A 57406-nucleotide genomic window follows, 5' to 3' on the forward strand; every position below is an offset into this window, starting at 1 on the left:
ACGAGACACCCTGAAGTGGTATGTCCCGTCAAATTATCGCTGCGGTAAATATTGCAGCGGGTTTACGGATTTCCCCTTGTAACGAATTTCAAAATGCAAGCGTGTAGAACTGGTGCCGGTGCTACCCATGGTAGCGATTTTTTGCCCCGCCTTGATTTCTTGTTGTTCCCGGACCAGCATTGTATCGTTATGGGCGTAGGCACTCAGGTAATCATCGTTATGTTTGATGATAATAAGATTACCGTAACCGCGCAGAGCGTTACCGGCATATACAACGCGTCCATCTGCGGTCGCGATGATTGCCTGTCCCTTACTTCCTGCGATATCGATCCCTTTGTTTCCCCCCTCGGAGGAAGAGAAGTTCTCGATAACCTTGCCATCAGTCGGCCAGCGCCAGGTTGAAATTGGCGCACTGGCGGTTTGACTGCTGGCAGTCGGTACGGAAGAGCTAACCACAGGTGCCGTAACCGGTGCTGTGACGACAGTCGCAGACGGCTTATTATTCGGCAACATTTTGTTAGCACTCTGTTCACCTGAGTCTTCAGAATACGTAATTGTTGGTTGTGAAGCAACCACCGCGCTGGTATTTTGCGCAGGTTTCACACTATTGTTTTGCGCGGTGACATCCGCGGCTGAAACAGAGTTGCCTGGGGTCAGCGGCGTACCGGTCGCATTACCGACCTGCAGCGTCTGGCCGACTTCCAGGCCATACGGGGCTTGTACGTTGTTTCGCTGGGCGAGGTCACGGAAATCGTTCCCGGTGATCCACGCGATATAGAACAGCGTGTCGCCACGTTTTACGGTGTAGGTGCTGCCGCCCGTATAACTTCCTTTAGGAATGTTCCCATACTTGCGGTTATAGACTATGCGGCCATTCTCGGTCTGCACAGGTTGTTGCACTGGCTGAATCTGAGTTGGCTGCGTGATCGGCGTTTGAACAGGCTGGATCTGCGGAGTTTGCTGCGGTGCCGCAGTGCCCATTTTAGGCGGAGGCGTAATCAGCATTCCACCGGAAGTATTCCCCGAATTGCTGCTCCCGCCGACTGAGCTCACGGGCGCAGGGGGGTTATTAGAACTCGTGCAACCTGCCAGCCAAAGCGAAACCAATGACAATGCCGCGACACGGCTGATGGTGAATTTCGGGCTTCCCGCGCTCATTTATCCCCCAGGAATGTGTTAACTACCAGTGACTTAAAATTAACCGTGATGGCTCGAACCTTTTGCGCCACACCATACGCTGAATTTTTCCGAATAACCCTGGAAAATTCCGAGTATCAGGCAAGCTCTCCCTTAACAAGAGGCACAAAACGCACGGCTTCGACGGTATCGATAATGAACTCGCCGCCCCGTCGACAAACACGCTTCAGAAGCTGTTGTTCATCGCCCACCGGCAAAACGAGAATACCGCCATCGTCAAGCTGCGCCAGAAGCGCGGCCGGGATCTCAAGCGGTGCTGCCGTCACGATAATGGCATCAAACGGCGCGCGGGCCTGCCAGCCCTGCCAGCCATCGCCATGACGAGTTGAAACGTTATGTAAATCAAGCTGTTTAAGGCGACGACGGGCGTGCCACTGCAAGCCTTTGATCCGCTCGACGGAGCAGACATGATGGACGAGATGGGCCAGAATCGCCGTCTGATACCCTGAACCGGTGCCGATTTCCAGCACCCGGGATTCCGGCGTCAGCTCCAGCAGCTCCGTCATACGCGCAACCATATACGGCTGTGAAATCGTCTGCCCTTGCCCGATCGGCAAAGCGACGTTTTCCCACGCTTTGTGTTCAAACGCCTCATCCACAAATTTCTCACGCGGAACCTGTGAGATTGCCTCAAGCACACGCTCGTCGGTGATGCCCTGAGTGCGTAATTGAGTCAGAAGAGCTTGTACACGTTTACTTACCATTGTGTGTTCACCCCGGCACGTTCCAGCCAGCCTGAGACCACATCTTGCGCGTTATAGGCGGTTAAATCTACGTGCAGCGGCGTAACGGACACATAGCCTGCATCCACCGCCGCAAAGTCCGTATCTGGCCCGGCATCGCACTGCTCGCCAGGAGGACCAATCCAGTAAAGCGTATTTCCGCGCGGATCTTGCTGAGGGATCACCTGATCGGCTGGATGGCGACTGCCACAGCGCGTCACGCGAATACCTTTGATCTCGGCAAGAGGCAGATCCGGCACGTTGATATTCAGAATGCGACCGGTGCGCAGCGGCTCACGGCTGAGGGCGCGCAGGATCGAACAGGTGACGGCAGCGGCCGTATCGTAATGGGTGTAACCATTGAGCGAGACCGCCAGCGCCGGGAACCCGAGATGACGCCCCTCCATCGCTGCCGCAACCGTTCCGGAGTAGATCACGTCATCGCCCAAGTTTGGGCCAGCGTTGATGCCTGAAACCACCACGTCCGGGCGCGGGCGCATCAGTGCGTTCACGCCGAGGAAAACGCAGTCCGTTGGCGTCCCCATCTGCACCGCGATATCGCCGTTTTCATAGGTAAAAGTGCGAAGGGACGACTCCAGCGTTAATGAGTTGGAGGCACCGCTGCGGTTACGATCGGGAGCAACAACCTGCACCTCGGCAAACTCGCGAAGGTGTTTAGCCAGCGTCTGAATTCCAGGCGCATGGATCCCATCATCGTTACTCAGCAATATTCGCATAGTCACCCGACGTATTGATTAGTTCCCTGACAACACTGGTGGCAAAGCTCCCTGCCGGCAGCCAGAAACGTAACTCTACGGTTACGTCATCCCACCAGTTCCAGCTTAGCTGCTGCGGATAGAGCAGCATCGCGCGGCGTGCCGCTTCAACTTTCTCCCGCACCAGCAATGATTGTAATTCTGTCGCCTCTGCAACCGCCGCCTGCTCCGCGACCAGCGCGTCGCCCTGCGTTCCCCACTCTCCCGAGCCAGGCAGCGCGGCGGTAATCAGCAGCGTTTTATTCTCGACGCGTGCCTGCAGATCGGCCATTTCATCGCTTGTGGCGACAAACCAACTGCCGCGTCCCGCTAATTGTAGCGCATCGCCGACAACAACTTGATTCGCGTCCGTTTTTTTCAGTCGTTCGCTCACAATCTGATTAAACAACGCACTGCGGGCTGCCGACAACCAAAAACTGCGTTTATTCCTGTCGCGAACCGGGGCATTGCTCTGCGCCCAGCGCAGCGCACCCTGCAAATTGCTGCCGCCAATCCCGAAACGCTGGGTACCGAAATAGTTCGGCACGCCCTGCTCGTTAATGGCCGTCAGACGTTTTTCGACGTCATCACGGTCTGTGACTTCACGCAGCACAAGAGTAAACGTATTGCCCTGAAGCGCCCCCAGGCGCAGCTTGCGCTTGTGGCGGGCGTACTCCAGCACTTTACAGCCTTCAAGCTCAAATTTGCTTAAATCAGGCATCGCATTGCCCGGCACGCGCGCGCACAGCCACTGTTCTGTGACCGCATGTTTGTCTTTTTGCCCCGCAAAGCTCACTTCACGGGCATGAATCTTGAGGAATTTTGCCAGCGCATCGGCCACAAAACGGGTGTTGCAGCCGTTTTTCAGAATACGCACCAGAATATGCTCGCCTTCGCCGTCCGGCTCAAAGCCGAGATCTTCCACGACCACGAAATCTTCTGGGCTGGCTTTCAGCAGGCCATTTCCCTGTGGTTTGCCGTGCAGATACGTCAGGTTAGCAAAGTCGATCATTTGGCCGCCTTCACCAGCAGCGCCACAGCCTCACAGGCGATACCTTCGCCGCGACCGGTAAAGCCGAGCTTCTCGGTGGTGGTCGCTTTGACGTTAACGTCATCCATATGGCAGCCGAGATCTTCAGCGATAAAAACGCGCATCTGCGGAATGTGCGGCAGCATTTTTGGCGCCTGAGCGATGATCGTCACATCGACATTACCGAGGGTATAGCCCTTCGCCTGAATCCGGCGCCAGGCTTCACGCAGCAGCTCGCGGCTGTCCGCGCCTTTAAACGCCGGATCGGTGTCCGGGAACAGTTTACCGATATCGCCCAGCGCCGCCGCGCCGAGCAAAGCATCGGTTAAGGCATGCAGCGCAACATCGCCATCAGAGTGTGCGAGTAAGCCCTTCTCGAAGGGAATGCGTACGCCGCCAATGATAATCGGGCCAACGCCGCCAAAGGCGTGTACGTCAAAACCGTGTCCAATTCGCATTATGCCTTCTCCTGAGGGATCGTACGGGTAAGATAAAATTCCGCGAGCTGTAAGTCTTCCGGGCGCGTCACTTTTATATTATCAGCGCGCCCCTCAATCAGCTCAGGGTGAAAACCGCAATACTCCAGCGCCGACGCTTCGTCGGTGATGGTGGCGCCTTCATCGAGCGCGCGGGTTAAACAGCTTTTGAGCAGTTCGCGGGGGAAAAACTGGGGGGTCAGCGCGTGCCATAAATCGACGCGCTCAACGGTATGGGCGATAGTTTGCACGCCCGGCTCTGCGCGCTTCATGGTGTCGCGCACGGGCGAGGCCAGAATGCCACCCGTGGCGCTGGTTTCGCTGAGCTTAAGCAGACGGGCCAGATCGTCCTGATGCAGGCAGGGGCGTGCAGCGTCGTGCACCAGCACCCACTCGGCATCACCCGCCGCGCGAAGGCCTGCAAGAACGGAGTCGGCGCGCTCTGTGCCACCATCAACGACGGTAATCTGTGGGTGATTTGCCAGCGGTAGATCGGCAAAACGGGCATCGCCCGGACTGATGGCGATCACGACGCGCGTCACCCGTGGATGCGCCAGCAGCGCCGCGACGGAGTGTTCAAGGATCGTTTTATCGCCAATGGAAAGGTACTGCTTAGGACACTCTGTTTGCATGCGCCGACCGAAACCTGCTGCCGGTACCACAGCGCATACATCCGAAAAAGTCACTGCCATGTCGTAATCCTGGGCCTGATTATCGATTGTTTTGTGCTGAGCCCTGACTGCGTTTAGACGCATCCGGCACCAGACGATAAAAAGTTTCGCCCGGCTTAGTCATACTGAGTTCGTTGCGTGCGCGTTCCTCAATCGCCTCTTGCCCGCCATTGAGGTCGTCAATTTCGGCAAAGAGTTGATCGTTTCGCGCTTTGAGTTTTGCGTTTGTTGCCTGCTGTGCCGTGACGTCATCATTGACGCGACTGTAGTCGTGAAGACCGTTCTTACCGAACCACAGCGAATACTGTAGCCAGACCAGCAAAGCCAGCAACAGCAGTGTTAATTTACCCATCCAGCCCCCTGAAAAACGGCATCATCATCCCATAACTTTCCGTTCGACTCTACTCTGGGGTTTTAATTATGTCGCAAGTTAGCCCATCAGCCATAAAAACAGCAGGCCGAAAATGATGACCACGGTGGCAATGGTGATAATGGTGCTGTAGAACAGGCGGCCATTCAGCAGCGAGTGCAGCGCAATGCCAACCACAACCGCGACGGGCATCAGCGCGAGAAAGAAAGGCCAGGTGTAGAGGAAGAAAAACAGCGTATTGCGGCCATAGATCAGAAACGGGATGCCGAGCGCCAGCAACCACGAGACGAAGCCGACCACGGCCCCAGGAAGTGACCAGGTCGTGTCGTCATCAGTCGATACGGTGTCCGACGTGGTGATAATGTAATTCTCACTGTTACGCATAGCAGATCCTGTGACCATGACACATCTTACGGGCAGCGAGCTATCCGTTCGATACCGTCTCAGGATCTGATAATATCGCCCTGTCTGAGCAGGTCTAATAATTGGCCTACTAAATTTGTTACCAATTGTTGACCTTCCAGGTGAATCTCTGGTGATTCAGGGGCTTCGTAAACCGAGTCAATGCCGGTGAAATTACGCAGCTCACCCGCACGGGCCTTTTTATAAAGCCCTTTCGGATCGCGCGCTTCGCACACCTCAAGCGGCGTATCGACAAACACTTCGATAAACCGCTCGTGACCCACGCGCTCGCGCACCATCTGTCGCTCGGCGCGATGTGGCGAGATAAAGGCGGTTAATACGACCAGCCCTGCATCAGCCATCAGGCTCGCCACTTCCCCTACGCGGCGAATGTTCTCTTTACGATCGTCATCGCTAAATCCCAAATCGCTGCACAGGCCGTGGCGCACGTTGTCGCCATCGAGCAGATAGGTACTGACCCCCTGCTGATGCAGCGCCTCTTCCAGCGCCCCGGCCACGGTGGATTTACCGGAGCCAGACAGCCCGGTAAACCACAGCACAACCCCACGATGACCGTGGAGTTGTTCGCGCGCGGCAACCGTTACCGGATGAGGATGCCAGACGACGTTCTCATCGTGCTGCGCCATTATTTTCCTCCCAGCAAATCGCGTGCGCCCCAGTGCGGGAAGTGTTTGCGAACCAGCGCGTTCAGCTCCAGCTCAAAGGCGCTGAATTCAGAAGGCGCTGCGGTTGCCTGCTCGTGCGGCTCGCGCACCATCCCGGCACCCACGGTGACGTTAGTCAGTCTGTCGATAAAGATCAGGCCGCCCGTCACTGGGTTTTGCTGATATTTGTCGAGCACCAGCGGCTCATCAAAAGTGAGATCCACCAGACCAATACCGTTCAGCGGCAATTCTGAAACCTGATGCTGCGCCAGATTGTTGATGTCCACCTGATAGTGAATGCTATCGACGCGCGCACGGGTTTTCTTGCCCGCGATTTTGATGTCATAGCTTTGGCCCGCTGTCAGCGGTTGCTCCGCCATCCACACCACGTCCAGGGAGGCGCTTTGCACGGCCGGCACGCTCTCATGCGCATCCAGCAGCAAATCACCGCGGCTAATATCAATCTCGTCCTTCAGTACCAGTGTCACCGCTTCGCCCGCGCCCGCTTCCGGCAAATCGCCGTCGAAGGTGACAATACGGGCAATGGTCGATTCCACACCGGACGGCAGCGCTTTCACGCGCTGGCCAACCTTCACCACGCCGGAGGCAATCGTCCCGGAGAAGCCACGGAAATCGAGGTTTGGACGGTTGACATATTGCACCGGGAAGCGCATCGGTTGGCTTTCCACGGGGCGTTGAATTTCGACGGTTTCCAGCACTTCCAGCAACGTCGGGCCGCTGTACCACGGCATGTTCACGCTCTGGAAGGCCACGTTATCGCCCTCCAGTGCGGAGAGCGGCACAAAGCGAATATCCAGATTGCCCGGCAGCTGCGCGGCGAAAGTCAGATAGCTCTGGCGGATCTCCTCGAATTTTTCTTCGCTGAAATTCACCAGATCCATTTTGTTGACTGCCACCACCAGGTGTTTGATGCCGAGCAGCGTGGAGATAAAGCTGTGGCGACGGGTCTGATCGAGCACGCCTTTGCGTGCGTCCATCAGCAGGATCGCCAGCTCACAGGTCGAGGCGCCCGTGGCCATGTTACGGGTGTACTGCTCATGCCCTGGGGTGTCGGCGATGATAAATTTGCGCTTTTCGGTAGAGAAATAGCGGTATGCCACGTCGATGGTAATCCCCTGCTCGCGTTCAGCCTGCAGGCCATCCACCAGCAGCGCCAGATCGAGTTTTTCGCCCTGGGTGCCGTGACGTTTGCTGTCATTGTGCAGGGAGGAGAGCTGGTCTTCGTAAATCTGACGCGTGTCATGCAGCAGTCGGCCAATCAGGGTACTTTTTCCGTCATCGACGCTGCCGCAGGTCAGAAAGCGCAGCAGGCTTTTGTGCTGCTGGGCGTGCAGGTAAGCTTCCACGCCGCCTTCATCAGCAATTTGTTGTGCAATAGTGGTGTTCATGGCGGCTCCTTAGAAATAACCCTGACGTTTCTTCAGCTCCATTGAGCCTGCCTGGTCGCGGTCAATCATGCGCCCCTGTCGCTCACTGGTGGTGGAGACCAGCATCTCTTCGATGATCTCCGGCAGCGTCTGCGCGTTTGATTCCACAGCGCCCGTCAACGGCCAGCAGCCCAGCGTACGGAAGCGGACCATCTGTTTTTTGATCACTTCGCCCGGCTGCAAATCGATACGATCGTCGTCGATCATCATCAGCATCCCGTCGCGTTCCAGCACCGGACGCTCTGCCGCCAGATACAGCGGAACGATTTCGATATTTTCCAGATAGATATACTGCCAGATATCCAGCTCGGTCCAGTTGGAGAGCGGGAAGACGCGGATGCTTTCGCCTTTATTAATCTGGCCGTTGTAGTTGTGCCACAGCTCCGGGCGCTGGTTTTTCGGGTCCCAGCGATGGAAGCGGTCGCGGAAAGAATAGATACGCTCTTTGGCGCGGGATTTCTCTTCGTCACGGCGCGCGCCGCCGAAGGCCGCATCAAAACCGTATTTGTTCAGAGCCTGCTTCAGCCCTTCGGTTTTCATGATATCCGTGTGTTTCGCGCTGCCGTGGACGAACGGATTGATGCCCATCGCCACCCCTTCCGGGTTTTTGTGTACCAGCAGCTCGCAGCCGTAGGCTTTGGCGGTACGGTCGCGGAACTCGTACATTTCGCGGAACTTCCAGCCGGTATCCACGTGCAGCAGCGGGAACGGCAAAGTGCCCGGATAAAACGCTTTACGCGCCAGATGCAGCATGACGCTGGAATCTTTCCCGATCGAGTACATCATCACCGGGTTCGAAAATTCGGCAGCCACCTCGCGGATAATATGGATGCTTTCCGCTTCAAGTTGCCGCAGGTGGGTAAGTCGTTTTTGGTCCATAACCATTCCTTAAGCCAGATTCACCACAGAAGAGTTGAATCCCTCCTGCTGTTGGTTGTGTTGAAACCAGGCGAGCGTCTGATGTAGCTCCACCACCTCTCCCACCACAATCAGGGCGGGCATGGGGGCATTTTTCGCCAGGTTTGCAAGTTGTTGTAAGGTTCCGGTCGCGACGTGCTGGTCGACGCGTGTCCCGCGTGAAATCACCGCCACCGGCGTCGCTTTATCGCGCCCATGACGAATTAACTGTTCGCTGATGTCAGCGGCTTTCAGAGTGCCCATGTAGATCGCCAGCGTCTGACGGCTTTGCGCCAGCTGGGCCCAGTCAAACGGCACGCTGTCTGCTTTGTAGTGTCCGGTAACGAAGGTGACGCTCTGGGCATAATCACGGTGAGTGAGCGGGATACCGGCGTAGGCGGTGACCGCCGATGCCGCCGTGATACCCGGGACCACCTGAAACGGCACGCCCGCCTGCGCGGCTGCCTGCAACTCTTCGCCGCCGCGCCCGAAAATAAACGGGTCGCCGCCTTTGAGGCGTACCACGGATTTCCCGGCTTTCGCGGCATCAATCAGCATCTGATTGGTCTCATGCTGCGGCACTGAGTGTTCGCCCGCGCGTTTGCCGACGCAGATCTGCTCGGCATCGCGACGGATAAGCTCACGCACCTCGTCGCTTACCAGATGATCGTAAAAGACCACGTCGGCCTGCTGAATAACCTGCAGACCGCGCAGCGTCAGCAGCCCGGCGTCACCCGGCCCGGCACCGACTAAAATAATTTCGCCCTGCTGCTGATGTGAAGCGTGAAGGGAGTCCTCCAGCTCGCGTTTGGCGGCCTGTTCGTTTCCCGCCGCCATCAGGCTGGCAAAACGCCCGCGAAAGGCTTTCTCCCAAAAACGACGGCGATCGGCGGTGGTGGTACGGAACGCTTTCAGTCGTTCACGAAAGCCCCCCGCCACTTCAGCCATACGCCCGAGGCTTACAGGTAATAACGCTTCCAGCTTTTCTCGCAGCATACGCGCCAGCACGGGCGCGTTGCCGCCGGATGAGATTGCAATCAGCAGCGGCGAACGATCGACAATGGACGGGAAGATAAACGAGCACAAGGGCTGATCGTCCACCACGTTCACCAGCCGATGACGGGCATTGGCCGCCTCAAACACCCGACGGTTCAGCGCCGGATCGTCCGTCGCCGCGATGGCCAGCACCACCTGATCCAGCTGTGACTCATCGAATTCTGACGCCGTAACAATCTGCACCTGCGCGCCGGCCCGCTGTAAAAAAGCGATTTTGCGATCGGCGATTTCGCCCGTCCCGACAACCAGCACCGGACGGTCTTTCAATAAAGCAAACAGCGGCAGATAGTCCACGATGCGGTAACTCGTCTCAACAACAGGAATAGTGGGACTATAGGGGGCGGCTTAGAGTGAATGAAATTACGAATTGGAATGAGTAGTTACTCAATGGAATAACGAGTTGAGAAAGCTAATATCAAAAAGTGCTTAACCTGCGAAATAACGGGCATTTAAGAGCAAATGAAATTGTGTAAGCGCCGTCACAGTTTCATACTAGGCAGGTTAAAATTTTGTTCGATTTTTTAAGGACTCACTATGTTTTGCGCAATGCGCCACCGTATCGCTGCCCTGGCGATCGGCGTTTGCTGTATCCTCCCGGCTCAGGCCACCACTCAACCTTTGGGTGAAATCGCATCCACTCAGGCGCGCCATATTGCCACGGTATTTCCAGGACGAATGACAGGCACGCCTGCAGAGATGCTGTCGGCAGACTATCTGCGCCAGCAGTTTGCACAGATGGGCTACCAGAACGACATTCGGGCCTTCCACAGCCGCTACATTTTTACGTCGCGCAATAACAGCAAAAACTGGCATAACGTGACCGGCAGTACGGTTATCGCGGCCCACGAAGGCAAATCGGCGCAGCAAATTATTATTATGGCGCATCTCGATACCTTCGCCCCCCAGAGCGATGCGGACATTGATAATAATCTCGGCGGCCTGACCCTTCAGGGTATCGACGATAATGCGGCAGGCCTTGGCGTGATGCTGGAGCTGGCCGAACGCATGAAAGATGTTCCGACCCAGTACGGGATTCGCTTTGTCGCCACCAGCGGCGAAGAGGAAGGCAAACTCGGGGCGGAGAACCTGCTCAACCGCATGAGCGCGGCGGAAAAGAAAAATACCCTGCTGGTGATCAATCTCGATAATCTCATCGTCGGCGATAAGCTCTATTTCAACAGCGGCAAAAGCACCCCCAACTCTGTACGCAAACTGACGCGCGATCGCGCGCTGGCCATTGCCCGCAGCCACGGTATTCTGGCGGCAGTCAATCCTGGACGTAATCCGGCTTACCCAAAAGGCACCGGCTGCTGTAGCGACGGTGAAGTGTTTGATAAAGCGGGTATTCCCGTGTTGTACGTCGAGGCGACGAACTGGAACTTAGGGGACAAAAACGGCTATCAGCAGCGCGCTAAATCGAAAGCCTTCCCGGATGGCACCAGCTGGCACGATGTGAGACTGGATAACCAGCAGCACATTGATAAAGTGCTGCCTCAGCGCATTGAGCACCGCAGCCGTGACGTGGTGAAAGTGATGCTGCCGCTGGTGAAAGAGTTAACGAAAGCGGGTAAAGCGTAAACGGAAAGCGAAAGAATGGGGGCAAGAGGTCATATACTGCCCCCAAAAAAGCTGGACAGAATAGCCGAGGCACTAAAGAAAGAGTCCATGTGATGTACGGGCTCTTTTCGTTTCCTGCCTGTCTAAAAAATCAATTCTGCAACCGTATCTTCCATTCACCTGGTTGCTTACTTTTCTGCCTCAGCAATAACTTTGATGAATTAACACCCTTCCTACACTCTCCCGAGGATGTTATGCCTGAAAAGAGTCATTTACCGCTGCTGGACGATCACAAGCCGTTACGATGAAGAGAAAGAGTTGCTGGCGCTCGAAGCACGAAAACCGCCCCTACTTAAGCCATAAAACGTGTCGAATGTTTCAGGACGTGAAGCGGACGTTGTCGGTAGATTGGTACAATAAATAGTGGGAGGCTTTTTAGTATTAATGCCCAAAATTATCTGAAGTGAACGGGTACATTTTAAAGCAGTATAAATAGCAGTATCACTTTATTAAGCCCATTAATGTTAAATCTGAAGACTGTAGTACCTTAAAAGCCCTGACTGCAATGGTCAGGGCTTTTAAGTCTACTCCCCCTTTGAATTGTAAATTTCCCCAACAGATTGCTGACAAAAATAATCTTGCTTATCAAGTCATATGCGCCCACTATGCGTCATCGGTTTGGCATACAGACCTTATGAAAGCAGTTTTAGTAAAGCAGTCCTCATTTCAAGCGTGTTCCTTAGATACTCTTCTGCATGAGCCTCCTCCTAAGTGCCCAATAAGTCCTCATCTGCAAGCAGGCCATGTTTGCCACCGCGTGTGGCTCAAGAAAATTTAAGGAAGTAAATATGTCTAATAAAATGACTGGTTTAGTAAAATGGTTTAACTCTGAAAAAGGCTTCGGCTTCATTTCGCCAGAAGACGGTAGCAAAGATGTATTCGTACATTTTTCTGCTATCCAGAGCAACGATTACAAAACACTAGATGAAGGGCAGAAGGTTGAGTTCTCAATTGAGAATGGTGCCAAAGGTCCTGCAGCTGCCAACGTTATCACGCTGTAATAGCTGATAATGACACGAATACTTACGACAGCGATGACGGCATCAGCCTGAGCAGATAAGTTAACGTGATAAAAAAACCCGCCTTGAGCGGGTTTTTTTATGTTTCAGGCATAAGGGGGCGCGGCGGTAAAAGTGGGCTATGAGAGTTCGTCCCCGTTTAGCCGCGAGTACAGCAGGGAGTTTAGTGAGTCGCCGCAACGTGATATCAGACGTCTGCGTGGAGAAATAAGTCAGTAACAATCCTCTTTAGCAGCTATTTATAAGGATTCTTGCGTCTCCTCTGTACGCAGTCATCCTTTAGGGAATGCGTCTCGCAATAAAAAAAGCCCCTGCTCGTGACAAGCAGAGGCATATGACAGCGGACCGGTGAATCAGCCTTCGTGCAACCCGCACTCACGTTTAAGCCCAAAGAATCGCGTCTCTTCTTCCGCCATTCCTGGCTCCCATTTGCGCGTGGTGTGGGTGTCGCCCACCGACAGGTAGCCCTGATCCCACAGGGGATGGTATTTCAGCCCGTGCTGCTGCAGATACTGATAAACGGTGCGGTTATCCCAGTCGATAATCGGCAAGACTTTAAATACGCCGCGCTGGATCCCAAGTACCGGCAGACTGGCCCGGCTGCCGGACTGTTCGCGGCGCAGACCGGCAAACCAGGTTTTCGCATTCAGCTCGCTGAGCGCCCGGTTCATCGGCTCAACTTTGTTGATCTCATTGTATTTCTCAATGCCCTCAACACCCTGCTCCCACAGTTTGCCGTAGCGCGCTTCCTGCCACGCTGCGCTCTGCTCCGCGCGATAGACCTTAAGATTCAGCTGGAGTTTATCCGTCAGCTCATCAATAAACTGATAGGTTTCCTGAAACAGATAGCCGGTATCGGTGAGGATCACCGGAATGTCCGGGCGGATCTGATTCACCAGATGCAAACTCACCGCCGCCTGAATGCCAAAGCTCGACGAGAGCACATAGTCGCCTGGCAAATTTTCCAGCGCCCACGCGACACGGCCCTGCGCATCGCGTTTTTCAAGCATGGCGTTCGTTTCCGCCAGCGCCAGGATACGTTCCACTTTGGGCAGATCGTTTAGGGCGTTTAGATCGAGTCTGGACATAAGTTCCTCACTGTTTGCCTTGCCTCATGGCGCTTCGCTTATCAGGCGCGCGCCACCGGGCGATCAGGATTACTCCCAGAAATCTCGCGCTGGATCGAGCACCGGGCGAATAATGCCCGCGCGTACCGTAAAGTCGCCGAAGCCTTCACCCGCTTCGCGCTCTTTCGCCCAGCGTCCGACCAGTTCATCGATGGAATCGAGAATTTCTGGCTCGGTAATGTTTTCGCGATACATACGCGGAATGCGCGTCCCGCTGCGGTTCCCGCCAAGATGGACGTTGTAGCGGCCCGGCGCTTTACCTACCAGCCCCAGCTCCGCCAGCATCGCGCGGCCACAACCGTTCGGGCAACCCGTCACTCGCATCACAATGTGCTCGTCCCCGATGCCGTGTTTCTCCAGCACCGCTTCCACTTTGTCGGTGAAAGAGGGCAGGAAGCGTTCGGCCTCAGCCATCGCCAGCGGACAGGTCGGGAAGGAGACGCAGGCCATTGAGTTTTCACGCTGCGGTTTAACCGCATCCATCAGCGTATGCTCACGCGCCAGCTTCTCGATCTTCGCTTTCTGACTCTCCGGCACGCCGGCAATGATCAGGTTCTGGTTCGCGGTGATGCGGAACTCGCCTTTATGGATCTTAGCAATTTCCAGCAAACCGGTTTTCAGCGGACGGCCTGGATAATCCAGAATACGGCCATTCTCGATAAACAGCGTCAGGTGCCATTTATTGTCGATACCTTTTACCCAGCCGATGCGATCGCCACGACCGGTGAACTCATACGGGCGGATTGGCTCAAATTTGATCCCTGCGCGACGCTCCACTTCCGCTTTAAACGTCTCAACGCCGACGCGCTCAAGGGTGTATTTGGTCTTCGCGTTTTTACGATCCGTACGGTTGCCCCAGTCGCGCTGGGTCGTGACTACCGCTTCCGCCACCGCCAGGGTGTGCTCCAGCGGCAGATAACCAAACTCGCTCGCCGTGCGGGCGTAGGTTTTCTTGTTGCCGTGTTCAATCGACAGACCACCGCCCACCAGCAGGTTAAAGCCCACCAGTTTTCCGTTCTCGGCAATCGCCACGAAGTTCATGTCGTTGGCGTGAAGATCGATATCGTTCTGCGGCGGGATCACTACGGTCGTTTTGAATTTACGTGGCAGATAGGTCTGGCCGAGGATCGGCTCCTCGTCAGTGGTCGCGACCTTTTCCTGATCGAGCCAGATCTCCGCATAGGCGCGGGTGCGCGGCAGCAGATGCTCAGAGATCTTTTTCGCCCATTCGTAAGCTTCCGCATGCAGCTCAGACTCGAACGGGTTCGAGGTGCAAAGCACGTTACGGTTCATGTCGTTGGCGGTCGCCAGCGCGTCCAGGCCTACGGAGTGCAGCATCTGGTGAACCGGCTTCACGTTCTTCTTCAGAATGCCGTGGAACTGGAAGGTCTGACGGTTGGTCAGACGAATGCTGCCGTAAATCGTGTTGTCATGGGCGAACTTATCAATGGCCTGCCACTGCCTGGTGGTGATAACCCCCCCCGGCAGACGACAGCGCAGAAGCATCGCATGACGCGGCTCCAGCTTTTGCTCAGCACGCTCGGCGCGAATATCGCGGTCGTCCTGCTGGTACATGCCGTGGAAGCGGATCAGCAGGAAGTTGTCGCCGTTGAAACCGCCGGTCAGACCGTCATTTAAATCTTCGGCAATGGTGCCGCGCAGGTAGTTGCTCTCTACCTTCATGCGCTCGGCGTCCGTCAGTTTGCCTTCGACCACCAGTGGGCCAGGGTGTTTTTCGCTCATTAGTAGACATCTCGCTGATAACGGCGCTCTACGCGCAGCTCACTTAAAAATTCGTCCGCCGTTTCGGCATCCATACCACCGAATTCGGCAATCACTTCCAGCAAAGCCTGCTCGACGTCTTTCGCCATGCGATTTGCGTCGCCACAGACATAAAGATGGGCACCGTCATTGATCCAGCGCCACAGCTCTGCGCCCTGTTCGCGCAGTTTGTCTTGTACGTATATTTTTTGTTGCTGGTCACGGGACCAGGCCAGATCGATACGGTTCAGCACGCCCTCTTTGACGTAACGTTGCCATTCAACCTGGTAAAGGAAATCTTCGGTAAAGTGCGGATTGCCGAAGAACAGCCAGTTTTTGCCCGGCGCTTCATCTGCCGCGCGCTGCTGAAGGAAGGCGCGGAACGGGGCGATGCCGGTGCCAGGACCAATCATGATCACCGGCGTTTCCGGGTTGGCCGGGAGGCGGAAGTTGTCGTTGTGCTCAATGAACACCCGCACTTCACCCTCTTCTTCCACGCGATCGGCGAGGAAACTGGATGCCCCACCCGCGCGGGCGCGGCCTTCGATTTCATAACGCACCGCGCCGACGGTGATGTGCACTTCGCTTTCCACTTCGGCCTGTGACGAGGCGATCGAGTAGAGGCGCGGCGTCAGCGGACGCAGCAGGCCGATGAGCGCCTCTGCATCCAGCTGCGCGGGCGCGAAACGTACCATATCCACAATCGGCGTGGTCGCGGCGTACTGCTGCAGTTTGGCTTTATCACCCACTAAAGGCAGCAGGGTTTCGCTGCGCGTCAGCGTGGCGTAGTTCTCAACGATATTGGCGGTATTGACCGTCAGTTCAAAGTGCCACTGCAGCGCCTCGGAGAGCGGCAGGGATTTGCCGTCCACGGTGACAGATTCAGTGCCCTTCAGCCACAGCAGCTCCACCAGCTCTTTGACCAGTTGCGGATCGTTCTGATACCAGACGCCGAGCGCATCGCCGGGCTGGTAGCGTAAACCGGAATCACCCAGATCGATTTCGATGTGGCGCACGTCTTTTTCGGAGTCGCGGCCGGTGATTTTCTGGTTCACAGACAGGCTCGCCGTCAGCGGTTCTTCTTTGGTGTAAGGGCTGGTCAGTACCTGGTTAACCGCACCCGATGCCGTTGCAACGGCCTGCGCCGGGGAGTCTTTCGGCACGCGAGCTTTCAGCACTTCCACAATGCGTGCGCGCCATTCAGCGGCGGCAGGCTGGTATTCAACGTCAGCGTCGACGCGATCCAGCAGGCGCTCAGCGCCCAGCTCCGCGAGCTTATTGTCAAAATCTTTGCCGGACTGGCAGAAGAACTCGTACGAGGTATCGCCAAGGCCAAAGACGGCGAACGCGGTGCCATCGAGTTTTGGCGCTTTTTTCGAGAACAGGAATTTATGCAGCGCGACCGCTTCTTCGGCCGGTTCGCCTTCGCCCTGCGTGGAGGCAACCACAACCAACAGTTTTTCTGACGCGATTTGTTTGAATTTATAATCCCCGGCGTTGACCAGGTTCACGTTCAGTTGGGCGGCCAGCAGATCGTCGCGCAGTGCTTCCGCCACGCGCCGGGCATTGCCGGTCTGCGAAGCAGAGATAAGTGTAATCGCCGGGATTTCAACGGCGGCAGGCGCTGCGGTGACAACAGCCCCAGGTTGTTGATTGAGCATCCCCCAGAAATAGCCGGAGACCCAGGCAAGCTGAACAGGTGAAAAATCGGTGGTGGCCGCCTGGAGGCGCGCCAGTTGCTCCGGGTTCAGGGGAAGCAAATTCGAAGGTGGGGCCTGTGTTGTCATGCGTTGTTATGTTCCAGTAGCAAAGCGGAATTTATGCAAAAAGACCAAACTAGAGATAAGGTTAACGGCGGGGATAATAACAATTAAAGAAGGGATGGAAATAATAAATAACCAAAAGAACTAACCGCTTTTAGTCATGGTTCTTAACATTAAAACCGATAAAGCAAGCCACTGAATTTCTTAAATTTTATGAGCATAAGCGATGAGAAAATCTCTCATCCGGGACAACGGCCGTTTTAGTTAATGCTAAAAAAGGGTCTTTCCGGTACTATGCGGCGGTTTTTTCCGCATTCGTATTACTGAGAGCACATGATGTCCACCACACTGTTTAAAGATTTCATCTTCGAAGCCGCCCATCGCCTGCCGCACGTTCCTGAGGGACATAAATGCGGTCGTCTGCACGGACACTCGTTCATGGTGCGCCTTGAAATTACCGGTGAAGTCGATCCGCATACTGGCTGGATCATGGACTTTTCCGAGCTGAAAGCCGCCTTCAAGCCGACCTACGATCGTCTGGATCACTTCTACCTGAACGATATTCCGGGGCTTGAAAATCCAACCAGCGAAGTGCTGGCGAAATGGATCTGGGATCAGATGAAGCCACTGGTTCCCCTGCTGAGCTCGGTGATGATCAAAGAGACCTGTACAGCGGGCTGCGTTTATCGCGGCGAGTAAGACAAAAAAGCCCGGATATCCGGGCTTTTTTATATCAGGCAATATTCAGATACTTATGCGTCTGCATCGACAAACGCCAGTTACGCGCGATACAGGTTTCGATGCATAGCCGGGTGGCGTCCTCTTTCTGACTGATTGGCTGCAGGGCGATAATGCGCTGCTTTTCATCCGTCAGCGTCGCCAGCAGTTCATCCAGCGCTTCAATGTCACGCACGCGCCCTACCGGGTGTTTAATCTCATCCGCGCGCTCCAGCGCCTGAGAGAGCACGTCATATCCGCCGCGCATATTCACTTTTGGCGATACGGTCACCCAGGTCGAGTGCGAGCATCTGACTTCATGGGTACCGCTGGTTTCGATCTGGCAGCTGTAGCCGTTCTTCTCCAGCAGCTCCGTGAGCGGCATTAAATCGTGGATGCAGGGTTCACCACCGGTAATCACGATGTGGCGCGCGGTCCAACCCTGACGGCCAATGATCGCCAGCAGATCTTCGGCACTCCCGGCACCCCATTTATCGCTCTCTTTGGTTTTTGCCAGAATACTAAACAGCGACACTTCCCGATCTGCGAGTTTATCCCACGTATGTTTGGTATCACACCAGGCACAGCCGACCGGGCATCCCTGTAAACGAATAAAAATAGCAGGAACGCCGGTGAAGTAACCCTCGCCTTGCAGGGTCTGGAACATCTCGTTAATCGGGTACTGCATAGTCATCTCAGTTAAGGGGATAAACGTTAAGTATCGCAGATCCCCGCCTAAGTATCATGCCCGATCGGTGCTTTACGCCTCAATCGCCGCCACAAAGCGCGCCGTAATCTGCTGAGGACGGGTGATTGCACCACCTACCACCACGGTATGCGCGCCCAGTGCCAGGCATCGTGCGGCCCGCTCTGGCGTGTCGACATTCCCTTCGGCCACCACCGGCACCGTAACTGCCGCAAGGACGTCGCGTAAAAAGGCGCAGTCATTATCCGGCAGAGACTGACCTGCAGTCTGCGCCGTGTAGCCGTGAAGGGTGGTGCCCACGCAGTCGAAGCCCAAATCCTGCGCCGTTTTGGCCTCGGCAACGGTGGCGATATCCGCCATCAGCAGCAGAGAGGGATAACGCGCACGAATCTGTGCGACGAGATCGGCCAACGTCTCTCCGTTCGGACGCGGGCGCGCGGTGGCGTCGAGGGCGATAATTTCCGGTGTCACCGTCATCAGTTCGTCGATCTCTTTCATGGTGGCGGTGATAAACACCTCACTGTCCGGATAATCACGCTTAATGATGCCTATCACCGATAAAGAGACGCTCGCCTGAATTGCCGCGATATCCACCACGCTGTTGGCTCGAATAGCGACCGCCCCACCCTGCGCCGCCGCCAGCGCCATGCGTGACATGATAAACGGGCTGTGCAGCGGTTCATTTTCCAGTGCCTGACAGGAGACGATCAATTTGCCTTTCAATATATCCAGTATCGTTTTCATTACGCTAAACTCTCTTCGACTTCGTTTTTAATGATGGTAACGTGCGGACCGTAAATCACCTGAACGCCGTTCCCGCGCACAATCACCCCGCGCGCGCCGGTCGCTTTTAGCGCCGCTTCGTTGACCTTGCCGCCGTCCTTCACGGTGACGCGCAGACGCGTGGCGCAGCAGTCCACCTCTTCCAGATTTTCCCGACCGCCTAATCCTGCAATCACCGCCGCTGCGCGTTCGCTTTGTGGAAGCGCACTCTCAACCACGGCCTCTTTCTCACGGCCCGGCGTGGCAAACCGGAAACGGTTAATCAGGTAACGGAAGGTGAAGTAGTAGAGGAAGAACCACGGAACGCCGACCAACGGGACGTACATCCAGTGGGTTTTGGCTTCGCCTTGCAGAACGCCAAACAGGATGAAATCGATAAAACCGCCCGAGAAGGTCTGCCCGATGGTGATGTGCAGAATATGAGCGATCATGAACGCCAGCCCATCAAAGAAGGCATGGATGACGTATAACACCGGCGCGACAAACAGGAATGAGAACTCAATCGGCTCGGTGATCCCGGTCAGGAAGGAGGTCAACGCCGCCGAGAGCAGAAGCCCGGCTACGCGCTTTTTGTTCTCCGGTTTAGCCGTGTGGTACATCGCCAGACAGGCGCCCAGCAGGCCGAACATCATGGTGATAAAGCGCCCGGACATGAAGCGCGAGGTGCCGATATAAAACTGCTGGGTATTCGGATCGGCGAGCTGCGCAAAGAAGATGCGCTGCGTGCCTTCCACCAGCTGGCCGTTGACGATTTCGCTCCCGCCCAGTGCGGTTGTCCAGAACGGCAGATAGAAGATATGGTGCAGACCAAACGGGCCGAGCATGCGCAGGATAAAACCGTACAAAAACGTGCCGAGATAACCCGTCGCGTCCACCAGCCCGCCCAGTCCAAATATCATTTTCTGGAAATGAGGCCACACAACCGTCATCAGCGCACCGACCACAATCGCCGCCAGCGAACTAATAATCGGCACAAAGCGGGAGCCGCCGAAGAAGCCGAGGAACTGCGGCAGAGCGATTTTATTAAAGCGATGGTGTAGCGTGCAGGTCACCAGGCCAATCACCACGCCGCCAAAGACGCCGGTTTCCAGCGTCTGGATCCCGAGGGTCATCCCCTGTCCCACCGCGCCGGGATTTTCATGGGCCAGCGTGCCGGTGAGGATCAGCAGCGCATTGATGGTGGCATTCATCACCAGGAATGCGAGCAGCGCCGCAAGCCCGGCGGTGCCTTTATCCGTTTTCGCCAGCCCGACCGCAACACCCACCGCAAACAGCACCGAGAGGTTGGCAAAGACAATCGATCCGGCGCTGCTCATGATGGTAAAGATGGCCTGAAGCCAGCCGACATCCAGGAACGGATATGCCGTCAGCGTATTGGGGTTGGACAACGCCCCGCCAATTCCCAGCAGCAAGCCCGCCGCGGGCAATACCGCTATCGGCAGCATGAACGATTTACCGAACCGCTGCGCCTTTTCGAACCACGCCCCTGAAGAGGCACCACTAAACATCTGCATCATATTTTCACTTCCCCCGAGTAATGATGAAAATTTTTACCACATAAATTATACAAACTGAAAATTATCACCAAAGATCGGGAAGCGGATCATACTTTTTTAAAATGACTGGCATCTCTCCCCCGCTTTCCGCCACACTAGCCCCAGAGAAACGCATTAAGGATCTTGCATGTCAGAAAATGAAAATCTGCTGCTGAGGCTGCGCCAGAGCGTCTCGGGATACAGCCCCACTCAGCAAAAACTGGGAGAGTTCGTCTTAAACGATCCCGCGAAAGTGCTTTATCTGACGATCACCGAACTGGCGCGCGAAAGTGAAACCAGTGAGGCGAGCGTGACGCGCTTATGCCGCGCGCTGGGCTGTAAGGGATATACGGAATTCAAAATGGCGCTGGCGCTGGATGTACAGCGGATCCAGGCACCTGCCAGAAAAGGCGATGAGATCGACGAGGTGGTGGAAGAGTCGGTGCAGGCGCTGCGCGATACCGCCCAGTTGCTCGACAGAGAGGTGCTACTGAAGGCGGCGCAGGCGCTGCATCAGTCGCGGTCAGTCTACATTTATGGCGTCGCGGCCAGCGCCATCATCGGGGACTATCTGCACTACAAATTATTGCGGCTGGGGAAACCGGTGCAACTGTTCAGCGATATGCATCGGGCATCAATGAACGCGACGACACTCACTCAGGACGATCTGGTGGTGGCGATTTCAAGTTCTGGTTCGACGCGTGACTTACTGCATGTGGTGAAGCTGGCGCGTAAACGTGGGGCCAAAGTGCTGGCGCTGAGCAACACGCCGCGCAGCCCGCTGGCATCGATAAGCGAAATGCTGCTGGTGGCAGCGAAACCGGAAGGACCGCTGAGTGCCGGGGCGTTAAATGCCAAAGTGGGTGTGATGCTGCTGGTGGAACTGCTGGCAACCAGTCTGATTACCCTTGACGATCACTATGGCGATGTCAGTCAGCAGACGGCCAGTGCCACCCTCCCCTTACTGCTGTAAATCAGACATAAAAAAACCCGCCGAAGCGGGTTTTTTCTTAAGAGTGAAAGCTCAGTAGATTACTGACCTTTGATCTCTTTACGACCGTTGTACGGAGCTTTTTCGCCCAGTGCTTCTTCGATACGAATCAGCTGGTTGTATTTAGCTACGCGATCAGAACGGCTCATAGAACCTGTTTTGATCTGGCCTGCAGCGGTACCAACAGCCAGGTCAGCGATGGTAGCGTCTTCAGTTTCGCCTGAACGGTGAGAGATAACGGCAGTGTAGCCAGCGTCTTTCGCCATTTTGATCGCAGCCAGAGTTTCGGTCAGAGAACCGATCTGGTTGAATTTGATCAGGATGGAGTTAACGATGCCTTTGTCGATACCTTCTTTCAGGATCTTGGTGTTGGTTACGAACAGATCGTCACCAACCAGCTGGATTTTGTCGCCCAGAACTTTAGTCTGGTATGCGAAACCATCCCAGTCAGATTCGTCCAGACCGTCTTCGATAGAGACGATTGGGTACTGTTTGGTCAGGTCTTCCAGGAAGTGAGTGAACTCTTCGGAGGAGAATGCTTTGTTGCCTTCGCCAGCCAGAACGTATTTACCGTCTTTGTAGAATTCAGATGCTGCACAGTCCATCGCCAGGGTGATGTCGGTGCCCAGCTCGTAGCCCGCTGCTTTTACTGCTTCAGCGATAACAGCCAGAGCTTCTGCGTTAGAACCCAGGTTAGGCGCGTAGCCACCTTCGTCACCAACAGCAGTGTTCATGCCTTTAGCTTTCAGAACTTTAGCCAGGTTATGGAACACTTCAGAACCCATACGAACCGCTTCTTTCAGGGATTTCGCGCCAACTGGCTGAATCATGAATTCCTGAATATCAACGTTGTTGTCCGCGTGCTCACCACCGTTGATGATGTTCATCATCGGAACTGGCATGGAGTATTTGCCTGGGGTGCCGTTCAGTTCAGCGATGTGCTCATACAGCGGCTGACCTTTAGACGCTGCAGCCGCTTTGGCGTTAGCCAGAGACACAGCCAGGATTGCGTTCGCACCGAAGTTAGATTTGTTTTCAGTACCGTCCAGGTCGATCATGATTTTATCGATGCCAGCCTGGTCTTTGGCGTCTTTGCCAAGGATTGCCTGAGCGATAGGACCGTTAACCGCGCCAACAGCTTTGGTTACGCCTTTACCCAGGAAACGGGATTTGTCGCCATCGCGCAGTTCCAGCGCTTCGCGGGAACCAGTAGAAGCACCTGACGGAGCAGCTGCCATACCGACGAAACCACCTTCCAGGTGAACTTCGGCTTCAACAGTCGGGTTACCACGGGAGTCGATGATTTCACGACCGATGACTTTAACGATTTTGGACATTAGATTTTCCTCAGTACAAGTTAAACTAAAACTCCAGACAAACAACGCGTACCGATGGTACGCGTTGCCGTTCTAACTTTTTTACTTCGCCTGACGCTTCTGGTATTCGCTCGCGGCTTTCACAAAGCCTGCAAACAGCGGATGTCCGTCACGCGGCGTTGAAGTAAATTCCGGGTGGAATTGACAGGCGACGAACCACGGATGGTTTGGCACCTCAATGATCTCGACTAACTGATCATCCCCGGAGCGGCCCGCGATACGCAGACCCGCAGCTTCGATTTGTTTCAACAGCATATTGTTGACTTCGTAGCGGTGACGATGGCGTTCAGTGATGGTTGGCGCACCATACATTTTGCGAACCAGACTATCGTCAGACACCTGGCAAGCCTGAGCGCCAAGACGCATCGTGCCACCCAGATCGCTCTTCTCAGTACGGACTTCGACGTTGCCGTCTTCATCACGCCATTCTGTAATAAGCGCCACAACAGGGTACTTACAGTCTGGCACAAATTCCGTAGAGTTCGCGTTTTCCATCCCGACTACGTTACGAGCGAACTCGATCAACGCAACCTGCATACCCAGGCAAATGCCGAGGTAAGGAATATTGTTTTCACGCGCAAAGCGTGCGGTAGCGATCTTGCCTTCAACACCGCGGTAGCCGAAGCCGCCAGGGATCAGAATAGCATCCAGATCTTTCAGAATTTCGACACCGCGGGTTTCAACATCCTGCGAATCAATCAGCTTGATGTTAACGGTTACGCGATTCTTTAGACCACCGTGTTTCAGCGCTTCAATCACTGACTTATAGGCATCCGGCAGTTCAATGTACTTGCCGACCATACCGATAGTCACTTCGCCTGCCGGATTAGCTTCTTCGTAGATAACCTGTTCCCATTCTGACAGATTAGCTTCCGGACAGTTCAAGCTGAATCGTTTACAAATATAATCGTCCAGACCCTGTGATTTCAACAGGCCCGGGATTTTATAAATGGAATCGACGTCTTTCAGAGAAATCACAGCCTTTTCAGCAACGTTACAGAACAATGCAATTTTCGCGCGCTCGTTGGCCGGAACGGCACGATCGGAGCGGCAGATCAGGATATCCGGCTGGATACCGATAGAGAGCAGTTCTTTCACGGAGTGCTGCGTCGGTTTGGTTTTCACTTCACCGGCTGCCGCCATGTATGGCACCAGCGTCAGGTGCATGAACAGCGCGTGTTCACGACCAATATCAACCGCCAGCTGACGAATCGCTTCCAGGAATGGCAGAGATTCGATATCACCCACGGTACCGCCAATTTCAACCAGCACAACGTCGTGGCCTTCGCCACCTGCGATGATGCGCTCTTTAATAGCATTGGTGATGTGCGGGATAACCTGAACGGTTGCGCCTAAGTAATCGCCACGGCGTTCTTTACGCAGAACGTCAGAGTAGATACGACCCGTGGTGAAGTTGTTGCGGCGACTCATTTTAGTACGGATGAAGCGCTCGTAGTGACCTAAGTCCAAATCGGTTTCAGCGCCGTCTTCGGTAACGAACACTTCGCCGTGCTGGATTGGGCTCATGGTGCCTGGATCGACGTTGATGTACGGATCCAGTTTCATCATAGTCACATTGAGGCCACGGGCTTCAAGAATGGCCGCGAGAGAGGCTGCGGCAATGCCTTTACCCAGAGAGGATACAACCCCGCCGGTCACAAAAATATAGTTCGTTGTCATGCTGAACCTGAGAAGTTAGGTTGGAACGATGGAATAACCAAGACGGGAAAGTAGTATACCCGAACACGGCGAGCGCCACAAACTTTCATTCTCCGTCTCCTGTCTCAGGCTTTGACAAACATAGGGAGTGAGAAAATAGCCCCTTTTGGGTAAATGTTTTTGACGCAAATCAAGCGCTTGTCATTTAAAAAATCACACAAATTGCGCTTGATCGCAAAAATCCGTTAGAGATCATGTTCCTGGCGTTTTACTTCCTGCCACACCTCTTCCATCAAATCGAGGTCCACGCCGGTCATTTCCAGGCCTCGTGCCGCAACAATCCGCTCGACTTCGCGGAAGCGACGTTCGAATTTGAGGTTGGCTTTTTGCAGCGCGGTTTCGGCTTTGACGCCCAAATGGCGCGAGAGGTTGACCGTGGCAAACAGCAGATCGCCCATCTCCTCTTCCAGGCGAGCTTCATCCACCACCGCCTGTTTAGCTTCATCCATCACTTCGTCGATCTCTTCGTACACTTTGTCGAGCACCGGGCCAAGAGAGGTCCAGTCAAAGCCCACGGCGGAGCAACGCTTCTGAATTTTATGCGCACGCATCAGGGACGGCAGACTTAATGGGATATCGTCCAGTGCGGAGTGTTGTGCTTTTTCAGCGCGTTCAGCGCTTTTGATCTGCTCCCAGCGGACCAGCACTTCTTCGCTGTTGCCAGCGGTCGCGTCGCCAAAAATATGCGGGTGGCGACGTTCGAGTTTGTCGCTAATGGCGGCACAGATATCATTAAAATCAAAACGCCCCTCTTCCTGCGCCATCTGCGCATAAAACACCACCTGGAAAAGGAGATCACCCAGTTCACCGCGCAGATCGCCAAAATCTTCGCGTGAGATAGCGTCCAGCACTTCGTAGGTTTCTTCGAGGGTATAAGGGGCGATGGTGGCGAAAGTCTGCTCTTTGTCCCACGGACAGCCGTTTTCCGGGTCACGCAGACGTTTCATAATGCCGAGCAGGCGGTCGAGTTGGTTCATTTTTACATCCAGGATAAGTAAAGATAGCCGGGTAACAACAAAGCGTTACCCGGCCAACAAAGAGTAAATTTACCCGCCGTGCAGACGTCGAGCGTCAATCACATCCGGCACCTGATTCAGCTTACCAAGCACGCGGCCCAGCACCTGCAGGTTGTAGATTTCGATAGTCATATCGATAGTCGCAAGCTGCTCGCGGGTATCGCTGCGGCTGGCGACGCCAAGGACATTAACCTTTTCGTTGGCGAGGATGGTGGTGATATCGCGCAGCAAACCGCTGCGATCGTTGGCGGTGACACGCACCACCAGCGAGTAGCCCGCGGAATAGCTTTCGCCCCACACCGCATCCACAATACGTTCTGGTGCGTGAGACTGCAGTTCTGCCAGCTGTTCGCAGTCGGAGCGGTGAATGGAGATTCCGCGCCCCTGGGTGATAAAGCCCACGATATCATCGCCAGGGATCGGCTGGCAGCAGCGAGCGATATGGTGCATCAGATTGCCGACGCCCTCCACCACTACGCGGCCATTGTCTTTGCTGCGATGCTGCGGAGTATAGGTTTTCTGCTGAAGCTGCTTCAGTGCCGCCGCATCCTGCTCCTCCGCGCTCGGTTTGTTAAACTGAGACTGCAGGAAGTTCACCATCTGGTTGAGGCGAATATCGCCCCCGCCGATAGCCGCCAGCAGCTCATCAAGCTCATTGAAGTTGTAGCGCGGCAGCAGGTGTTTTTCCGCCTCTTTGATGCTAATGCCTAAATGCTCAAGCTCATCATCGAGGATCTGGCGGCCCGCCAGGATATTCTTGTCGCGATCCTGTTTACGGAACCACGCGTGAATTTTGGAGCGTCCACGGCTGGTGGTGACATACCCCAGGTTCGGGTTCAGCCAGTCGCGGCTCGGGTTTGGCTGTTTCTGGGTGATGATTTCAATCTGATCGCCCATCTGCAGCTGATAGGTAAAGGGCACGATGCGACCGCCGATCTTCGCGCCGATGCAGCGATGCCCCACGTCGCTGTGGATGTGGTAGGCAAAATCGAGGGGAGTAGACCCGGCAGGCAGATCGACAACGTCGCCTTTTGGTGTAAAGACATAGACCCGATCGTCGAAGACCTGGCTGCGCACTTCGTCGAGCATTTCGCCAGAGTCGGCCATCTCTTCCTGCCACGCTATCAACTTACGCAGCCAAGCAATGCGGTCTTCATGGCCGGTGCGCGTTCCGCTGGATGGGCCTTCTTTGTACTTCCAGTGCGCCGCGACGCCCAGCTCGGCGTCTTCGTGCATCTGTTTGGTACGAATCTGAATCTCGACCGTTTTCCCGCCCGGCCCGAGCACTACCGTATGAATCGACTGGTAACCGTTCGGTTTCGGGTTCGCCACGTAGTCGTCGAACTCATCTGGCAGATGGCGGAAGTGAGTATGCACTATCCCCAGCGCGGCGTAGCAGTCCTGCAGGCGATCGGCAACGATGCGCACTGCGCGCACGTCGAACAGCTCGTCAAAGGCGAGATGTTTTTTCTGCATTTTGCGCCAGATGCTGTAGATGTGCTTCGGACGACCATAGACCTCCGCCCGCACGTTCTCTTCTTTCATTGACTGGCGCAATCCGCCCACGAACTCGTCGATATAGTGTTCACGATCGATACGGCGTTCGTGCAGCAGTTTGGCAATGCGTTTGTATTCTGCCGGGTGCAGGTAACGGAAGCAGTAATCCTCAAGCTCCCATTTCAGCTGGCCGATACCTAAGCGGTTCGCGAGGGGCGCATAGATATTGGTACACTCTTTCGCTGCCAGCACGCGTTCATCTTCCGGCGCGTCTTTTACTTCACGCAGGTGCGCGATGCGCTCGGCAAGCTTAATCACCACGCAGCGGAAATCATCCACCATCGCGAGCAGCATGCGACGAACGTTATCTACCTGTTCCGAGGAGACGGAATCTGTCTGGGCGGCTTTTAGCTGGCGGATGGCGGCCATATCGCGCACGCCGTGAATAAGCGCCACAACCGGCTTACCGACGCTGTCACGCAGCACGTCTTCGCTCACCACTTCGGCATCTGCCAGCGGGAAGAGCAGCGCGGCCTGCAGCGTTTCGAGATCCATGTTCAGCATGGAGAGGATTTCAACCATCTCGATGCCGCGCCACAACAGCAGTTCGGCATCGGCATGTCCCTGCGTTGTGCGCAGACAATAGGCCCAGGTTTCGGTTAAGCGTTCACACGACTGCTGGCTGGAAATCCCCAGACTTGCGATCCATTTTTGTGGGTCAAACTCACCAGCTTTATTGAGATGTGCACTTCTTACCGCAACCATCGTCCTCTCCTTTAGGGACAAGGGCCTGTCGAATTCGACAAGCCGAAATTCGTTAGTTCTGCTCGAACAACACCATTGATTCCAGATGCCCAGTGTGCGGGAACATGTCCAGCATTGCCAGACGCTGAATCTGGTAACCCGCGCCCAATAAAGCCTCGCTGTCGCGGGCGAGCGTGGCCGGGTTACAGGAAACATAGACCACGCGTTTTGGCGCGAGTTTAATTATATGCTGCATTACGCCAGGCGCACCGGCGCGAGCCGGATCGAGCAGGATTTTATCGAAACCGTGCTTTGCCCACGGCTGCCGGGTGACATCTTCTTCCAGATTTTCATGAAAAAATGTCACATTGTGCAACGCGTTGCGCTGCGCATTTTCCTGCCCTTTTGCCACCAGCGCCTCGACGCCTTCTACGCCGACAACGCTGGCCGCCCGTTTTGCAAGCGGTAGGGTGAAATTCCCCATCCCGCAAAACAGATCCAGTACCCGGTCACCGGGCTGAACATCCAGCCACGCGATTGCAGTGGCGACCATCTGCTGGTTTACGCCGTCGTTTACCTGAATGAAGTCGCGCGGACTGAACGTTAAGCGTAGCCCGTCCGACAGATACCAGGGAGTTTCACCTGTAACCTGCTCAAGTATCTCGCTTTGTGGCGCAAGAAAAAGCGCCAGCTCGTGAGAATGCGAAAAGCGTTCCAGTTTTTCGCGGTCTTTGGCAGAAAGTGGCGCCGTGTGACGCAGCACCATCAGCGGGCCGTTATCGGCCAGTACCAGTTCCACATGCCCCAGCGAACGCACGCCCTGTAGATCAGACAGGCAGTTGCGCAGGTCCGGGAGCAATGCCTCAAGACGGGGCACCAAAACGGGGCATTGATTCACGTCGACAATGTCACTGGCGCTGCTCTTGCGAAAACCCATCTCCAGCTTTTGTGTTTTCGGTTGATAGTTCAGGCTCAGACGTGCCCGACGGCGGTAGCCCCACGGCTCGCCGGCGATGATGTCGTTCACCTCATGCTTGATAAGCCGTGCCAGGGCGGTGCTTTTGCTGCGCTGTTGCAGGGCAACGCTGGCATGCTGCTGCTGACAGCCGCCGCACACGCCATAATGCGGGCAGCGTGGCGCTGTACGTTCTGCGCAATCATTAAGGCGACGCTTCACTTTGCCGCGAGCAAACTTGTTCTTGTCTTCCGTCAGGGTGACTTCGGCACGCTCAGTGGGTAATAATCCGGGGATAAATACCGTCTTACCATTATGACGCGCAACGCCCTGGCCGAAGGGGTCAAGGTCGGTGACATCAACAGTTATGATCTGACGCGTCGTCACGCGTCGCTTTGCAGAGTAGAATTGCGCCATTGCCGAGAATTTTCTCAAATAAACATAATGACTCTAATTGTCCCATAACGGAACTCCATGACCAACTACAGCCTGCGCGCGCGCATGATGATTTTGATCCTCGCCCCGACCGTTTTAATCGGTTTGCTGCTGAGCATCTTCTTCGTTGTGCACCGTTACAATGACTTGCAGCGTCAACTGGAAGATGCGGGAGCCAGCATCATCGAACCGTTGGCCGTCTCCAGCGAATACGGCATGAACCTGCAAAACCGTGATTCCCTCGGCCAGTTAATCAGCGTTTTGCATCGTCGGCATTCAGAAATCGTGCGCGCCATTTCGGTCTATGACGAGAATAACCGGCTGTTTGTCACGTCGAATTTTCACCTCGATCCCGGCGAGCTTAAAATCCCCGACGGTACGCCTTTCCCGCGCCATCTGAGCGTGGTGCGACGCGGCGACATCATGATCCTGCGTACGCCCATTATCTCGGAAAGCTATTCACCTGATGAATCGGCCATATCAGATGCCAAGGCCAGTAATAATATACTGGGATATGTGGCGCTGGAGTTGGATCTCAAGTCAGTGCGCCTGCAACAGTACAAAGAAATTTTCATCTCCAGCGTCATGATGCTGTTCTGTATCGGCATTGCGCTGATTTTCGGCTGGCGATTGATGCGTGACGTCACCAGCCCGATTCGCAATATGGTGAACACAGTCGACCGTATCCGTCGCGGGCAGCTCGATAGCCGCGTCGAAGGGTTTATGCTCGGCGAGCTGGATATGCTGAAAAACGGCATCAACTCGATGGCAATGTCGCTGGCGGCCTATCACGAAGAGATGCAGCACAACGTCGACCAGGCGACCTCCGATCTGCGCGAAACCTTAGAGCAGATGGAGATCCAGAACGTCGAGCTGGATCTGGCGAAGAAACGCGCCCAGGAAGCGGCGCGTATTAAATCGGAGTTCCTGGCGAATATGTCCCACGAGCTGCGTACGCCGCTGAACGGGGTGATTGGCTTTACCCGCCTGACGCTCAAATCGGAGCTTAATCCGACTCAGCGCGATCACCTGCACACCATCGAGCGTTCCGCCAATAACCTGCTGGCGATCATCAACGATGTTCTCGACTTCTCCAAGCTGGAAGCGGGCAAGCTCATCCTCGAAAGTATCCCCTTCCCGCTGCGCAGTACGCTGGATGAGGTGGTCACTCTGTTGGCCCACTCCTCCCACGACAAAGGCCTTGAGCTAACGCTGAACATCAAAAACGACGTGCCGGATAACGTCATCGGCGATCCCCTGCGCCTGCAGCAGGTGATCACTAACCTGGTGGGCAACGCGATCAAATTTACCGAGAGCGGCAACATCGATGTGCTGGTTGAGCGCCGGGCGATAAGCAATAACAAAGTGCAGATCGAGGTGCAGATACGCGATACGGGCATCGGTATTCCCGAGCGCGATCAGTCGCGGCTGTTCCAGGCGTTCCGGCAGGCTGATGCCAGCATCTCGCGTCGCCACGGCGGGACAGGTCTGGGGCTGGTGATCACCCAGAAACTGGTGAAAGAGATGGGCGGCGATATCTCCTTCCACAGCCAGCCGAATCGTGGCTCAACCTTCTGGTTCCATATTAATCTCGATCTGAACCCGAACGTGGTGACGGACGGACCGATGACGGATTGCCTGCGCGGTAAGCGTCTGGCCTATATCGAACCCAACGCCGCAGCCGCGCAGAGCACGTTGGATGTGCTCAGCACCACGCCGCTGGAGGTGATTTACAGCCCGACGTTCTCGGCGCTGGCAGTCGACCATTACGATATTCTGCTGATGGGCATTCCCGTGACGTTCACCGGTGAGCTGACCATGCAGCAGGAGCGGCTGGCGAAGGCCGCATCGATGACCGATTACCTGCTCCTGGCTTTGCCGTGCCACGCGCAGCTTAACGCGGAAGAGCTGAAAAACGACGGTGCCGCCGCCTGTCTGTTAAAGCCCCTTACCGCAACGCGCCTGCTGCCTGCGCTGACGGAATATTGCCGCATTAATCATCAGGCGATCCCTGTCTCGAGTGACGATCACAAGCTGCCCATGAGCGTGATGGCGGTGGATGACAATCCGGCTAACCTGAAACTCATCGGCGTATTGCTGGAGGATCAGGTACATCACGTTGAGCTGTGCACCAGCGGCCCGCAGGCGGTTGAACAGGCCAAACAGATGCAGTTCGATCTGATCCTGATGGATATTCAGATGCCGGGCATGGACGGCATTCGCGCCTGCGAGCTGATTCGCCAGCTGCCGCATCAGCAGCAGACGCCGGTGATTGCGGTGACCGCTCACGCCATGGCCGGGCAAAAAGAGAAACTGCTCAGCGCCGGGATGAATGATTATCTGGCTAAACCGATCGATGAAGAGAAGCTGCACAGCCTGCTGCTGCGCTATAAACCGGGCTTCGCAACCGGAGTGTCTTTAGCAACGCCAGAACCGGCAGAGTTCAGCGTAAACCCGAACGCCACGCTCGACTGGCAGCTGGCGCTGCGTCAGGCGGCCGGAAAACCCGATCTGGCACGTGAAATGCTGCAAATGCTGGTCGCGTTCCTGCCGGAAATCCGTAACAAAGTGGAAGAACAGCTGGTCGGGGAACACCCAGACGATCTCCTCGAAGCGATCCATAAACTGCACGGTAGCTGCAGCTACAGCGGGGTTCCGCGTCTGAAAAGCCTTTGTCATTTGCTGGAACAGCAGCTGCGCTCGGGCACAGCGGAATCTGAGCTGGAGCCGGAGTTTCTCGAGTTGCTGGATGAGATGGATAATGTGACGCGGGACGCGAGGAAAGTATTAGGGGGGTAGTTTTCTGCTTTAGACCCTTCTGCCTGGCCCTCTCCGTGTGAGAGAGGGCAAGGAAAAACTACGCGCTCTTGCCCATTTTCAACACTGCAGCAATATTCCGCGCTGCCATCCGCACATTCTCTTCTGCATTTTTCAGCGCCTCTTCCAGCGTACAGACGGTGTAAATCACGCTAAATACCGCGTCGATACCGTGCTCATGCACCACGCCGACATCCGCCGTCAGGCTGCCCGCAATTCCAATAACCGGCTTGTTATAACGTTTGGCGACTTTCGCCACGCCGACGGGAACTTTGCCATGGATCGTCTGGCTGTCGATGCGTCCTTCGCCGGTGATCACCAGGTCTGCATCGGCGACGTGGTTATCCAGATGCAGCGCATCGGTGACAATCTCAATGCCCTGACGCAACTCTGCGCCGCAAAACGCATACAGCGCTGCGCCCATCCCGCCAGCCGCCCCGCCACCTTCCAGATTGAGGACGTCGATATCCAGGTCGCGGGCGATAATTTTCGCGTAATGGGCCAGAGAATCATCGAGCCGGGCGATCATCTCCGGCGTCGCCCCTTTTTGCGGGCCAAATACCGCCGATGCCCCTTCTTTGCCCGTCAGTGGATTGGTTACGTCGCAGGCCACTTCAATACGACAGTTAGCCAGGCGGGTATCCAGCTCGCTGATATCAATCCGCGCCAGCTTCTCAAGCTCGCCGCCACCCATGCCAATAGGATTATCTTCAGCATCCAGCAGCTTCGCACCGAGTGCCTGCACCATTCCGGCTCCGCCGTCGTTGGTGGCGCTGCCGCCGATACCGATGATGATGTGTTTAACGCCTGCATCAAGGGCGTGGCGAATCAGTTCGCCTGTCCCCCAGGAGGTGGTTTTCAACGGATTGCGTGAGGAAGGCGCCACCATCTCCAGGCCGCTCGCCGCCGCCATTTCGATGAATGCGCTCTGCTCGTCGCCGGATAACCCGTAGAACCCTTCCACGTTTTCGCCTAAGGGGCCCGTGACCCGCACCTTGATAATACCGCCCTGTGTGGCTGCGACCATCGCCTCCACCGTCCCTTCGCCGCCGTCGGCAACGGGCAGTTTGACGTAGTGCGCGTCGGGGAGAATCTCGCGAAATCCCTGCTCGATTGCCGTCGCCACCTCAAGAGCACTCAAACTCTCCTTGTACGAGTCCGGTGCGATTACTATTTTCATAAGCCATCCTTACGCCTGTTGACTGGATTGAGCATACACCCGCGCTGAAAACAAAAATGCCGACTCCCGCAGGAACCGGCATTCACACTTAGCGCACCATGCACGGTTGCTTGTTGTTAAACGTCCAGTCCGGGATGAGATACTGCATCGCCATCGCGTCGTCGCGCGCGCCCAGGCCATGCTTCTGATACAGTTCGTGCGCTTTCATCAGTTGATCCATATCCAGCTCTACGCCCAGACCCGGCGTGGTCGGCACTTGCACCATTCCGCCTTTAATTTCGAACGGCTGTTTGGTCAGGCGCTGATTGCCCTCCTGCCAGATCCAGTGAGTATCAATCGCCGTAATGTTGCCCGGCGCGGCGGCGGCCACATGGGTGAACATTGCCAGTGAAATATCAAAGTGGTTGTTGGAGTGCGAGCCCCAGGTCAGCCCGAACTCATGGCACATCTGCGCCACGCGCACGGAGCCTTGCATTGTCCAGAAGTGCGGGTCCGCCAGTGGAATATCAACCGACTGCAGCGACAGCGTATGGCCCATCTGACGCCAGTCGGTGGCGATCATATTAGTCGCCGTTGGCAGCCCAGTCGCGCGACGGAACTCGGCCATCACCTCACGTCCGGAGAAGCCCTGCTCCGCACCGCACGGATCTTCTGCATACGCCAGTACGCCTTTCAGCTGTTTGCCGATGCCGATCGCTTCATTAAGCGACCAGGCCCCGTTCGGATCCAGCGTTACGCGCGCCTGCGGGAAGCGTTTCGCCAGCGCGACAATCGACTCGGCCTCTTCTTCGCCCGCCAGCACGCCGCCTTTCAGTTTGAAATCGTTAAAACCGTATTTTTCGTAAGCGGCTTCCGCCAGGCGTACCACCGCCTCCGGCGTCATGGCTTCATCGTGACGAAGGCGATACCAGTCGCATTTTTCGTCCGGCTGGCTCTGGTACGCCAAAGGCGTGAGTTTGCGATCGCCGACGAAGAACAGATAGCCGAGCATTTCGACTTCACTGCGCTGCTGCCCTTCCCCCAGCAGCGACGCCACGTTAACCCCTAAATGCTGCCCAAGCAGATCCAGCATCGCGGCTTCGATCCCCGTCACCACGTGAATGGTAGTACGCAGATCGAAGGTTTGCAGCCCACGGCCTCCCGCATCGCGGTCAGCAAAAGTAGCGCGCACGGCGTTTAAGACATTTTTGTACTCGCCCAGGGTTTTGCCCACCACCAGCGGGATCGCCTCTTCCAGGGTTTTGCGGATCTTCTCGCCGCCTGGAATTTCGCCCACGCCCGTGTGGCCAGAGTTATCTTTGATAATCACAATGTTGCGGGTAAAGAACGGAGCATGGGCGCCGCTCAGGTTCATCAGCATGCTGTCGTGGCCCGCGACGGGAACAATCTGCATGGCAGTGACGACAGGTGTAGAGAAAGTGGTCATGGTGCAATCCTTTTAATTAGTGACGACCAAACGCCGGGCGTTTGCGGTCAAATGTCCAGCCGGGAACGAGATACTGCATTGGGCCTGCGTCGTTGCGCGCGCCACCTGGCAGTGTCTTATACAGTTCGTGGGCCTTGTGGATCTGATCCCAGTCCAGCTCCACGCCCAGCCCCGGCGCATCCGGGACGGCAATCTTGCCGTCTTTTATCTCCAGCGGATTTTTGGTCAGGCGCGCGTCGCCCTCCTGCCAGATCCAGTGCGTATCGATAGCCGTGGGTGTGCCGGGAGCCGCGGCCCCCACATGCGTAAACATCGCCAGTGAGATATCGAAATGGTTATTCGAGTGACAGCCCCAGGTCAGGCCCCAGTCGTCGCACAACTGCGCGACACGCACCGCCCCGGAGAGCGTCCAGAAGTGCGGGTCTGCCAGCGGAATGTCCACGGAATTGAGCATCACCGCGTGGCCCATTTCGCGCCAGTTCGTGGCGATCATATTGGTTGCCACCGGCAGCCCTGTCGCGCGGCGAAATTCCGCCATCACTTCGCGACCGGAGAAACCCTGCTCGGCCCCGCACGGATCTTCCGCGTAAGTGAGCACGTCGTTAAGCCCTTTGCAGAGCGAAATCGCCTCGTCCAGTCGCCAGGCACCGTTAGGGTCAACGGTGATTCGCGCATCCGGGAAACGTTTTTTCAGGGCTCGGGCGCTGTCGATCTCCTGCTCGCCAGGCAGGACGCCGCCCTTGAGTTTGAAATCCTTAAAGCCGTAGCGATCCTGTGCCGCCTCGGCTAAGCGAACCACCGCCTCGCTGGTTAGCGCTTCCTGATGACGCAGGTGATACCAGTCATGATTGCCCGGCGTGCTGGAGAGATAGGGCAGATCGGTTTTCTTGCGATCGCCCACGTAGAACAGATACCCGAGCACGGTGACGGCATCGCGCTGTTTGCCCGGCCCCAGCAGTTCGCACACCGGCACGTTCAGCGCCTTGCCGAGCAGATCGAGTAGCGCCGCTTCGAGCGCAGCCACCGCATTCACCCGCAGCTCGAACGTCCAGGCCCCTTTGCCGAAGGTATCAAAATCGGCGGCCTGATTGCCTTTGTGTACCTGCTGCACCACCTTGTTCAGACGCGCGATCTGCTGGCCGACAACCACCGGAACGGCGTCCAGCAGAGTCTGGAGAATCACCTCACCGCCAGGCGCTTCACCGACGCCAGTATTCCCGGCGTTATCCGTGAGCACCACAATATTGCGCGTAAAGTACGCGTTATGGGCACCCCCGATGTTGAGCAGCATGCTGTCGTAACCGGCCACCGGAATGACCTGCATGTCGGTAATGACTGGACTTGACTGTGTATTCATCATGCACGCCCCGCGACCGGTTTCAGCTCAACGCGTTTGATGTCGCCCACCAGCACCAGATAGCTGAGAACCGCCACCAGCGCGTGGACACCCACGTAAATCAGTGCGCCATTGAAGGAGCCTGTGGTCCCAACGATGTAGCCGATGGCGATAGGGGTAACGATGCCGGAAATGTTACCGAACATATTGAACAGACCGCCACTCAGGCCGCTGATCTCTTTCGGCGCGGTATCTGCCATCACCGCCCAGCCCAGCGCACCAATCCCTTTGCCAAAGAAGGCCATCGCCATAAAGCCAATAATCATCCATTCGGCACTCACATAGTTGCAGAACACCATCGTCATGGAGAGCAGCATGCCCAGTACAATCGGGGTTTTACGCGCGATATTCAGCGAACCGGTGCGACGCATCAGCCAGTCGGAAATCACCCCGCCCAGCACGCCACCGATAAAGCCGCACACCGCCGGAACCGAGGCCACAAAGCCCGCTTTCAGAATCGACATTCCGCGCGCCTGCACCAGATAGACCGGGAACCAGGTGATGAAAAAGTAGGTTAAGGCGTTAATGCAGTATTGCCCAAGGTAGATGCCTATCATCATCCGCGAGCCAATCAGCTGTTTGATCTGGCCCCACTTCTGGCTGAACGGCACTTTGGCTTTATCATTTTTCTGATCCATGTTGATCAGCGCACCGCCTTCAGCGATGTACTCCAGCTCTTTCTTGTTCACGCCCGGATGTTGATTCGGTTCGTGGATCACTTTTAGCCAGACAAAGCTGATGACGATCCCCAGTCCGCCCATAAAGAAGAAGACGTGTGACCAGCCCACTTCGTGGGTCAGCCAGCCCATAATCGGCGCGAAAATGACCGTCGCGAAATACTGGGCGGAGTTAAAAATCGCCACCGCCGTGCCCCTCTCCTGCGCCGGGAACCAGGCCGCGACGATACGGCTGTTGCCAGGGAAGGAGGGCGCTTCTGCCAGCCCTACCAGGAAACGTAAGGTAAAGAGGGCAACGATAATGCCGAAGCCGCTGAAGATATCGACGAAGCCCTGCAGCAACGTAAACATCGACCAGATAAAGATGGACCAGAAGTAAACGCGTTTGGAACCGAAGCGGTCAAGCAGCCAGCCGCCGGGGATTTGGCCAATCACATAGGCCCAAGAAAATGCGGAGAAGACATATCCCATGCCGACCGGATCAAGCCCGATGTCTTTTGCCATTTCAGAGCCGGCAATCGACAGCGTGGCGCGGTCGCCATAGTTGAAGGACGTGACGATAAACAGCATCACCACTATCCAGTAGCGAGCATTGGTGCGCTTCTCAGCGCTGCTCGCCGCTTGGCTTAATGTACTCATTGTTGCACTCCTGAATCTTGGCTTGCGCCAGGTTCATTCTGTACGACATAACCTGTAGGGTAATCAGAATGAGAGGTTAGTGTTTTGCAGTTTTGGTACGGCATTTCTGGTACGGATAAGAGCCGTTTTATGGTTTCTAACTGCTTTTTTTGGTAACTGACGGGAAAAGTATATGTAAGAGGAGGCAGCAGCCTCACCGTGCATCAACACAACATTGGCGCACGAGTTGGAGGTTGTTTGTGGCAAAAGCCCAGGGGAGTGGAAGATGGTTCACGAAAATGAGGAAGAATGTGAGCCAGATTACCTGGCGGCGCTGCGCTTGCGCAGGCCTACATTGTAGGCCGAGGTTTGAGGCCGGGTAAGGCGTAACAGCCTCCCGGCGAAGGGTTATTTGAGCAACGCGCCCCACTGCTCAACCCACGGATTAGATTCGCTTTCTGGCTCCGGGTGTTCACCGGCGTCGATCAGCAGCATCTCACCCACGCGCTTCGCGCTTTGCTCCTGCAGCAGAGCGTCAAACTGCTTACCGCCCCCGCAGAAATGGGTGTAGCTGCTGTCACCGAGGGCGATAATGCCGTAGCGCGTATCGGGCTGATAGCCCAGCGTGTCTTTGATTGCCTGGAAGAGCGGAACAATGCTGTCTGGCAGATCGCCCTGCCCGGTTGTTGACGTCACTACCAGCACGTACTGATCTTTATATTTTTCCCAGTCGGAAAGTGTGGGATCTTCATAGACCGTCGCTTTGTGACCCTGACTTAACAGAATCGCCTCGGCCTCTTCGGCCACCAGCAGCGAGTTACCGTACATTGTGCCGACAAAAATGCCTACTTCAGCCATGCTTCACTCCCTTCATTATCGCTATTGCTGTTCATCCTGAACGTTGCTCGCCACAAACTCAACCCTTTCATTTTCGGGGAGTTGTCCCATCCAGCCAAACTGTGACAGCGCCTGCATCCAGACGTCATCCAGCCCCGCACGGATCACCAGCGGTTCGCCGGTGAAGGGGTGGGTCAGGCTGAGCTGGCTGGCGTGCAGCATCAGGCGGTTGCAGCCAAAATGCTCGGCGGCGCTGCGGTTCTGACGCAAATCGCCGTGCTTGCTGTCGCCAATGATCGGATGACGCAGATGGGAGAGATGGCGACGCAGCTGGTGCTTGCGCCCGGTATGAGGCTCAAGCTCCACCAGCCCGTAGCGCGTGGTCGGGAATTTACCCGTGGCAACGGGCATTTCGACCGTCGCCAGACCGCGATAATCTGTCACTGCTGGCTGCGGCTCTTTATCATCACGGGCAAATTTATCTGCGATTTTATCCAGCTCTTCGACCAGCGGATAATCAAGCGTCGCTTCGTCCATCAGCCAGCCGCGCACGATGGCGTGATAACGTTTTTGAATCTGATGCTGTTCGAACTGCTGAGACAAAAGGCGTCCGGCTTCGCTGGAAAGCCCCATCAACAGGACGCCTGAGGTAGGCCTATCAAGACGGTGGACGGTAAACACGTGCTGACCAATCTGGTCACGCACGGTTTGCATCACCACAACTTTCTCGTCGCGATCCAGCCAGCTACGGTGGACCAGCCAGCCAGAAGGTTTATTGACCGCGACCAGCCACTCGTCCTGGTAGAGGATCTCAATGGTCATGCCTGGCCGCCGGAAAACAGCGTGTCCAGGCGTTGTAGTTCAATCAGCACGATATCGCGCGCCGGGTGCTGCGCATCAAGCGCCATTTCATAATAGGGGCAGATGGCAAAATCGTGGGGCAGCGGATGGCCGCCATCCAGCAGCGCGTGCAGGCGCGGGATGAGCACCCACTGCAGCCATTCAAACGGCTCCAGGGTGTCCAGACAGAATGGCTGGGTACTGGCGAAAGCCTCTTGCTGCGGCGCCGTTTCCTGCCACAGCTGATGGAGGCGCATCAGAGCTTCGATAGCGTGCAACTGCGCACGAACGCTGTCGTTATGCGTCATAAAAACCTCAACTGAAAAACTGAACGGCGCGCAGCATAGCATTCCGGGGCGCAGAAATAAAAAAAGGGAGCACTGTATAAACAGTGCTCCCGGTTCGTTTCGCAGCATTCCAGCTACAATTTGTGCTCCCTGCTCGTCCGTGACAACTTTTCCAGTGGCCGTGAGGCCTGATCGTCCGTAACCGCGCATCCTGCTCACATCATCCTGATGTGAATGTTTCATCCTGAAACGTCCTGGCCTTCCTGACCCACCGGGCATCATGTCCGGTTCTCATTCTCCGTCCTGGAGGTGTCCCTTACGCATCCTGCGTGATCCTTTTGCTTCAATCCTGAAGCCTTCCTGCCGCGCCATCCTGACGTGTCCTGTGTGAGTAACGTCATCATCCTGATGTTCGTTTCTCGTGTCGTCATCCTGTCGACGGGATATAGAATCCCCTATTACGCTTCGTCTTACAACCCACCTAATCAGGCTTACCGTTATCACTGTTGCGATGACAACGCGACATTTACAATCTAACCATATGAAATAAATCGTTATTAAATGAATAACTGATTACGTCATGCGGTTATATGACGGCGATCTCTCACAAGCCTTGTAAGAGATCTCTCACAAAGTCTGTAGCATAACGGATTACAAAACGGGGTCGAGCTGATTAAGGAATTCCGCAAGTGAGGGGGCGAGAACATCGCGTTTGCGGGTGCCGAGCGTCTCTTTGATCACTTCGCCGTTCAGGTTAGCAACAGCGATCACATCCAGTTCGCTGTCGAGCGTCGCGATAAACAGCGTCGGTGCAAGCTTCAGGCGTTTTTGCGTCACCAGATGTCCAATCAAGTTCTTCTGAACTCGCTGGAAATCCACTTCGCTCCAGGTCTGTAGCAGCGTCATCGTTTCATTGCCGAAACGGGCGCGCATATCCCCGGCAAACTGTGTGGTGTAAAACGCATGAACGGCTGGTTGTACCACAATGTCCATGGCGCGCTCAACCGCATTTACATTCTGCTGTTCCGTGAAGGGCTGTGGCTGCCAGATGATTTTATCGTCGAGCGTCGTAATAATGCACGGGGACGGCACGCCGTATAACTCTTCACTTTGCGGCCATGTGTCATGCTGTTGATGCCATGCATCGCAGTAGCGCGCAGTGAACGCCGTCAGGGCATTTGCAGTCACAATATCCACCGATTTCTCTCTTCACCTAAGACAGGATAAACTTGTGCCTATAGTTTACCTGCAAAGTGACAATGAAACATGTCTTACGAAAATCATCAGGCGTTATCAGGCTTAACGCTGGGCAAAACCACTGATTACCGCGATACCTACGACGCCACCCTGCTACAGGGCGTTCCACGCAGTCTGAACCGCGATCCGCTTGGCCTGTCCGCGGATGCACTGCCGTTTGTCGGCGGTGATATCTGGACGCTTTACGAGCTCTCCTGGCTCAACGCGCGCGGTTTGCCGCAGGTCGCCGTGGGCCACGTTGAGCTGGATTACGCCAGCATAAATCTGGTGGAGTCCAAAAGCTTTAAGCTCTATCTCAACAGCTTTAACCAGACACGTTTTGACTCCTGGGAGGACGTGCAGCGCACGCTGGCGCGCGATCTGAGTGCCTGCGCGCAGGGTGACGTGACCGTGGCGCTGTATCGTCTGAATGAGCTGGAGGGTCAGCCGGTGGCGCATTTCCACGGCACCTGCATTGACGATCAGGAGATCGAAATTGAGAGCTACGAATTCAGCACCGATTATCTGCAAAACGCGGCGGGCGAAAAAGTCGTTGAAGAGACGCTGGTCAGCCACCTGCTGAAATCCAACTGTCTGATCACCCACCAGCCTGACTGGGGCTCAGTGCAAATTCAGTATCGCGGCCCGAAAATTGACCGTGAAAAACTGCTGCGTTATCTTGTGTCGTTCCGCCATCACAACGAGTTTCACGAGCAGTGCGTCGAGCGCATCTTCAATGATATCCAGCGCTTCTGCCAGCCGGAGAAACTGAGCGTGTACGCCCGTTACACCCGTCGCGGCGGGCTGGACATTAACCCGTGGCGCACCAATACCGACTTTGTTCCGGCCACCGGACGCCTGGTTCGTCAGTAAATTTGTGAAATATGCGGGCTGTATTCCGCGTCTAAGGTTGTGAAACGTCATAAGCCAGGGCTATTGTAATCAACAGGGAAAGAAGATCTTTATCCCGTAAGGAGCTCACTTGATTACACATATTAGCCCGCTTGGCTCAATGGATATGTTGTCGCAGCTGGAAGTGGACATGCTTAAACGCACGGCCAGCAGTGACCTGTATCAACTGTTTCGCAACTGTTCACTTGCCGTTCTGAACTCCGGAAGTCTGACAGATAACAGTAAAGAGTTGCTGTCTCGCTTTGAAAGCTTTGATATCAACGTGTTGCGCCGCGAGCGTGGCGTGAAGCTTGAAGTGATAAATCCGCCGGAAGAGGCCTTTGTTGATGGGCGGATCATTCGCTCTCTGCAGGCCAACCTGTTCGCCGTGTTGCGCGACATCCTGTTTGTTAACGGACAAATTCACAATGCCGGGCGCTTCCAGCACCTTAATCTGGAAAGCTCGGCACACATGACCAACCTGGTCTTTTCCATTCTGCGTAATGCTCGCGCCCTGCACGTAGGCGAGGCGCCTAACATGGTTGTCTGCTGGGGCGGCCACTCTATTAACGAAACTGAATATCTCTACGCACGCCGCGTAGGCACCCAGCTCGGCCTGCGCGAACTGAATATCTGCACCGGCTGTGGTCCTGGCGCGATGGAAGCGCCAATGAAAGGCGCAGCGGTCGGCCACGCGCAGCAGCGCTATAAAGAAGGCCGTTTCATTGGTATGACGGAGCCTTCCATTATCGCGGCCGAGCCACCGAACCCGCTGGTGAATGAGCTGATCATCATGCCGGATATCGAAAAACGTCTCGAAGCCTTCGTACGTATCGCACACGGGATCATTATCTTCCCGGGCGGCGTCGGAACGGCGGAAGAGCTGCTTTATCTGCTGGGTATTCTGATGAATCCGGCGAATAAAAATCAGGTCTTGCCGCTGATCCTGACCGGGCCAAAAGAGAGTGCTGATTACTTCCGCGTGCTGGACGAGTTTATCGTTCACACCCTGGGCGAAGCGGCGCGTAGCCACTACCGCATTATCATTGACGATGCGGCAGAAGTGGCGCGTCAGATGAAAAAGGCGATGCCGCTGGTCAAAGAGAACCGCCGTGATACGGGCGATGCGTACAGCTTTAACTGGTCGATTCGTATCGCGCCAGACCTTCAGAAGCCGTTCGAACCGTCCCACGAGAATATGGCAAACCTGAAACTGTATCCGGATCAGCCCGTTGAAGTGCTGGCCGCGGATCTGCGTCGTGCGTTCTCCGGCATCGTGGCCGGTAACGTAAAAGAGGTAGGCATTCGCGCCATCGAAGAGTACGGTCCGTACAAAATCCACGGCGACAGCCAGATGATGCGCCGCATGGACGATCTGCTGCAGGGCTTTGTCGCCCAGCACCGTATGAAGCTGCCCGGCTCGGCCTATATCCCCTGTTATGAGATTTGCGCCTGACCGTCAGTTGCTTTCACTCAATTTAAGCCGGGCACTGCCCGGCTTTTTCATTTCTTCTGATAAAACATAGGCATTACTTATCTTATTTACATTTCCGACTCGAACGCAAACGATTACCTTGATTTTCAAACCGTGATTTATCAGCCTTAATCCAAATTACCTGCAAGAAAAAACTAAAAATCGCCATCTTTACAGCGGAAGCCACGTATCTCGCTGTCCGATCTTTCACGCCGTATGTCGTTAATGGTAGCCTTCGCGCCCGTAAATCCGCTTTGACGTTTTATTAACAGTTTTTTGGTCTAAATATGCCCACTTCAAAAGTGGATTATTGCATTTGGGATCAGGATCACTGATACATTCATTACTTAAATGTATCTTTCCGCCCGCCAATAGTTACGGGCAAAAATTATAAAAAAACCGTCATTGAACGAATTTCATATTACCGTCGGGCCCTTTTTCATCGGAATTGACTAAAAAGCCTGACTAATTGCTTCCTCCAGGAGAAATAGATGGAAACCACTCAAACCAGCACCATTGCTTCGACAGAATCCCGAAGTGGATGGCGCAAAACGGACACCATGTGGATGCTGGGCCTGTACGGTACAGCAATCGGCGCTGGTGTCTTGTTCCTGCCGATCAACGCAGGCGTTGGCGGTCTGATTCCGCTGATCATCATGGCTATCATTGCCTTCCCAATGACTTACTTTGCACACCGCGGCCTGACCCGTTTTGTGCTGTCCGGTAAAAACCCAGGCGAAGACATCACTGAAGTTGTTGAAGAGCACTTCGGCGTTGGCGCAGGTAAACTGATTACCCTGCTTTACTTCTTCGCGATTTACCCGATTCTGCTGGTTTACAGCGTGGCGATTACCAACACCGTTGAAAGCTTCATGACGCACCAGCTGCACATGACGCCGCCACCGCGCGCTATTCTGTCTCTGATCCTGATCGTGGGTATGATGACCATCGTTCGTTTCGGCGAGCAGATGATCGTTAAAGCGATGAGCGTTCTGGTGTTCCCGTTCGTGATTGCCCTGATGGTGCTGGCTTTCTACCTGGTTCCACAGTGGAACGGTGCAGCGCTGGAAACCCTCTCCCTGAGCAGCGCATCGGCAACCGGTAACGGCCTGTTGATGACTCTGTGGCTGGCGATTCCGGTGATGGTCTTCTCCTTCAACCACTCCCCGATCATCTCCTCTTTCGCTGTGGCGAAACGTGAAGAGTACGGTCAGGGCGCAGAGAAGAAGTGCTCCAGCATCCTGGCTCGCGCTCACATCATGATGGTTATTACCGTAATGTTCTTCGTGTTCAGCTGCGTACTGAGCCTCTCCCCGGCGGATCTGGCAGCAGCGAAAGCACAGAACATCTCGATTCTGTCTTACCTGGCTAACCACTTTAACGCACCGCTGATTGCCTGGATGGCGCCAATCATCGCGATTATCGCTATCACCAAATCCTTCCTCGGCCACTACCTTGGCGCACGTGAAGGCTTTAACGGTATGGTGATCAAATCCCTGCGCGGTAAAGGCAAAAGCATTGAAGTTAACAAACTGAACAAAATCACTGCACTGTTCATGCTGTTGACGACCTGGGCTGTGGCGACCATGAACCCGAGCATCCTCGGCATGATCGAAACCCTGGGCGGTCCAATCATCGCGATGATTCTGTTCCTGATGCCGATGTACGCGATTCAGAAAGTCCCGGCAATGCGTAAATACAGCGGCCACATCAGCAACGTCTTCGTTGTGATTATGGGTCTGATTGCCATCTCCGCGATTTTCTTCTCTCTGTTCAGCTAATACCTCGTGCGCCGTCTTCGGACGGCGCACTCCTCCTCTGACTGATAGCAAGGGACGCATCATGATTAGCGTATTCGATATCTTCAAAATCGGTATTGGACCTTCCAGCTCTCATACTGTCGGGCCAATGAAAGCCGGTAAACAATTCACGGATGACTTGATTTCACGCGGCATTCTGCACGACGTCACACGCGTGGTTGTCGATGTTTACGGCTCCCTGTCTCTGACGGGTAAAGGCCACCATACTGACATCGCCATTATTATGGGCCTGGCGGGGAATCTGCCGGATACCGTTGATATTGACGCAATTCCTGGATTCATTCAGGACGTGAATACTCATGGCCGCCTGCTGCTGGCAAACGGTGACCATGAAGTCGAGTTCCCGGTTGATAAGTGCATGAACTTCCATGCCGACAACCTCTCCCTGCACGAGAACGGTATGCGTATTACCGCGCTGGCAGGCGAAAAGGCGATTTACAGCCAAACCTATTACTCCATCGGCGGCGGTTTTATCGTCGACGAAGACCACTTTGGTCAGGCCAGCAACTCTTCCGTTGAGGTACCTTACCCGTACAAAAATGCGGCGGATTTACAGCGTCATTGTCAGGAAAGCGGCTTGTCACTTTCTGGTCTGATGATGAAAAATGAGCTGGCGTTGCACAGCAAAGAAGAGCTGGAACAGCACTTCAAAAACGTCTGGGATGTGATGCGCGGCGGTATCGAGCGCGGCATCACCACCGAAGGCGTGCTGCCGGGCAAACTGCGCGTACCGCGTCGTGCTGCGGCGTTGCGTCGTATGTTAGTGAGCACTGATAAAACCACCACCGACCCGATGGCGGTCGTTGACTGGATCAACATGTTCGCGCTGGCAGTTAACGAAGAAAACGCCGCAGGCGGGCGTGTGGTTACCGCACCGACTAACGGCGCGTGCGGTATCGTTCCGGCGGTGCTGGCGTACTACGATAAGTTTATCCGTGAAGTGAACGCTAACTCGCTGGCGCGCTATCTGCTCGTCACCAGCGCGATTGGCTCACTGTATAAGATGAATGCCTCGATCTCTGGCGCTGAAGTGGGCTGCCAGGGCGAAGTCGGCGTGGCTTGTTCCATGGCGGCAGCGGGTCTGACGGAACTGCTGGGCGGTAGCCCAACGCAGGTCTGTATCGCGGCGGAAATCGGCATGGAGCACAACCTCGGACTGACCTGTGACCCGGTTGCTGGTCAGGTGCAGGTACCGTGCATTGAGCGTAACGCGATTGCCTCCGTTAAAGCGGTGAACGCCGCGCGTATGGCCCTGCGCCGTACCAGTGAGCCGCGCGTTTGCCTCGATAAGGTTATCGAAACCATGTACGAGACCGGCAAAGATATGAATGCCAAATACCGCGAAACCTCTCGCGGCGGGTTGGCCATGAAAATCGTGACCTGCGATTAAACCTGTGCGCCTCGCTTTTGCGAGGCGCCTTCCCAATTCCCACGCCTCTCGTAGTTTCATCCTGCTGACAGTGTTACCCTTTATTCATTAACAGAAGGGAGATTATCTGTGGCTGTTCATTTGCTTATTGTCGACGCGCTCAACCTGATTCGCCGTATTCATGCGGTGCAAGGCACACCCTGCAAGGACACTTGCCTGCATGCGCTGGAGCAGCTTATTCGCCACAGCCAGCCCACTCACGCAGTGGCCGTTTTCGACGATGAAGCACGTAACACAGGCTGGCGGCACCAGCGTTTACCGGATTACAAAGCCGGACGCGCACCGATGCCCGACGATCTCCACGCCGAAATGCCCGCCATTCGCGCCGCCTTTGAAACGCGCGGCGTACCGTGCTGGGGCGCGCATGGCAACGAAGCCGACGATTTGGCCGCGACGCTGGCGATAAAAGTTGCGGGCGCCGGGCATCAGGCCACCATCGTCTCCACCGACAAAGGCTACTGCCAGCTACTCTCACCGACCATTCGTATTCGCGATTACTTTCAAAAGCGCTGGCTCGATGCCCCTTTTATCGCCAGTGAATTTGGCGTCTCGCCGCAACAGCTGCCTGACTACTGGGGGCTTGCCGGGATAAGCAGCTCGAAAGTGCCGGGCGTGGCCGGGATTGGCCCCAAAAGTGCTGCGCAGCTGTTAACGGATTTTCAGGATCTGGAGGGGATTTACGCCCACCTGGAGAATGTTCCCGAGAAGTGGCGCAAGAAGCTGGAAGCGCATAAAGAGATGGCGTTTATCTGCCGGGATGTGGCGCGGTTACAGACGGATTTGCAGTTAGACGGGAATTTGCAGCAGTTGCGGCTGGAGCGGTAGGTTCAGGGCAGAAAGTTGCCGGGCGGCCTTGAGTTTGCCCGGTAAGCATAGCGCTACCGGGCACACAGACAGGCGTTATCGCTCGTCGCGACGTCCACCCACGGCAGCCCACCAGCGACGGACGTGTACCGTCACTTCTTCACGGTCGTGATAAAGCTGACGCGCCTGGATTTCAGCATTGATCCCCTGGGCATTCAGCTGTTCCTGGATATACGCCAGATTCTGAGAGACCTCTTCATAGCGCTTTTTCATCGGCAGCTTAAGGTTGAAGATCGTCTCGCGACACCAGCCGTTCACCAGCCAGGTTGCCATCAGCGCGGCCACTTTCGCCGGTTTCTCCACCATATCGCACACCATCCAGGTGATGTTGTTACGGGTCGGGCGATAGCGGAAACCATCTTCACGCAGCCAGGTCACCTGCCCGGTATCCATCAGGCTTTGCGCCATAGGGCCGTTATCGACAGACGAAACCCACATGTTGCGTTTGACCAGTTGATAGGTCCAGCCGCCAGGGCACGCGCCCAGATCCACGGCATACATCCCGTTCGCCAGGCGCTCATCCCACTCATCGGCAGGAATAAAGACGTGGAACGCCTCTTCCAGTTTGAGCGTAGAACGGCTTGGCGCATCGGACGGGAATTTAAGACGCGGGATACCCATATAAAACGGCGAGTTGTTCGTCGTGTAGGAGTAACCGGTGTAACAACAGCCCGGCGCAATAAAGAAGACATGCACCACCGGACGTTTTGGCGTCTCGTAGTTTGTCAGCACGCCCACCTCACGCAGCGCAGCGCGCAGCGGAACGGTGAACTTGCGGCAAAACTTCATCAGCTCTTTGCTTTCGTTGGTGTCAGCCACTTCAACACGCAGATCTCCGCCCTTCTCGACCACGCCCTGCAGCATGCCGGAGATAGGGGAAATACGATCTTCTGGCGGCAAATCGGTCAGCAGTTCGCCCGCGGCAAACATCTGACGGGCAAAAATCAACGAGCTGAACGGTAACTTGCTAACGATCTTATCCGCATCGTCAGGCTGATAGCATTCGAACACCACATAGCCCGAGTGCTCTTTGACGCGGGCAAAGCCGAAGACTTCCAGACGTGACGCTTTGTCAGTAATTTCCGCGGCGCACTCTTTCTCAAACCCCGGGCGACAATATAAAACAACCTTACTCATGAACAACGCCCCTGCGTTTCAGACGGATAGCTCCGATAAACATCAATACCCACCCGGCGAGGAAACTGACGCCGCCGACGGGTGTAACAAACGCCCAAAGGCGCAAATGTGAAAGTGCGAGGCAGTACAAACTGCCGCTGAACAGAACGGTCCCCAGTGCGAGGAAAACGCTGCTCCAGTAGAACCAAATGCTAATGCGACGCTGCATTGCCACCGCCAGCCCAAAAATAGCCAGCGTGTGAAATGCCTGATACTCAAGGCCGGTTTGAATCCAGCCCATTTCGACGACCCCTAAGGTCTTGCTCAACACATGCGCGCCGAACGCGCCCAGTGCGACAAAAATAAAGCCACTCACCGCGGCAAAAATCAGCATGAAACGGCTGGTCATGTTTCTGTCCTAAAGTTATGCGTGCCCGGCACACAAAAGAGATGATTACTCATAACGAAAGCGGAATTTTTCTTGTTCATGTGCCGCCTTCGCCAGTATCCACTGCCGGAAGGCGGCTATTTTACCCAGTTCTGCCTGACTGTCATGACAAACCAGATAAAACGCATTCTTGCTGACCAGAACATCATTAAACGGACAGACCAGGCGGCCTGCCTCAATTTCGGACTGGGCCATCACGTTGTTTGCCAACGCCACGCCCTGTCCGTGAATGGCAGCCTGTAACACCATCGCGCTGTGGCTAAAGATGGGGCCATGCTGCACATTAATATGATTAAGACCCAACTGGCGGGTATAAGTTTGCCAGTCACGGCGGGAAGCATCATGTAAAAGTGTATGTTGCGCCAGATCGGCAGGCGTTTTCAACGCTTTGTCGCCGGTCAGCAGCAGCGGGGAGCACACCGGCAGGAGATATTCTGCGTATAATTTTTCAACACGCAAGCCCGGCCAGTTGCCGCGACCGTAAAAAATAGCGACGTCGACATCGTCCGCCAGTTTGTCTTCCTGACGGTCCACCGCCTGGATCCTGACGTCGATTCCCGGATAAGCTGAGTTAAAGCTAGAGAGTCGTGGCACCAGCCAGTGAATGGCAAAACTGGGCAATAAACTGACCGTCAGCGCACCTTTAGCGCTTCGCGCCTGCAGTTTGCGCGTCGCCTCAGTGAGCTGGGAAAAAATGTCTTTGATATCCTGAAAATAGCTCTGCCCTTCTTCCGTCAGAAGCAGGGAGCGGTTGCGGCGGCGAAACAGCTTAAGCCCCAGGAAATCCTCCAGAGACTTGATTTGATGACTTACTGCGGCCTGCGTCACAAAAAGCTCATCGGCCGCGCGCGTGAAGCTCAGATGGCGTGCTGCAGCATCAAAAACGCGTAATGCATTTAGGGGTGGTAATCGCTTCGACATGGGTATTAGGCTTAGATGTTAAAGGTATTTAACACATAGGAAACAACGTTTAACCTATTAGTTTTTTTTATCTGAGCCATTATAATTTGTCCGTTGAGGAACTACCAGCAAATACCTATAGTGGCGGCACTTCCTGAGCCGGAACGAAAAGCTTTTTTTGGAATGCGTGTTCTGAAGGGCTTTTGGCTTACGGTTGTGATGTTGTGTTGTTGTGTTTGCAATTGGTCTGCAATTCAGATCACGGTAGCGAAGCTACCCTTTTTTCACTTCCTGTACATTTACCCTGTCTGTCCATAGTGATTAATGTAGCACCGCCTATTTGCGGTGCTTTTTTTTGGTCTAAAATCTGTTACTTATCCAGTTCAACCATCTCTTTCACGTCAGTACGGTTGATCTGCTGCTTGTTCCCGTTCGCATCTTTATACGAGATCATCCCGGTCTCATTATCGGTTTTTGGCTTCCCGTCAGAGACGATAGTTCGGCCATCATTGGTATGCATCACGTAGTTGTTACCAGAACATGCGCTCAGGGCAAAAGTAAATACACAGGCAGAAATGATTGCGGCAGTCTTGTTCATAATTTTCTCCTTTAGCAATTAATGCTATTCAATCCTAGTTTTAAAACAGGCTAAAACATTCACCTAACACTATTCAGCATAACCTGCTTCTCCAGACCTGCCAGGACAAACAGACAATTCCGATAGCGATCAACAACCTTGCCCTGCCGCCGAAATTGCGCGACGATCTCCATATTGATATGAGGAATTCCATGAACGCTTTCAGTCCTGCGCATTTTCGCGCACAGTTTCCGGCGCTGGCCGATGCCGGTGTTTATCTCGACAGTGCCGCCACAGCGCTCAAGCCGCAGGCTGTGATTGACGCGACAAATCAGTTCTACAGCCTGAGCGCCGGGAATGTGCATCGCAGCCAGTTTGCCGAGGCGCAGCGTTTAACCGCGCGCTACGAGGCCGCCCGCGATCAGGTCGCGCGACTGCTCAACGCCGAAAGCGGTAAAAATATCGTCTGGACGCGTGGCACCACCGAGGCAATCAATATGGTCGCCCAGTGCTATGCTCGCCCGCTCCTGCAACCGGGCGACGAAATTATCGTGAGCGAGGCTGAGCACCATGCCAATTTAGTGCCGTGGCTGATGGTCGCGGAACAAACGGGCGCCCGGATCGTAAAACTGCCGTTGGGCGCGGATTTACTGCCCGATGTCGGGCGTTTACCCGAGCTTATCACCCCGCGCAGCAGAATTCTGGCTCTCGGACAAATGTCGAATGTCACCGGCGGTTGCCCGGATCTGGCCCGTGCCGTTGAAATGGCACACCGCCACGGCATGGTTGTGATGGTCGACGGCGCGCAGGGCGTTGTGCATTTCCCGGCAGATGTCCGCAAACTGGATATCGACTTTTACGCTTTCTCCGGCCATAAGCTTTACGGCCCAACCGGGATCGGCGCGCTGTATGGCAAACCGGAACTGCTGGCACAAATGACCCCGTGGCTGGGCGGCGGAAAGATGATCACCGAAGTGACCTTTGACGGTTTCAAAACCCAGGAGATCCCTTACCGCCTCGAAGCCGGTACGCCAAACGTGGCGGGCGTGATAGGGCTGAGCGCCGCGCTGGAGTGGCTTGCAGAGACGGACGTCGAACAAGCCGAGAGCTGGAGCCGTGGGCTGGCCACACTTGCAGAAGAAGAGTTAAAAAAACGTCCCGGATTCCGCTCGTTCCGCGTCCAGGATTCCAGCCTGCTGGCGTTTGATTTTGCCGGTGTGCACCACAGCGATATGGTCACCCTGCTGGCCGGATACGGTATCGCCCTGCGCGCCGGGCAGCACTGTGCACAGCCGCTGCTTGCGGCACTCGGCGTCAGTGGCACGCTGCGCGCCTCGTTTGCCCCCTACAACACGCAAAGCGACGTTGATGCCCTGGTGGCGGCCGTCGATCGCGCCCTTGAACTCCTGGTGGATTAATGACGAGCTCATCCTTAGCCGGGCACCCTTTCGGCAGCGTGATCACTGAAGAGACGCTGAGACAAACGTTCCTCCCGCTCACCCAGTGGGAAGATAAATACCGCCAGCTGATTTTACTGGGCAAGCAACTCCCCACACTTTCTGATGCGTTAAAAGCGCAGGCGAAAGAAATTCCAGGCTGCGAAAATCGCGTCTGGCTGGGTGTCACGACATCCGGGGAGAAGCTGCATTTCTTTGGCGACAGCGAAGGGCGGATCGTGCGCGGTTTACTGGCAGTGCTGCTCACCGCCGTGGAAGGCAAAAGCGCCCGGCAATTGCTGGAAGGCGATCCGTTGGCGCTGTTTGACGAGCTGGGGCTACGCGGGCAACTGAGCGCCTCACGCAGCCAGGGCCTGTTCGCACTCAGCGAAGCGGTGCTGAACGCCGCCCGTCAGGTTCAGGCCTGACGGTTGGCTTTGGCCATCATTTTCTTCAGGGCATGAGAGACAGCGACAAAACCAAAGGTTGCGGTGACCATTGTCGCCGCGCCAAAGCCCGAGGCGCAGTCCATTCGTTTCGGCCCTTCTGCGGTGCTTTTCATGGCACAGACGGAGCCATCTGCCTGCGGATAGACCAGCGCTTCAGTTGAGAACACGCAGTCTACGCCCAGCTTACCTTTACTGTTTTTCACCACGTTAAAATCGTTTTTCAGCCTTTCACGCAGTTTAGCCGCCAGCGGATCCTGAATGGTTTTCGCCAGATCCGTCACCTGGATCTGCGTCGGATCGATTTGACCGCCCGCCCCGCCCGTGGTCACTAATGGGATCTTGTAGCGTCGGCAATAGGCAATCAGGGCCGCTTTCGGACGCACGCTGTCGATTGCGTCAATCACGTAGCTAAAGCCGGTGCCCAGGTATTGCGCCACATTATCGGCGGTGACGAAATCATCAATCACCGTGACACGACATTCCGGGTTAATCAGGCGGATGCGATCTGCCATCACTTCTGCTTTCGCCAGGCCAACGTTATCGCGCAGGGCGTGGATCTGACGGTTGGTGTTGGTGACGCAAACATCATCCATATCAATAAGAGTAATCGCGCCAATGCCGGTTCGCGCCAGCGCCTCGGCCGCCCAGGAGCCGACTCCGCCAATACCGACTACGCAGACGTGCGCATCCGCAAACAGTTGCAGGGCTTTTTCACCATATAAACGCGCCGTACCGCCAAAACGTTGACGCCAGGCATCGCTGATTAACGCAGACATAAGACCTCAGGATGTAAAAAGGGTGAGGTTTTATCCTCACCCTGCCCTTCTCCATCACAGGAGAAGGCGGTAAATATTACGCGCTAGATTACCACAATCAGCCGCTGAAAACGTTGCCAGCACTTGCTGCGGGTTTGAGAACCCATACGCGTCCATAATGGTTATACCAGCCCGCACGATGGCCCGCATCCGCACCAATGCCCTGATAAATATCGAAGTGCTGGCCTTTAATGGCCCCACCGACATCCAGCGCCACCATCAGGCGTAATTCATACTGACCGCTGAATTTGCCGTTGTTGTCCAAGGTCGGCACTTCTGCCAGCAGCGTGGTGCCCGGCGGTATGATAGAACGATCGGAAGCCACGGATGCACGTCCAATCAACGGAACCGCGCTGGCCCCTTTAACCGGTGCGTAATTTTGCGGTTTAAAGAAGACGAAGGACGGGTTCTGCTCCAGCAGCTCACGCACTTCCGCTTCGCTGTGCTTTTCGCCCCACTCGCGAATAGCCTGCATCGACATATCTTCTTTCTTAACTTCCCCGCGATCGATCAGCACTTTGCCGATACTGCGATAGGCGTGGCCATTTTTACCGGAATAGCTAAAGAAGTTAAGAGGTGAACCATCTCCGAAATCTATATACCCGCTGCCCTGCACATCCATGATGAAGTTATCCATCAGCGAGTTACTGTAGGCCAGCACATACGTTTCATTCAGCGCACCGGAATAGATCTCTGCGCGAGACGGCAGGCGGCCACGTTTTGGCGGCATGCGGTAAATAGGATACTGGAACTCGCCCTGACGGGTGTGTCGCGCCTGAACCACCGGCGTGTAGTAACCGGTGAACTGGACGTTACCGTAGTTATCGGCCCCTTCCATCTGCCAGGCATCAATGCCGTACTGGCGCATGGTGCGCGTATCCCCGCCTGCACGCAGCCAGTCCTGAACGGCGTTGTAGACGCTGTTCTGCGAGCCATACAGACGCGGTGACGCGGTGCGGATCTGGCTGACCTGCTCAGCGAAGTCACCCGCGTTGATCGGCGCACCCACGGCATCCGGCTGGTTAACTAAAGAGAAAGGCTGGGTGAATTTCCCGTCTTTATATTGCTGACCGCGATCGGTCGGTTTAGAGGAGCAGGCCGCAAGAATCGCTACCATTGCGCCCGTCATCAGATACTTCGCCCATCGTCCTTTCATTATATCTCGTCTTAAAGTTGCCCTGAGTCTCTATAAAGAAGATAACAAACCCCTCAGGCTATTGAAATCTGATAGCGCATCCTGAGGCAGGATTTGCGCATTAATCGTCCGAACAGGGCGATGTCGTTCATTTTACATACTAATTTTGGTATTTATGAGAAAAAGGGTTGCATCAAAAACCTATCCGAGTATAGTGCGCATCCACGGACGCGGGGTGGAGCAGCCTGGTAGCTCGTCGGGCTCATAACCCGAAGGTCGTCAGTTCAAATCTGGCCCCCGCAACCAATTAAAATTTGATGCAGTAAATTTCTACGATGTTTTTGCTCAGTAGAAAGACGGACGCGGGGTGGAGCAGCCTGGTAGCTCGTCGGGCTCATAACCCGAAGGTCGTCGGTTCAAATCCGGCCCCCGCAACCAATCAAGTTTTAAGCAGTAGTACGTAAAATAGAAGAAAGACGGACGCGGGGTGGAGCAGCCCGGTAGCTCGTCGGGCTCATAACCCGAAGGTCGTCAGTTCAAATCTGGCCCCCGCAACCAATTCTTCGAAAAACAATAGACACCCTCAAGGGTGTTTTTTTGTATCTGCCGTTTGTGGATTTGCCGGGCGTGAACCCGGCTCATACCATCTACCCTCTTCTGGCCAGCGTCGCGCCATCCGAGAAATACGCCTTTATCCCTGCCAGAATCGACTCTGCCACTTCCTGCTGGAATTTCGCGGTCTTGAGCTTACGCTCCTCTTCGACGTTACTGATAAACGCCGTTTCGACCAGAATCGACGGGATATCCGGCGCCTTCAGCACCGCAAAGCCCGCCTGCTCAACGCTGTTTTTATGCAGCTTGTTCACATTCCCGAGTTTACTCAGCACCGCTTTACCAAATTTCAGACTGTCGGTGATGGTGAGCGACTGCACCATGTCGAACATCGTGTGATCGACATAGCGATCGCCACTCTTGCTCACCCCACCAATCAGGTCGGAGGCGTTCTGGGAATCCGCCAGCAGCCGCGCCGCGGTACTGGTCGCCCCTTTGGTCGACAGGGCAAAGACCGACGAACCGCTCGGCTGCCTGCTGGTAAAGGCATCGGCGTGAATGGAGACAAACAGGTCAGCGCGCTGTTTCTGCGCTTTCGCGACGCGCACTTTCAGCGGAATGAACACGTCTTCATTACGCGTCATGTACGCCCGCATGTTGCCCTCTTTATCGATCAACGCCTTCAGACGGCGACCAATCTGCAACACCACGTCTTTTTCACGCGTTCGATATTTCCCGACCGCTCCGGAGTCTTCTCCGCCGTGGCCCGGATCGAGCATGATCACAATCGGGCGATCGCGCCCCGCTTTACCCGGCTGCGGGCCACTCTGCGCAGGAGGAACCTGCCTCTCAAGATCGCCTTTGTTGTAATCTTCCAGCAAGGCGAGGAGTGGATCCTGAATGTCCGTCGCATTAGCCGGATAGAGATCCATCACCAGACGCTCTTTAAAACCGGCTACCGGTGCCAGGGCAAACAGCTGTGGTTTAACGTTCTGCTTCAGCTCGAACACCATGCGCACGGTTTGCGGATCAAACTGGCCGACGCGGGCAGATTTAATGTAAGGATCATCGCCACGGATCTGCGCTCCCATGCCTTTCAGCACCGAGTTCAGATTCACGCCCTCGATATCCACCACCACACGCTCAGGATTGCTCAACGCAAACTGTTTGTATTTCAGTACCTGATTAGACTCTACCGTCACGCGCGTATAGGTCGAAGACGGCCAGACACGCACCGCCACCACCTGACTGACGGCGGCGAATGCAACCTGGCTGACGCTCAGCAACCACATCGCCCCGGCCCCTTGTAACAAGCGGCGGCGGCTTATTGTTGATTTGGATCCCGACATGCTTCTCCCGAGCAAGAAAACGAATTTATCTACAAAACGTCCAAATTGACCGAAAACTTTAGCGAATGATGCATAACCTGTCATCTATAAAAGGGTAAACAATCATGCAGTAAGGCACGCATCACTTAATTTTTTGTCTGGTTTGCACTGAATTTAGGGTTGCGCGCGCGGCAATAATCGAATAAAAATACAGAAAATACGAATAAACATTCACTGAGGGGTTGTGCCGTGGTAAAGGAACGTAGAACCGAACTGGTCCAGGGATTCCGCCATTCTGTTCCCTACATCAATACCCATCGGGGAAAAACGTTTGTCATCATGCTGGGTGGCGAAGCCATTGAGCATGAGAACTTTTCCAGTATTGTCAATGACATCGGTCTGCTGCACAGCCTCGGTATTCGCCTGGTGGTCGTCTACGGCGCGCGTCCGCAGATCGACGCCAATCTGGCGGCCCACCACCACGAGCCGATTTATCACAAGCACACCCGCGTGACTGACGCCAAAACCCTGGAGCTGGTTAAGCAAGCAGCCGGGCTTTTACAGCTCGATATCACTGCGCGTCTGTCGATGAGCCTCAACAATACGCCGCTTCAGGGCGCGCATATCAACGTGGTCAGCGGCAATTTTATTATTTCCCAGCCGTTGGGCGTGGATGATGGCGTGGATTATTGCCACAGCGGGCGTATCCGTCGTATCGACGAAGAGGCGATTCATCGCCAGCTCGATAACGGCGCGATTGTGCTGATGGGGCCGGTTGCCGTCTCCGTGACGGGTGAAAGTTTTAACCTCACCTCCGAAGAGGTGGCAACGCAGCTGGCGATCAAACTCAAAGCCGAGAAGATGATCGGTTTCTGCTCGTCGCAGGGCGTGTTTAACGAACAAGGGGATATCGTTTCGGAGCTTTTCCCGAACGAAGCTCAGGCGCGCGTTGAAGCGCTGGAAGCAGAAGGCGATTACCACTCCGGCACCGTGCGTTTCCTGCGCGGCGCGGTCAAAGCCTGTCGCAGCGGCGTGCGTCGCAGCCACCTGATCAGTTATCAGGAAGACGGCGCGCTGTTGCAGGAGCTGTTCTCGCGCGACGGTATTGGTACGCAGATTGTAATGGAGAGTGCGGAACAGATTCGTCGCGCCACGATCAACGATATTGGTGGGATTCTGGAGCTTATTCGGCCGCTGGAGCAGCAAGGGATTCTGGTCCGCCGCTCCCGCGAGCAGCTGGAGATGGAGATCGACAAGTTCACCATCATCCAGCGCGACAACCTGACTATCGCCTGCGCGGCGCTCTATCCCTTCCCGGAAGAGAAAATCGGTGAGATGGCCTGCGTGGCAGTGCATCCAGACTATCGCAGTTCCTCGCGCGGCGAAGTACTGCTTGAGCGGGTCGCCG

Annotated in this window: 51 protein-coding genes, 3 tRNA genes and 1 pseudogene (1 of these 55 only partly in view); 17 read left to right on the forward strand and 38 right to left on the reverse strand. The window is 55.3% G+C overall.

Features of this window, described 5'->3' with window-relative positions; translation table 11 throughout:
- Positions 1-33: 33 nt before the first annotated feature.
- The 12 genes from nlpD to cysG all read right to left on the reverse strand — a co-directional run bounded on the left by nlpD (position 34) and on the right by cysG (position 9983).
- Positions 34-1158 carry a murein hydrolase activator NlpD gene (gene nlpD, locus ABIE11_RS12085; RefSeq protein WP_100779140.1) on the reverse strand — a complete coding sequence of 375 codons (1125 nt, stop codon included), beginning with the start codon at positions 1156-1158 and terminating at the stop codon, positions 34-36.
- A gap of 116 nt (positions 1159-1274) precedes the next feature.
- Positions 1275-1901: a protein-L-isoaspartate(D-aspartate) O-methyltransferase gene (locus ABIE11_RS12090; protein ID WP_100779139.1), complete on the reverse strand. Its 627-nt coding sequence runs from the start codon at positions 1899-1901 to the stop codon at positions 1275-1277.
- Entirely contained in the window at positions 1895-2656 is a 762-nt protein-coding gene (gene surE, locus ABIE11_RS12095) for a 5'/3'-nucleotidase SurE (protein WP_100779138.1), read from the reverse strand. Before surE ends, ABIE11_RS12090 begins: the two co-directional genes overlap by 7 nt.
- The gene (gene truD / locus ABIE11_RS12100) at positions 2637-3686 is read right to left on the reverse strand and encodes a tRNA pseudouridine(13) synthase TruD (RefSeq protein ID WP_107702940.1); all 1050 of its coding nucleotides are present in this window, start codon (positions 3684-3686) and stop codon (positions 2637-2639) included. The genes surE and truD overlap by 20 nt, the downstream gene beginning before the upstream one ends.
- Complete coding sequence (ispF, locus tag ABIE11_RS12105) at positions 3683-4162, reverse strand: 2-C-methyl-D-erythritol 2,4-cyclodiphosphate synthase (RefSeq protein ID WP_017457714.1); 480 nt, start codon at positions 4160-4162, stop codon at positions 3683-3685. The genes truD and ispF overlap by 4 nt, the downstream gene beginning before the upstream one ends.
- Positions 4162-4872 carry a 2-C-methyl-D-erythritol 4-phosphate cytidylyltransferase gene (gene ispD / locus ABIE11_RS12110; RefSeq protein WP_429184579.1) on the reverse strand — a complete coding sequence of 237 codons (711 nt, stop codon included), beginning with the start codon at positions 4870-4872 and terminating at the stop codon, positions 4162-4164. Before ispD ends, ispF begins: the two co-directional genes overlap by 1 nt.
- A gap of 19 nt (positions 4873-4891) precedes the next feature.
- Positions 4892-5203, reverse strand: coding sequence for a cell division protein FtsB (gene ftsB, locus ABIE11_RS12115; RefSeq protein ID WP_100779135.1), 312 nt, complete (start codon positions 5201-5203; stop codon positions 4892-4894).
- A 78-nt stretch (positions 5204-5281) separates the two neighbouring features.
- On the reverse strand, positions 5282-5605 hold the full coding sequence (locus tag ABIE11_RS12120) for a DUF3561 family protein (RefSeq protein ID WP_100779134.1): 324 nt from the start codon (positions 5603-5605) through the stop codon (positions 5282-5284).
- A gap of 59 nt (positions 5606-5664) precedes the next feature.
- Positions 5665-6270, reverse strand: coding sequence for an adenylyl-sulfate kinase (gene cysC, locus ABIE11_RS12125; protein ID WP_107702938.1), 606 nt, complete (start codon positions 6268-6270; stop codon positions 5665-5667).
- Complete coding sequence (gene cysN / locus ABIE11_RS12130; protein ID WP_429184580.1) at positions 6270-7697, reverse strand: sulfate adenylyltransferase subunit CysN; 1428 nt, start codon at positions 7695-7697, stop codon at positions 6270-6272. Before cysN ends, cysC begins: the two co-directional genes overlap by 1 nt.
- A 9-nt stretch (positions 7698-7706) precedes the next feature.
- A complete protein-coding gene (cysD, locus tag ABIE11_RS12135; protein ID WP_095283121.1) occupies positions 7707-8615 on the reverse strand; it encodes a sulfate adenylyltransferase subunit CysD in 909 nt (302 codons plus the stop codon).
- Between the two features lie 9 nt (positions 8616-8624).
- A complete protein-coding gene (gene cysG, locus ABIE11_RS12140) occupies positions 8625-9983 on the reverse strand; it encodes a siroheme synthase CysG (protein WP_312156648.1) in 1359 nt (452 codons plus the stop codon).
- A gap of 240 nt (positions 9984-10223) precedes the next feature.
- Between cysG and ABIE11_RS12145 the strand changes: the two genes are divergently transcribed.
- The 3 genes and pseudogenes from ABIE11_RS12145 to ABIE11_RS12155 all read left to right on the forward strand — a co-directional run.
- Positions 10224-11267, forward strand: coding sequence for an aminopeptidase (locus ABIE11_RS12145; RefSeq protein ID WP_100779130.1), 1044 nt, complete (start codon positions 10224-10226; stop codon positions 11265-11267).
- A gap of 827 nt (positions 11268-12094) precedes the next feature.
- Positions 12095-12307 carry a cold shock protein CspG gene (cspG, locus tag ABIE11_RS12150; RefSeq protein ID WP_100779129.1) on the forward strand — a complete coding sequence of 71 codons (213 nt, stop codon included), beginning with the start codon at positions 12095-12097 and terminating at the stop codon, positions 12305-12307.
- A 120-nt stretch (positions 12308-12427) separates the two neighbouring features.
- Positions 12428-12544: pseudogene (locus tag ABIE11_RS12155) on the forward strand (AraC family transcriptional regulator); the annotation flags it as partial.
- A gap of 134 nt (positions 12545-12678) precedes the next feature.
- Here ABIE11_RS12155 and cysH read toward each other — a convergent pair.
- From cysH to cysJ, 3 genes are all read right to left on the reverse strand, one after another.
- Positions 12679-13413 carry a phosphoadenosine phosphosulfate reductase gene (cysH, locus tag ABIE11_RS12160; RefSeq protein ID WP_409255794.1) on the reverse strand — a complete coding sequence of 245 codons (735 nt, stop codon included), beginning with the start codon at positions 13411-13413 and terminating at the stop codon, positions 12679-12681.
- Between the two features lie 69 nt (positions 13414-13482).
- Positions 13483-15195 carry an assimilatory sulfite reductase (NADPH) hemoprotein subunit gene (cysI, locus tag ABIE11_RS12165; RefSeq protein ID WP_100779127.1) on the reverse strand — a complete coding sequence of 571 codons (1713 nt, stop codon included), beginning with the start codon at positions 15193-15195 and terminating at the stop codon, positions 13483-13485.
- The gene (cysJ, locus tag ABIE11_RS12170) at positions 15195-17000 is read right to left on the reverse strand and encodes an NADPH-dependent assimilatory sulfite reductase flavoprotein subunit (RefSeq protein WP_429184581.1); all 1806 of its coding nucleotides are present in this window, start codon (positions 16998-17000) and stop codon (positions 15195-15197) included. Before cysJ ends, cysI begins: the two co-directional genes overlap by 1 nt.
- A gap of 309 nt (positions 17001-17309) precedes the next feature.
- Between cysJ and queD the strand changes: the two genes are divergently transcribed.
- Positions 17310-17675: a 6-carboxytetrahydropterin synthase QueD gene (gene queD / locus ABIE11_RS12175; protein WP_429184582.1), complete on the forward strand. Its 366-nt coding sequence runs from the start codon at positions 17310-17312 to the stop codon at positions 17673-17675.
- A 34-nt stretch (positions 17676-17709) separates the two neighbouring features.
- On the opposite strand, the gene queE is transcribed toward queD, so the two are convergent.
- From queE to ABIE11_RS12190, 3 genes are all read right to left on the reverse strand, one after another.
- On the reverse strand, positions 17710-18381 hold the full coding sequence (gene queE / locus ABIE11_RS12180) for a 7-carboxy-7-deazaguanine synthase QueE (RefSeq protein ID WP_102105451.1): 672 nt from the start codon (positions 18379-18381) through the stop codon (positions 17710-17712).
- A 72-nt stretch (positions 18382-18453) separates the two neighbouring features.
- The gene (locus tag ABIE11_RS12185) at positions 18454-19143 is read right to left on the reverse strand and encodes an N-acetylmannosamine-6-phosphate 2-epimerase (protein WP_429184583.1); all 690 of its coding nucleotides are present in this window, start codon (positions 19141-19143) and stop codon (positions 18454-18456) included.
- Positions 19143-20699 (reverse strand): PTS transporter subunit EIIC, encoded by a 1557-nt coding sequence (locus ABIE11_RS12190; protein WP_102105453.1) that lies wholly within the window; start codon positions 20697-20699, stop codon positions 19143-19145. The genes ABIE11_RS12185 and ABIE11_RS12190 overlap by 1 nt, the downstream gene beginning before the upstream one ends.
- 166 nt (positions 20700-20865) lie before the next feature.
- Here ABIE11_RS12190 and ABIE11_RS12195 point away from each other — a divergent pair, with 166 nt between their 5' ends.
- The gene (locus tag ABIE11_RS12195; protein ID WP_107702933.1) at positions 20866-21690 is read left to right on the forward strand and encodes a MurR/RpiR family transcriptional regulator; all 825 of its coding nucleotides are present in this window, start codon (positions 20866-20868) and stop codon (positions 21688-21690) included.
- Positions 21691-21749: 59 nt separating this feature from the next.
- On the opposite strand, the gene eno is transcribed toward ABIE11_RS12195, so the two are convergent.
- The 5 genes from eno to rlmD all read right to left on the reverse strand — a co-directional run bounded on the left by eno (position 21750) and on the right by rlmD (position 29432).
- Positions 21750-23045 (reverse strand): phosphopyruvate hydratase, encoded by a 1296-nt coding sequence (gene eno, locus ABIE11_RS12200; protein ID WP_100779120.1) that lies wholly within the window; start codon positions 23043-23045, stop codon positions 21750-21752.
- 81 nt (positions 23046-23126) lie between these two features.
- Positions 23127-24764 carry a glutamine hydrolyzing CTP synthase gene (gene pyrG / locus ABIE11_RS12205; protein ID WP_095283160.1) on the reverse strand — a complete coding sequence of 546 codons (1638 nt, stop codon included), beginning with the start codon at positions 24762-24764 and terminating at the stop codon, positions 23127-23129.
- A gap of 224 nt (positions 24765-24988) precedes the next feature.
- Entirely contained in the window at positions 24989-25780 is a 792-nt protein-coding gene (gene mazG, locus ABIE11_RS12210) for a nucleoside triphosphate pyrophosphohydrolase (RefSeq protein WP_429184584.1), read from the reverse strand.
- Between the two features lie 69 nt (positions 25781-25849).
- Complete coding sequence (gene relA, locus ABIE11_RS12215; protein ID WP_102104651.1) at positions 25850-28081, reverse strand: GTP diphosphokinase; 2232 nt, start codon at positions 28079-28081, stop codon at positions 25850-25852.
- Between the two features lie 52 nt (positions 28082-28133).
- Positions 28134-29432 carry a 23S rRNA (uracil(1939)-C(5))-methyltransferase RlmD gene (rlmD, locus tag ABIE11_RS12220; protein WP_429184585.1) on the reverse strand — a complete coding sequence of 433 codons (1299 nt, stop codon included), beginning with the start codon at positions 29430-29432 and terminating at the stop codon, positions 28134-28136.
- 57 nt (positions 29433-29489) lie between these two features.
- On the opposite strand from rlmD, the gene barA reads away from it, so the two are divergent.
- On the forward strand, positions 29490-32249 hold the full coding sequence (barA, locus tag ABIE11_RS12225; protein ID WP_123428662.1) for a two-component sensor histidine kinase BarA: 2760 nt from the start codon (positions 29490-29492) through the stop codon (positions 32247-32249).
- 58 nt (positions 32250-32307) lie between these two features.
- On the opposite strand, the gene ABIE11_RS12230 is transcribed toward barA, so the two are convergent.
- The 8 genes from ABIE11_RS12230 to syd all read right to left on the reverse strand — a co-directional run bounded on the left by ABIE11_RS12230 (position 32308) and on the right by syd (position 40725).
- Positions 32308-33447, reverse strand: coding sequence for a glycerate kinase (locus ABIE11_RS12230; RefSeq protein WP_429184586.1), 1140 nt, complete (start codon positions 33445-33447; stop codon positions 32308-32310).
- Between the two features lie 88 nt (positions 33448-33535).
- Entirely contained in the window at positions 33536-34873 is a 1338-nt protein-coding gene (gene gudD, locus ABIE11_RS12235; protein ID WP_429184587.1) for a glucarate dehydratase, read from the reverse strand.
- A 16-nt stretch (positions 34874-34889) separates the two neighbouring features.
- On the reverse strand, positions 34890-36230 hold the full coding sequence (locus tag ABIE11_RS12240) for an enolase C-terminal domain-like protein (protein WP_429184713.1): 1341 nt from the start codon (positions 36228-36230) through the stop codon (positions 34890-34892).
- Positions 36230-37585, reverse strand: coding sequence for a galactarate/glucarate/glycerate transporter GudP (gene gudP / locus ABIE11_RS12245; RefSeq protein ID WP_429184588.1), 1356 nt, complete (start codon positions 37583-37585; stop codon positions 36230-36232). Before gudP ends, ABIE11_RS12240 begins: the two co-directional genes overlap by 1 nt.
- Before the next feature lie 387 nt (positions 37586-37972).
- On the reverse strand, positions 37973-38422 hold the full coding sequence (locus ABIE11_RS12250; protein ID WP_429184589.1) for a flavodoxin: 450 nt from the start codon (positions 38420-38422) through the stop codon (positions 37973-37975).
- A gap of 21 nt (positions 38423-38443) precedes the next feature.
- Complete coding sequence (gene truC, locus ABIE11_RS12255; protein WP_231275102.1) at positions 38444-39223, reverse strand: tRNA pseudouridine(65) synthase TruC; 780 nt, start codon at positions 39221-39223, stop codon at positions 38444-38446.
- Positions 39220-39549 carry a YqcC family protein gene (locus ABIE11_RS12260; RefSeq protein ID WP_100780825.1) on the reverse strand — a complete coding sequence of 110 codons (330 nt, stop codon included), beginning with the start codon at positions 39547-39549 and terminating at the stop codon, positions 39220-39222. Before ABIE11_RS12260 ends, truC begins: the two co-directional genes overlap by 4 nt.
- A 630-nt stretch (positions 39550-40179) precedes the next feature.
- Positions 40180-40725: a SecY-interacting protein gene (gene syd, locus ABIE11_RS12265; protein WP_429184590.1), complete on the reverse strand. Its 546-nt coding sequence runs from the start codon at positions 40723-40725 to the stop codon at positions 40180-40182.
- 69 nt (positions 40726-40794) lie between these two features.
- Here syd and queF point away from each other — a divergent pair, with 69 nt between their 5' ends.
- The 5 genes from queF to xni all read left to right on the forward strand — a co-directional run bounded on the left by queF (position 40795) and on the right by xni (position 47203).
- Entirely contained in the window at positions 40795-41637 is an 843-nt protein-coding gene (queF, locus tag ABIE11_RS12270) for an NADPH-dependent 7-cyano-7-deazaguanine reductase QueF (RefSeq protein WP_429184591.1), read from the forward strand.
- A gap of 109 nt (positions 41638-41746) precedes the next feature.
- The gene (gene ppnN / locus ABIE11_RS12275; protein WP_100779107.1) at positions 41747-43111 is read left to right on the forward strand and encodes a nucleotide 5'-monophosphate nucleosidase PpnN; all 1365 of its coding nucleotides are present in this window, start codon (positions 41747-41749) and stop codon (positions 43109-43111) included.
- Positions 43112-43620: 509 nt separating this feature from the next.
- Positions 43621-44910 carry an HAAAP family serine/threonine permease gene (locus ABIE11_RS12280; protein WP_100779106.1) on the forward strand — a complete coding sequence of 430 codons (1290 nt, stop codon included), beginning with the start codon at positions 43621-43623 and terminating at the stop codon, positions 44908-44910.
- A gap of 61 nt (positions 44911-44971) precedes the next feature.
- Positions 44972-46339 (forward strand): L-serine ammonia-lyase, encoded by a 1368-nt coding sequence (locus tag ABIE11_RS12285; protein ID WP_102104661.1) that lies wholly within the window; start codon positions 44972-44974, stop codon positions 46337-46339.
- 108 nt (positions 46340-46447) lie between these two features.
- Positions 46448-47203 carry a flap endonuclease Xni gene (gene xni, locus ABIE11_RS12290; protein WP_102104662.1) on the forward strand — a complete coding sequence of 252 codons (756 nt, stop codon included), beginning with the start codon at positions 46448-46450 and terminating at the stop codon, positions 47201-47203.
- 75 nt (positions 47204-47278) lie between these two features.
- Here the strand turns inward: xni and rlmM are convergent, their stop codons facing one another.
- From rlmM to ABIE11_RS12310, 4 genes are all read right to left on the reverse strand, one after another.
- Positions 47279-48379, reverse strand: a complete 1101-nt coding sequence (gene rlmM, locus ABIE11_RS12295; RefSeq protein ID WP_100779103.1) for a 23S rRNA (cytidine(2498)-2'-O)-methyltransferase RlmM — start codon at positions 48377-48379, stop codon at positions 47279-47281.
- Positions 48372-48767, reverse strand: a complete 396-nt coding sequence (locus tag ABIE11_RS12300) for a DUF423 domain-containing protein (protein ID WP_100779102.1) — start codon at positions 48765-48767, stop codon at positions 48372-48374. The genes rlmM and ABIE11_RS12300 overlap by 8 nt, the downstream gene beginning before the upstream one ends.
- Positions 48768-48812: 45 nt before the next feature.
- Entirely contained in the window at positions 48813-49727 is a 915-nt protein-coding gene (gene gcvA, locus ABIE11_RS12305) for a glycine cleavage system transcriptional regulator GcvA (RefSeq protein WP_095283191.1), read from the reverse strand.
- 349 nt (positions 49728-50076) lie between these two features.
- Positions 50077-50304, reverse strand: a complete 228-nt coding sequence (locus ABIE11_RS12310; RefSeq protein WP_100779101.1) for a YgdI/YgdR family lipoprotein — start codon at positions 50302-50304, stop codon at positions 50077-50079.
- Positions 50305-50495: 191 nt separating this feature from the next.
- Here ABIE11_RS12310 and csdA point away from each other — a divergent pair, with 191 nt between their 5' ends.
- A complete protein-coding gene (csdA, locus tag ABIE11_RS12315; RefSeq protein ID WP_429184592.1) occupies positions 50496-51701 on the forward strand; it encodes a cysteine desulfurase CsdA in 1206 nt (401 codons plus the stop codon).
- Positions 51701-52147, forward strand: coding sequence for a cysteine desulfurase sulfur acceptor subunit CsdE (csdE, locus tag ABIE11_RS12320; RefSeq protein ID WP_429184593.1), 447 nt, complete (start codon positions 51701-51703; stop codon positions 52145-52147). Before csdA ends, csdE begins: the two co-directional genes overlap by 1 nt.
- Here the strand turns inward: csdE and tcdA are convergent.
- Both tcdA and mltA read right to left on the reverse strand, forming a co-directional pair.
- Positions 52138-52944 (reverse strand): tRNA cyclic N6-threonylcarbamoyladenosine(37) synthase TcdA, encoded by an 807-nt coding sequence (tcdA, locus tag ABIE11_RS12325; protein WP_123428642.1) that lies wholly within the window; start codon positions 52942-52944, stop codon positions 52138-52140. The two genes, csdE and tcdA, sit on opposite strands and share 10 nt — an antisense overlap.
- Before the next feature lie 97 nt (positions 52945-53041).
- Positions 53042-54139, reverse strand: coding sequence for a murein transglycosylase A (gene mltA, locus ABIE11_RS12330; protein ID WP_100779097.1), 1098 nt, complete (start codon positions 54137-54139; stop codon positions 53042-53044).
- Positions 54140-54347: 208 nt separating this feature from the next.
- On the opposite strand from mltA, the gene ABIE11_RS12335 reads away from it, so the two are divergent.
- The 3 genes from ABIE11_RS12335 (at position 54348) to ABIE11_RS12345 (ending at position 54676) form a co-directional block, all read left to right on the forward strand.
- A tRNA-Met gene (locus ABIE11_RS12335) sits at positions 54348-54424 on the forward strand.
- A gap of 55 nt (positions 54425-54479) precedes the next feature.
- Positions 54480-54556: transfer RNA gene (locus ABIE11_RS12340), tRNA-Met, on the forward strand.
- A gap of 43 nt (positions 54557-54599) precedes the next feature.
- Positions 54600-54676: transfer RNA gene (locus ABIE11_RS12345), tRNA-Met, on the forward strand.
- An 89-nt stretch (positions 54677-54765) separates the two neighbouring features.
- Here ABIE11_RS12345 and amiC read toward each other — a convergent pair.
- Complete coding sequence (gene amiC / locus ABIE11_RS12350) at positions 54766-56019, reverse strand: N-acetylmuramoyl-L-alanine amidase AmiC (RefSeq protein WP_100779096.1); 1254 nt, start codon at positions 56017-56019, stop codon at positions 54766-54768.
- Positions 56020-56247: 228 nt separating this feature from the next.
- Here amiC and argA point away from each other — a divergent pair, with 228 nt between their 5' ends.
- Positions 56248-57406, forward strand: partial view of an amino-acid N-acetyltransferase gene (argA, locus tag ABIE11_RS12355; protein ID WP_100779095.1) — the 5' portion only. The gene runs 173 nt beyond the window's last position; the window shows 1159 of its 1332 coding nt (coding positions 1-1159); its start codon is at positions 56248-56250; its stop codon lies beyond the right edge, outside the window.

The sequence above is a fragment of the Lelliottia sp. 489 genome (genome assembly GCF_050435885.1).
Taxonomy (GTDB): Bacteria; Pseudomonadota; Gammaproteobacteria; order Enterobacterales; family Enterobacteriaceae; genus Enterobacter; species Enterobacter nimipressuralis.

What these genes read in the sequence shown, in the direction of transcription:
- nlpD (WP_100779140.1), bottom strand. Translation starts at nt 1,158, where the DNA reads ATGAGCGCGGGAAGCCCGAAATTCACCATCAGCCGTGTCGCGGCATTG.
- ABIE11_RS12090 (WP_100779139.1), bottom strand. Translation starts at nt 1,901, where the DNA reads ATGGTAAGTAAACGTGTACAAGCTCTTCTGACTCAATTACGCACTCAG.
- surE (WP_100779138.1), bottom strand. Translation starts at nt 2,656, where the DNA reads ATGCGAATATTGCTGAGTAACGATGATGGGATCCATGCGCCTGGAATT.
- truD (WP_107702940.1), bottom strand. Translation starts at nt 3,686, where the DNA reads ATGATCGACTTTGCTAACCTGACGTATCTGCACGGCAAACCACAGGGA.
- ispF (WP_017457714.1), bottom strand. Translation starts at nt 4,162, where the DNA reads ATGCGAATTGGACACGGTTTTGACGTACACGCCTTTGGCGGCGTTGGC.
- ispD (WP_429184579.1), bottom strand. Translation starts at nt 4,872, where the DNA reads ATGGCAGTGACTTTTTCGGATGTATGCGCTGTGGTACCGGCAGCAGGT.
- ftsB (WP_100779135.1), bottom strand. Translation starts at nt 5,203, where the DNA reads ATGGGTAAATTAACACTGCTGTTGCTGGCTTTGCTGGTCTGGCTACAG.
- ABIE11_RS12120 (WP_100779134.1), bottom strand. Translation starts at nt 5,605, where the DNA reads ATGCGTAACAGTGAGAATTACATTATCACCACGTCGGACACCGTATCG.
- cysC (WP_107702938.1), bottom strand. Translation starts at nt 6,270, where the DNA reads ATGGCGCAGCACGATGAGAACGTCGTCTGGCATCCTCATCCGGTAACG.
- cysN (WP_429184580.1), bottom strand. Translation starts at nt 7,697, where the DNA reads ATGAACACCACTATTGCACAACAAATTGCTGATGAAGGCGGCGTGGAA.
- cysD (WP_095283121.1), bottom strand. Translation starts at nt 8,615, where the DNA reads ATGGACCAAAAACGACTTACCCACCTGCGGCAACTTGAAGCGGAAAGC.
- ABIE11_RS12145 (WP_100779130.1), top strand. Translation starts at nt 10,224, where the DNA reads ATGTTTTGCGCAATGCGCCACCGTATCGCTGCCCTGGCGATCGGCGTT.
- cspG (WP_100779129.1), top strand. Translation starts at nt 12,095, where the DNA reads ATGTCTAATAAAATGACTGGTTTAGTAAAATGGTTTAACTCTGAAAAA.
- cysH (WP_409255794.1), bottom strand. Translation starts at nt 13,413, where the DNA reads ATGTCCAGACTCGATCTAAACGCCCTAAACGATCTGCCCAAAGTGGAA.
- cysI (WP_100779127.1), bottom strand. Translation starts at nt 15,195, where the DNA reads ATGAGCGAAAAACACCCTGGCCCACTGGTGGTCGAAGGCAAACTGACG.
- cysJ (WP_429184581.1), bottom strand. Translation starts at nt 17,000, where the DNA reads ATGACAACACAGGCCCCACCTTCGAATTTGCTTCCCCTGAACCCGGAG.
- queD (WP_429184582.1), top strand. Translation starts at nt 17,310, where the DNA reads ATGATGTCCACCACACTGTTTAAAGATTTCATCTTCGAAGCCGCCCAT.
- queE (WP_102105451.1), bottom strand. Translation starts at nt 18,381, where the DNA reads ATGCAGTACCCGATTAACGAGATGTTCCAGACCCTGCAAGGCGAGGGT.
- ABIE11_RS12185 (WP_429184583.1), bottom strand. Translation starts at nt 19,143, where the DNA reads ATGAAAACGATACTGGATATATTGAAAGGCAAATTGATCGTCTCCTGT.
- ABIE11_RS12190 (WP_102105453.1), bottom strand. Translation starts at nt 20,699, where the DNA reads ATGATGCAGATGTTTAGTGGTGCCTCTTCAGGGGCGTGGTTCGAAAAG.
- ABIE11_RS12195 (WP_107702933.1), top strand. Translation starts at nt 20,866, where the DNA reads ATGTCAGAAAATGAAAATCTGCTGCTGAGGCTGCGCCAGAGCGTCTCG.
- eno (WP_100779120.1), bottom strand. Translation starts at nt 23,045, where the DNA reads ATGTCCAAAATCGTTAAAGTCATCGGTCGTGAAATCATCGACTCCCGT.
- pyrG (WP_095283160.1), bottom strand. Translation starts at nt 24,764, where the DNA reads ATGACAACGAACTATATTTTTGTGACCGGCGGGGTTGTATCCTCTCTG.
- mazG (WP_429184584.1), bottom strand. Translation starts at nt 25,780, where the DNA reads ATGAACCAACTCGACCGCCTGCTCGGCATTATGAAACGTCTGCGTGAC.
- relA (WP_102104651.1), bottom strand. Translation starts at nt 28,081, where the DNA reads ATGGTTGCGGTAAGAAGTGCACATCTCAATAAAGCTGGTGAGTTTGAC.
- rlmD (WP_429184585.1), bottom strand. Translation starts at nt 29,432, where the DNA reads ATGGCGCAATTCTACTCTGCAAAGCGACGCGTGACGACGCGTCAGATC.
- barA (WP_123428662.1), top strand. Translation starts at nt 29,490, where the DNA reads ATGACCAACTACAGCCTGCGCGCGCGCATGATGATTTTGATCCTCGCC.
- ABIE11_RS12230 (WP_429184586.1), bottom strand. Translation starts at nt 33,447, where the DNA reads ATGAAAATAGTAATCGCACCGGACTCGTACAAGGAGAGTTTGAGTGCT.
- gudD (WP_429184587.1), bottom strand. Translation starts at nt 34,873, where the DNA reads ATGACCACTTTCTCTACACCTGTCGTCACTGCCATGCAGATTGTTCCC.
- ABIE11_RS12240 (WP_429184713.1), bottom strand. Translation starts at nt 36,230, where the DNA reads ATGAATACACAGTCAAGTCCAGTCATTACCGACATGCAGGTCATTCCG.
- gudP (WP_429184588.1), bottom strand. Translation starts at nt 37,585, where the DNA reads ATGAGTACATTAAGCCAAGCGGCGAGCAGCGCTGAGAAGCGCACCAAT.
- ABIE11_RS12250 (WP_429184589.1), bottom strand. Translation starts at nt 38,422, where the DNA reads ATGGCTGAAGTAGGCATTTTTGTCGGCACAATGTACGGTAACTCGCTG.
- truC (WP_231275102.1), bottom strand. Translation starts at nt 39,223, where the DNA reads ATGACCATTGAGATCCTCTACCAGGACGAGTGGCTGGTCGCGGTCAAT.
- ABIE11_RS12260 (WP_100780825.1), bottom strand. Translation starts at nt 39,549, where the DNA reads ATGACGCATAACGACAGCGTTCGTGCGCAGTTGCACGCTATCGAAGCT.
- queF (WP_429184591.1), top strand. Translation starts at nt 40,795, where the DNA reads ATGTCTTACGAAAATCATCAGGCGTTATCAGGCTTAACGCTGGGCAAA.
- ABIE11_RS12280 (WP_100779106.1), top strand. Translation starts at nt 43,621, where the DNA reads ATGGAAACCACTCAAACCAGCACCATTGCTTCGACAGAATCCCGAAGT.
- ABIE11_RS12285 (WP_102104661.1), top strand. Translation starts at nt 44,972, where the DNA reads ATGATTAGCGTATTCGATATCTTCAAAATCGGTATTGGACCTTCCAGC.
- rlmM (WP_100779103.1), bottom strand. Translation starts at nt 48,379, where the DNA reads ATGAGTAAGGTTGTTTTATATTGTCGCCCGGGGTTTGAGAAAGAGTGC.
- ABIE11_RS12300 (WP_100779102.1), bottom strand. Translation starts at nt 48,767, where the DNA reads ATGACCAGCCGTTTCATGCTGATTTTTGCCGCGGTGAGTGGCTTTATT.
- gcvA (WP_095283191.1), bottom strand. Translation starts at nt 49,727, where the DNA reads ATGTCGAAGCGATTACCACCCCTAAATGCATTACGCGTTTTTGATGCT.
- ABIE11_RS12310 (WP_100779101.1), bottom strand. Translation starts at nt 50,304, where the DNA reads ATGAACAAGACTGCCGCAATCATTTCTGCCTGTGTATTTACTTTTGCC.
- csdA (WP_429184592.1), top strand. Translation starts at nt 50,496, where the DNA reads ATGAACGCTTTCAGTCCTGCGCATTTTCGCGCACAGTTTCCGGCGCTG.
- csdE (WP_429184593.1), top strand. Translation starts at nt 51,701, where the DNA reads ATGACGAGCTCATCCTTAGCCGGGCACCCTTTCGGCAGCGTGATCACT.
- tcdA (WP_123428642.1), bottom strand. Translation starts at nt 52,944, where the DNA reads ATGTCTGCGTTAATCAGCGATGCCTGGCGTCAACGTTTTGGCGGTACG.
- mltA (WP_100779097.1), bottom strand. Translation starts at nt 54,139, where the DNA reads ATGAAAGGACGATGGGCGAAGTATCTGATGACGGGCGCAATGGTAGCG.
- amiC (WP_100779096.1), bottom strand. Translation starts at nt 56,019, where the DNA reads ATGTCGGGATCCAAATCAACAATAAGCCGCCGCCGCTTGTTACAAGGG.